Here is a 41139-nt window from a genome sequence, read left to right as displayed (position 1 = left end):
CTACCATTATCAGCAGTAATTGATTGAAACATCTTGCTAAAGCTAGCTTGTCCGAGCTCAGATTTTAATCGATTAACAGCATAACAAACAGACTCTTCTGTATGATCATCTAACACAACAGTAATCATGTAACGCGTTTTTCTTTCAACAAGAGTAAGTAGAGCATTATCATCTTTAGATTTTGCACCAATAACGCTATCTATTTCCCAATGGCCAAACCTTTCTCCATTGTTAATTATACTTGGTCGTTCATCAATTGATTTTCCTAGTTCTTTTTTATGCTTACGACTTCTTTTCTTTTTAGATGAGAGCCTAAGCTTCATCTTGAGGTGATGGTTTCTAACAGGTAAAAATCCTTTATCAATATAGTTATAAAGTGTTTTAGTAGAAACAAGAGGTTTATCCCACGTCCTTAAGGGCTTGACAAAACCAACAATGGCATCAGGTGACCAATTAAAGTCAATAATCTGTTTACAGGCATAATTAATGAAGTCAACAGCACTGACTAGCTTAGAATTAGCGCCACAACGTTTTCTGTTTTCTATATATTTAGCTTGTCCTGTTTTAGCAAAATAGAGTTGTCTAGTTTTGTTATTTTCTTTGATTTGTGTTGTTGTACCACGTTTCAGCTCATTATTTATTAAAGAACATGTCATACAATCATGAGGGTTACTTTTATATTCTCGATAACAATCTCGATTAGTTGTCGTATAAGTTAATGTTTTCATATTGGGACAAATATATTGATCATAGTATTCGTCATAAACATAATCATATTTTTTGAAAAAACCTTTCTTGGCCATGGGTCTCTTATATGGAAAGATAGGTGTTAAGTTATCTTGAAATAACAAATGAGCAATGCCTGGTGTCTTGTAGCCTGCATCCATCACTAATTTATTCAAAGTGAAATGACTTTTTAATTTATTGTAAATAGAGATAAAAGTACGACTATCATGTTAATTACCTGGATGCATTGTATATCCTAAAACCCATCCGTTTTTATCACATGCCACTTGTGTGGCATAGGCAAAGACTTGTTTATGTTCTTCTTTATAAAACTAGCTACTGTCAGCATCGTTTTTACTAATTTTTTTAACCTTTGTATTTGTCTCACTTTTTTCTTTTTAAGGGCTTTTTTAATTGTTTTTCTCTATCGATTTCAACTTCTTTTTGAAGTGATTTTACATAAAATAATGTGTCTTCAGTTATTTTTTTACTTTTATATTTTTTATTATTTGTATGTGCTTTGATATGAGTCCCATCAATAAATATCTCAGACGTATCAACTAAATGAGCTTCTATTCACTGTGCTAAAATACCATAAAAAATTTGTTCAAAGATATCTGTTCCTTTAAATCTTCTTGAGTAATTTTTACCAAAAGTTGAAAAGTGAGGGACTGAGTCTTGGATATCTAAACCTAAAAAAACCATCTGTAAGCCATATTTACTTCGACTTCTTTAATCGTTTGTCTCATGCTCTCAATTCCGTATAAGTATTGTATCAAGGGAAGTTTGATTAACATAACTGGATCTAAGCTAGGTCGTCCATTAGACTGATCATATTTATCCTCAATAAGTTGATAAATAAAACTAAAATCGACGTATTTATCAATATCTCTTAGAAGATATTCCTGTGGAACTAAGTCTTCTAATGAATAAAAACCTATTTGATTACGTTTACTCATATCTTACTTTTTCAACATTAATAGTCACTCCTTTCCTCTATTTTATCAAAAAAGACAAAGTATCGAAATTCATCAATACTTTGTCTACAGTCTGAAATGGAGGCTGACCCAAAAGTCTCTTTACAGAAAACAAGCATTCAAAAATGAAACCTCTCATTTCAGAATGCTTGTTTTTTCGTGATTTCTCACTAATATCCTTCCTATTTTTTCTCAGTTTTCTTAAATTTAGTGCCATTAACACAAAGCCCAGCTCCTGTGAAATCTTATCTTTTCCTCTTACAGAGAATCGATTGAATGCCAAATTAGCCTTCAGATTTCCAAAGGCTGGTTCAACATCTATTTTTCTTTGACGGTATATTTCTCCTGTGACATCCTCTTTCAAAAGATCTCTTACGTGAGCCTTAAAATATTCCAATTCCCATTTTTTTGAATCACTCGATTTTTACTACTCTTTGCACGAGTACATAATGCTCTAACTGAGCAATTTAAACAAGACTCACATTCATCCATTTTAAGTTGTCTTTTGAATCCAGATTTATCCGTTCGAGTAGAGTAATTTCTAAATTTGACTTCTCGATTATTCGGCAAATATAAGTATCTGCCAAGTAATTATAAATCCAGTTATCTGGAATAAATGGATTTTGTTGGTATTTTTTAGTGTGTTCTTTCTGATACATTGTATAAGTAATTAATGGAGTTCTTTCAAAATCATCTAAAATTGCTTGATAGTTTTCTTCACTACCATAACCTACGTCAGCCACAATGTATTTAGGTAAGTCAAAATAAGATTTCTTGATAGTATCTAAGAAAGGAATCATTGTTTTAAAATCCGTTGGATTTGAAAATATTTCATATGCTAAAATGTATTGATGATTGGTTGCAATTTGAACGTTATATCCAGGTTTTAACTGACCATTCATCATGTGGTCATCTTTCATTCTCATAAAAGTGGCATCATGATCTGTTTTAGAGTAGCTATTTCTACCGTTATAAATATCATGTTGTTCTTTATATTTTTGCTTTCTATAGATAAAGTCAGAAAAAGCTTTCAATGCTTTTTTAGGCTCTTTACGCTCTTTACGCTCAGAACGAAGTTCTTTTCTCTCTTGAACATCTGAAGTATTTTCCATTTTAGTACTTAAATCACTTTCTTTTATTTCCAATTCATCAATGATTTGTTTTAAATTTCCTGTGTTTAACTCATCATCTTCTGAACAAATAGATGGGATAATTTGCTCTTCTACAAATTGTTGATAATAGGACTTTGACTTCTCTCTCAAAGATTCTTCATAACGTTGTGTGCTCTTTTTCCAAACGAAGGTATATTTATTTGCGTTGGCTTCTATCTTTGTTCCATCATTAAAAATAGCTTCTTCATCAATTAATTGTTGAGAAACAAGCTGATTTCTAAATTGAATAAAACATTCTTGAAGTATCGGTTGAACCAGTGGATTCACTCTGAATCGATTAATTGTTCTGAAGTTAGGTATCTGTGATTGCGTTAACCACATAGCACGAATGCTATCTTTAGACATAGCTTCTATCTTTCTTCCTGAAAAAATAGATTGAGTGTAGCCACACAGAATAAGCTTTAACATCATTTTTGGATGATAAGACGAAGTTCCCATTCGATGCTCAAAAACTGATAACACCTCCACAGGGATACTTTCTACTAATTCATCAATCGCAAAAGCGATATCATTTTCTTCTAAATAAATATCTAAATTCAGTGATAAAGTAACCTGTTTCGTGTTATAATTCTTATACATAAATAGCACTCCTTTTTAGTTGGTTTAGTCACCATAATTATAAAGGATAGTGCTATTTTTTTCGTCAAAAAAAGGAACAAAATCAAAAATAATTTTGTTCCTTTTAATTTTCGTTAAGAGACTTTTGGGTCAGCCTCTATTTTTTATTTTTTGGCAGAACGCATAAGTGAATCAAACGTTATTTTAACCAAATATAATATACCAGTTGCGACTGAGCCGGTAAAAAGAATACTAGATACATCTGCAAAAAAGTTTTCTAAACTAGGATTAGCAAATAAGCCAATAAGGTAGAAAACAACGCATAAGCTCAATAAAACAACTGCAAATAATAAAATAATAGCATTTAGTTTGAGTGTTTGATCCTCTTTGTTTTTGTTATTAGTAAAGTTTGTCATGAGTAACTCCTTTTTGTTATTAATCTATTTTTTATAATCATAATATAAAATCTAGTCAATAGTAAAGGTACCATTTTAGTCAATAAAAAACCAGTATCGTCACTTGAATCAGTGTGATACTGGTTTTGTCTATTTTGAAATACTTTTCAGAATATCAGACATCATTTTTTCTTGATATTCTTTAGCATAAGTTTCAGATAATTCTGTTTGTTTATCTTTATTTGTTGCGATAGATGGGTCTTTAGTAATCTCTTCTTTTAGTTTATCAGCAACATATTTTTTTATATCTGCTTCTAAGGTATCTTTTTTAGCAGACATTTCTTCTCCCAGTTTTTTAGCTTGATCCGTACTTAATTCTAACCAATCACTTGGAAGATAGAACATATTTTTTCTAGAATCAAATTCTTTATTGTTTCCAGAAATACCAAATAATAAGTCATAAAAAGAATCTTTATATACCCAACGAGTCGTTTTCATTTCTAGAGTTGCTTTATCTGTATCGGTTGTTTTGACAGTGTTTGTTACATGATCTGTTCCTGTTTGAGAGACTTTTTTCTGAGTAGGTGTTGTTTTATACAGATAGATTTTATCGCCTTTTGTCCCTACAGGTTGGTATAATAGAATATTTAAATTCTCTGCATCAGCTGAACTCACAAGAGAAATTTCTTTCGTTGTTGTTTCTTTCTCCATTCCAAAGTGATGAGCATAATTCATTTCCATTAATACAATACTTCCGATAAAAACAATACCGAAAATCACGGTTAAAATGTATTGCCATGTTGATTTTGAGAAAATAAATGTGAAAGCAAATAGTAACACACTAAGAATAACTAAGATGACAATCATGAGATGACCTCCTTACTTTGAGATGCTTTTTTAGAATTTTCGTGAATAAAGAATGTGGTGACTAAACCGATAATCCCGAATAAAACAGCAACTAAAAAGGCAGCATGGTAACCTGTTAAAGTGGCATGAGTGGCTAATTCTTTGTATTCAAGAGGAGATGATTTTAATAGAGATTCTTTTGGTAACGCATTTTTAGTTTGGTTTGTTAAGACACTAATTAAAATAGCTGTACCCACTGAGCTAGCTACTTGTCGTAAGGTACTGTTTACGGCAGTCCCATGTGTCATTAAATGTTTTGGTAATGAGTTCATACCAAGAGTTGTTAAAGGCATCATAACCATGGAAATACCAAACATACGAACAGCATATAACGTAATAATATAAATAACAGGAGTTGTTTCAGTTAGGAACATAAAAGGAATTGTCGCACTTGTCAGTAAAAACATCCCCATGATACCTAAACGTTTTGCTCCATGTTTATCAAAAATTCTCCCAGTAATTGGCATCATGAATCCCATGACTAATGCACCAGGCAATAACATTAAACCAGAGTGAAACGCAGATTCGCCTCGAATATTTTGAATGTATAAAGGAAGAACCATTTCAGCTCCAATCATTGCCATGTTTGCTAAACTGGAAAGAATTGTTGCAATCGTATAAGTTTTTGATTTAAACACTCTAAGCTCTAAAAATGGTGTTTCAATGGTTAATTGTCGCCAAGTGAAAATAATTAATGTTATAATCCCAACAGCTAAAAAGCTGATAACTTTTGTGCTGCCCCATCCATCATTGCCGACACTAGAAAATCCATAAAGTAATGAACCGAATCCTAGAGTAGAAAGACAGATAGATAAAACATCGATAGCAGGATTAGAAAGTTCTAATACGCTCTTCATAGCAAAAAACGACAAAATGATAACCAATACAACAATAGGAATGACCATATAAAATAAGTCACGCCATACATAATGATCGATAATGTAACCAGATAGTGTTGGTCCTAAAGCTGGAGCAAGTCCAATAACAATTCCGGCTCCGCCCATCGCGGCACCACGCTTTTCTGGTGGAAAGATGTTTAACATAATATTTTGCATTAAAGGCATTGACACACCAACTCCAGCAGCTTGAACTAGTCTGCCAGTTAGTAGCATAGAAAATGTTGGAGCAATCGCACAAAGAATCGTTCCAACTAAGAAAATACTCATCGCACCAATGTATAAATTTTTTGAGTTGAATTTATTCATAAGCCACGCAGAAATAGGAATCATAATTCCGTTAACTAATAAAAATCCTGTTGTTAACCATTGAATAGTCGCAGCAGAAACATTAAAATCTTCCATTAATGTTGGAAAAGCAGTAGTAAGTAGCGTTTGATTTAATACTGTACAAAAAGTTCCAATTAAAAGTACAGCAACGAGTAGACTACGTTTATAGGTGTTACCATGAATATCTAAGGAATGTGTATCACTCATGAGATTTCCTCCTAGTAAGTTTATTTTTACAACAAAAAACAATATACACCTAGCGAACAATCTTGTCAACTACATTGACACGAATGTTCGCCAGGTGTATATTAAGAAGAGATAAAAGTCGCTAGAAGGTAGGGATTAGGTTATATGGTGTCAAAGATTAAAGAGTGGATAGAACATGAAGATATACGTATGGGGATCAGCGAATTGACTAAAAAAACAGGAGCAACAACAAGACAACTAAGGTATTGGGAAAAGAAAGGATATATAAAGTCAATTCAACCAGATCCAAATAGTCCAAGAGCTTATAAGTTAAGTGATATTATAAAAGTAGAGCTAATAAAAGAATACTTAGATAGTGGGTATACTCTTTCTATGGCTTACGAGAAAGCAATTAAAAAGTTAAGTAAGATGCAACGATTTCGTGAGGTTTTTTCTAATTATATTAAAGATGTTGAAATATTAGATGATCAGTATGAAGTATTTACCATAGGACCATTTGATGAAACAAATGAAAAAATAACGATTACTCATGATTCGAAGAATAATTTATTACGTTATAGTATTAAACAAATAGAGGGTAATTAGTTTTAAAAACCATATTTTGGGCAAATAAAAGAAACGAATTTTTCATATAAAATTCAAAAAATATTAAACCTACATTATAAATAAAGGTGTTATAATAAAACGCGAAGAGAGATAACGCTTTCAAAAAATAAGGAGGCTTTATGGAAGAAGAGATTTTAGAACTACTTATTGAGAGAGCGAAAAAAGGTTGTTCATATTCTTTCGCTTATATTTTTGAAACGTATCAGCCGATCGTTTATCGTGTGAAACGGGTTTATCATTTGATGTATTTTGATACAGATGATTGGTTACAAGAAGGTCGGATTTGTTGTTATAAATCAATTCAAACATTTGATCGAAAAAAAGGTGCAACATTTGGTAGTTTTTTTCGTATGAATTTTAAAAATCATGTTTTTTCATTGATTAGACACCAAGAAGCGTATAAAAGAAGAGCAGATAAAGAAACTGGGGCGATAAGTGTCGAAGAAATTGATGGAACGAAAGCTTTAGTAGAAAAAAGGTCATCAGAAAATTTTAAGTATATTTTTTATAAGGAAAATGCGTTATTATTTTCTGAGTCGTTATCTGGATACGAAAGACAAGTGTTTGTTAAAAATACTATAGAAGAGTGTAGCCAATTAAAGGATAAACGAGCGCTATCCCGTGTGAAGAAAAAGTTTATGCACTATTGTATTAATCCATAAAAAATAAAGTAGTTATCTCTCTTAATAAAAAATACTAATTATTCTATGAAAAAATAAAAATAGTGTTGAAAAATAAAAACAATTATGGTAAAATTTGTATTTTTTGTTCGTCTATGGTATACTTAGACAAAGAGGTGAATAAAATGTCTATAAATATCTCCACTATAAAAGAAGAATTAGAAAATAAAGTTGGCAGTAGAATAAAATTGGTAGCTCAAACTGGTCGTAAAAAACAAACTGAGCGTCATGGCGTTTTAGCCGAATTATATCCATCCGTTTTTATTGTACAATTAGATCAAGAAGAAAATGCTTTTGAACGTGTATCATATAGCTATACTGATATTTTAACTCATTCAGTTGAAGTTTTATTTCACGACAGTGAAGAGGAATTAATAGGATAATAAAAGATATAGAGCCTAGAAGTCCTAAGGCTTTTTATTTTTTTAAGGGGGATAATGGATGAAGAAGGTATTATTTGTTTGTTTAGGTAACATTTGCCGCTCGCCTATGGCAGAAATAGTTTTTAGAGAAAAAGTTAAGGATAGTGGATTAGCGGATAAGATACAAGTGTCGTCAAGAGCAACTGGCAGCTGGAATGATGGAGATGCACCTCATAAAGGTACACAAGATAAACTAAAAGAAGTTGGCTTATCATGTGATGGGTTATTTGCTGAAAAAATATCTTCAGATGATTTTCATGAATATGATTACATTATTGGCATGGATGAAAATAATATCCGTGATTTAGAAGGACTATCACCAGACATTGATTCACTACATAAAATTCACTTATTATTATCAGAAGAAGTTGGACTAGAAAAGGAAAATATTCCTGATCCCTACTATACAGGAGATTTTGATTTAACCTATGAGTTGGTTGATAAAGGGACAACTAAGTGGTTAGAAAAAATTAAAGAAGAATTATAAAAATATCCCCGTATCGATTAACTCAATACGGGGATATTTGTGTTTATTTTAATTCGCTAGATGATGTGATAATGTTTGATACAATACCATAGTCTTTTGCCTCATCAACTGACATCCAAAAGTTTCTGTCTGTGTCTTCAGAAATTTTTTCATACGTTTGACCAGTTGCTTCAGCAATTAAACGGTTAATGCGTTCACGCATTTTAACAATTTCACGTGCTTCTATTTGAATTTCCGTACTTTGCCCTTGCACACCACCAGCTGGTTGATGAATCATGAAACGTGTATTAGGTAAAGCATAGCGATTTTCTTTCTTAGCAGCTAAGAAAATAGTAATCCCGGCACTTGCGACCCAACCAGTTCCAACGATTTTTACTTCGGGTTTTACAAATTTAATCATGTCATGAATGGTGTCTCCAGCTTCAACATGGCCCCCTTGACTATTGATATAAATTGTAATTGGTTCATCACTCAAAGCAGAAAGTAGTAGTAATTGACTACTTACTTCTTTTGCTAAGTCTTGATTGATTCCTCCATAAATTAAAATCGTACGAGTTTCAATCATTTTTTGAGTTAACATGGCATTGGTATCCATGGGTGCTTTATCTGACATATAAAAACTCTCCTTTCAATTATTTCTTTAGTATTAGTTTAGCATAAATACGTAATTTATAAAGAAATTAGCGTTTTGCTTTTCGTCCTAAGCCGACAGCATTTTTCATTTTACGTAATGTTTTATTTGCTACTTTAGATGCTTCAATAGCACCTTCATCAAGGATTATTTGTAATTCTTCAGAAGTCAATAATTCATTATAACGTGTTTGAATAGGTTCAAGTATATTTACTACCACTTCAGCTAAATCATTTTTGAATTCAGCGTATCCAGCAGTGGCATATTTTTCTACTAATTCACCAATCGTGAAATCAGATAGAGATGAGTAGATAACTAGTAAGTTAGATATCCCTGGTTTGTTTTCAACATCATATTCAATGTTTCCACTTGAATCAGTGACAGCTGAACGGATTTTTTTTCGTATTACATCTGGTTCGTCCAACATTGAGATAAATCCTTTACTATTACTGTCAGATTTACTCATTTTTTTAGTAGGATCTTGTAAACTCATCACACGTCCACCAGCATTTTTATCTGGAATTTTCACCTCAGGAAGAACAAGAAGTGGTTGATTTTGATTTTCTGCGTAACGAGAATTGAAGCGTTCAACAAAGTCTCTAGTTAATTCTAAATGTTGTTTTTGGTCCTCTCCAACAGGAACTAAATCAGCATTGTAGAGGATAATGTCAGCAACCATTAAGGGTGGATATGTTAAAAGACCTGCACTGACTGATGTTGAGCCTGCTTTTTGTGATTTGTCTTTAAATTGTGTCATACGTTCCAATTCACCAAGAGATGTGTTACACTGTACAATCCATGCTGCTTCTGCATGTGCTGGAACTTCAGATTGGATAAAAACAGTTGCCTTTTCTGGATCAATGCCCACAGCAAGATATAAAGAGGCTAATTGTAAAATTTGTTTTCTTAGTTTTAAACGATCTTGTGGCACAGTAATCGCATGTTCATCTACGATACAAAAGAAACAATGGTAGTCGTTTTGTAGTTGGACGAATTGTTTCATCGCACCAATATAGTTTCCAATGGTCGGAATACCACTTGGTTGAATACCTGAAAAAATAGTTTTCATAAAATAATCATGCCTCCGTAAAAAATTTAGTTATAATAGTATTATACTAGAAAGTTATAATGAATAGGTGATAAAATAGTATTTTTTATCATGACAGAATATGTGTTATGAAAAGAGACACCAATATGTGAAAAATTCAATAAAAAGATAAAAAACATGTTTTTTTATGTATCGGATATTATAAAAAAATATTAAGAATAATGAGTTAATCCTAAAAAAACCTAGTAATCATAGGTTTTTTATAGTACAATTTGTATATGGAAGATTTTAGTTAATAGATTTATTCTACTTATTACTTGTGAAAGGAAGTGACATATATGCTAAAATTATACACTTCACCCAGCTGTACATCTTGTCGAAAAGCACGTGCTTGGTTACAAGAAAATCAAATAGAATTTGTTGAGCGCAACATATTCTCGGAGCCGTTAACACAAGATGAACTAAAGGAAATTCTAAGAATGACTGAAGATGGTACAGAGGAAATCATCTCTACTCGTTCAAAAGTATTTCAAAAGTTAGATGTTGATTTAGACGAGTTATCACTTCCAGAGTTATTAGAGTTAGTACAACAAAATCCTGGATTACTACGTCGTCCTATTATGATCGATGAAAAAAGACTCCAAGTAGGATTTAATGAAGACGAGATTCGTCGATTCTTGCCTAGAGAAGTTAGAGCCATTGAATTAAAACAAGCTCAATTAATGGCAGGAATTTAATAAATAAGTTTACAAAAATTAATAAAAATACTTGTTATAAGAAGATGGATTTGACTAGTTGTTCAAATGTATCTTTTTTTTCTTAAAATTCACTAATTTTCGTAGGTAAAACGGACTAAGTAAAGGTGATTTTCTTTACTTTTTATCAATATGCTTTACAATAGAACTATGTAAATACTTTTGAAAAGAGGTGTAGCCATATGGAAATGGAACGAATTAATGAGAATACAATTCGAGTATCAATTGGGAATGATGATCTTGCAGAACGCGGAATCACTTTTTTAGATTTGCTTGGGAATCAAAGGCAAATAGAGACATTCTTTTATAGTATTTTAGAAGAGGTCGATGTAGATGAACAATTCCAAGGAACAGATGCTGTAACGTTCCAAGTGCTACCCAACCATGATGGACTTGAATTGTTTATTAGTAAAAATACGGCGATTGAAGATGATTCAGATTTCAGTGATTTTGATAATACTCAAGCAGAAGGATTTGTTGATTATTTAAGAAATCAAATGACACCTCCAGAGTCGACCCAAAAAGAAAAGGAAGCATCATCTGATATTGGTGAGTTTAATTATTTAGAAGATAGTATTTTTGGTGCAACTTATGAGACAGTGTTTAGAACATCTGACTTTGAAAGTATTGTTGAGTTGGCTAATAATATCCAGTTACTAAACGCCTTATCCTCATTGTATTTTTATAATAATAATTACTACTTACAGTTATCATTCTTATTGGAAGATAGCACAGAAGGACAAGCAAGAAACGATGTATCTAAAATTTATGAGTATATGGAATTAACGAGCATTACACGAGATGTTTTGGATGAATATGGTGAATTGATTATTGACAGAAATGCATTAAGCATTATGAAGTACTACTTTAAGTAAGAGAATGTTTTCGGACATTCTTTTTTTATTAAAACGAAAAAAGTTAAGGGGTGATAGAATGATTAGACGTCGAGAATTACTGTGGTATAGTGTATTTGGTACGACAGCAACCTTTATCTATTTTTTTATACGATTTATGTCAAAAGGATGGACAGATAATGTTCTTGTAACAGTTACGCTAGCACAAACCGTCGCAATCACTTTTTCATTCTTTGCTAATAAGTTTTTCGTATTTAAAAATACTGGTTTGGGATTTTATTGTTCGTTCAAACAATTTGTTGAGTTTATAGCAGGACGTTTTTTCGTGATTATACTTGATTTAGGGATAGCTTATTTTTTTGTAGAAAAATATAGTAGAACAATGATCTCATTGTTTCATCTACAAAAAGTTAACTACCAGCAATTCGTATTTAGCCATCCTATAATTGGTCCATATATGGGAAATGCCTATTTGTTGAATGAATTTATCTTTACCGTATTGTCTCAAGTTATTGCGACGATTATAAACTATGTTGTATCAAAACGTATTGTATTTAATGCAAAAAAGAGTTATGAAGGAGAGCTGGTATCTTCTTCGTAACTCTTTTCTTTTTATTAATAGGTTGAGTTTTTATTTACAACAAGAGTATCTTCAGGAACAGATTTAGTAATCCATGTACCACTTCCAATGATACAGTTTTTTCCAATAAAAGTATCTCCACCCAAAATAGTAGCACCTGCATAGACAACCACACCATCTCCTATATTAGGGTGTCTTTTTCCATGTTTTGCAAGTGTGCCATCCTCAGCGATTTCAAAACTCCTTACACCAAGCGTGACATTTTGATAAATTTTTACGCGTTCACCAATCACGGTTGTTTCACCAATGACAACTCCTGTTCCATGATCAATGAAAAAGTATGAACCAATTTGGGCTCCTGGGTGAATATCAATCCCAGTTAGACTATGCATCTTTTCGGTTAACATACGAGGGATGATAGGGACTTTGAGTCGATAGAGTTCATAGGCAAGACGATAGATACTAATGGCTTTAAATCCAGGATAAGTTAAAATGATTTCATCCGTACTTTTTGCAGCGGGATCACTTTCATAAGCCGCCTGAACATCGGTTTTTATTATAGTGAGAATATTAGGCAGTTTATTGGTTAGTTCTTCAGCAATAGTCTTGATAGCTATTTCTTCCTCTATAACATAAGTTAATCCTGTGATAATGGATTCTTGAAACATGTCGTTTGTTGTCGTTTGTTCGTGTGAACCAAAAAAATTTGGAAATAGCAAAGAAAAGAAGTCAGAGATAACTTTTTCAATTGCTTGCTCCATTCCAACATAATTCCTAGACATAATAATCTTCCTATTCTGTAAACATTGGTGTAGATAAATAGCGTTCTCCAGAATCTGGTAACAATACTACAATACGTTTATTTTTATTTTCAGGTTGTTTTGCTAATTGAATAGCAGCATACGTTGCAGCACCTGAAGAAATACCAACTAACATACCTTCTTCTTCAGCGAGTAAACGACCTGTTTCAAAAGCATCGTCATTTGATACAGTGATAATATCGTCATAAACAGATGTATCTAAAATAGAAGGGACAAATCCAGCACCAATTCCTTGGATTTTATGACTACCAGGTACACCAGTAGATAAAACAGCAGAGTCAGTGGGTTCAACAGCAATGACTTTGACGTTAGGATTTTTTTCTTTAAGGTATGTGCCTACACCAGTTACCGTTCCACCAGTTCCCACGCCAGCGACAAAAATATCAACATTACCTTCAGTATCATTCCAAATTTCTGGACCAGTTGTTTGATAGTGGATTTCAGGGTTAGCAGGGTTTGAGAATTGAGATGGAATAAAACTATTATCAATTTCAGATGCTAGTTCTTCCGCTTTGGCAATCGCACCTTTCATTCCTTTAGACCCTTCAGTTAAGACAAGTTCTGCACCGTATGCTTTCATTAATTGACGGCGTTCAACCGACATTGTTTCAGGCATAACGATAATTAACTTATAGCCACGTGTAGCAGCCATCATAGATAAACCAATTCCAGTATTTCCAGAAGTGGGTTCGATAATGGTTGTATCTTTTGTTAATACACCACTTTTTTCAGCGGTATCTAGCATCGCTTTAGCAATTCTATCTTTTACCGAACCAGCTGGATTAAAGTACTCTACTTTAGCTAAAATAGTAGCATCTAGGCCAAGTTTATTTTCAATCCCTTTTAATTCAAGTAAAGGCGTTTTTCCAATAAGTTCATCAATTGAAGTGTAAATTTTTGTCATATAATCTCTCCCTTTTCTTATTTAATTTGTCACTTTTTTCTAATATATAAATTATAACGTGTTTAAGCTACTATTCAAAATATAAAGTCTAAATCTTAGAAAAATAGTTACTCGACAATAATTGTATAGGAATTATTTTGTCTCTTCATGTTATGCTAAGAGTTAGATGATTTAAATTGAGAAATTTTATTAGTAATCAAATGATTAAAAATGATCTTTAAAGCAGTATTACAGGGAGGATATTAATTTTTTAGTGTCATAGTTGTTCATAAAATTTTAGAATGATAAATAGGAGATTAATTCATAGTTTATTTGAGTGGGATATTGGTATGTAACAATGATTAGGAGTAAGAAAAGAGATGATGAGTATGAAACGAAAAAATTAGAAATATGGTTAGTTGCTTCGATTAGTATGATGTTAGTGGGTTGTACTCACCATTCCAATAAAGAGACGACAAAATCCACTAAATAAGATTTAGAGAAAAAACAAGTTGTGGTAAAAAATACTGAGACCAAAAATATCTTATTTTTTTTGATAAAAATGACAGTATTGATTATTTTTATAATACTTATTTTATCAGTGAAACAACGCTAAAAAGACAGCTGTCACTAATAGTATTGATGTTTTGGCAAAAGATGTAACTTGGCTTACCTATTATAACTATTTATTAATTAGTCGAGTCTTTCGCTATTGGGACTATCGTTCATTTGAAAAATTATCCAAAATAAAGCCAGTTTCTCTTGCTAGTTCGACAACTTTAGATAAAAATCATGTAGGTATTTTGGCTTATATGTTAAAATAAACGTTTCAATCTAAACTAGATATTGTGTTCAAAGAATATGGAAAGACATTATTCAACAGTGAAGAGAATAAAAATAGTTTAGAAAAAGTGGATCTTGTAATCAGTAATCATTCGTTTTACCACCAGTTAAGTCATAATATTATGGTAGATGATGTAATTGAAACATATCGTCTAGAAGAAATTAAGAGGGCAATCGATTTAATCTTAATGAAACATACTAGACAAGAGTCAATGGATAGCGCATAACTGTGATTGAAAAAGATTGTGAAAAATGATAAACTAAATGTGAAAATCATCACAACTTTAGGAGGGGTCGATTGTGGAGGAACAAAAGGATATTAGAATGGTCCCAAAAGCAACAACTAAACGTATACCACTTTATTTTCGATATTTGAAAACATTACATGAAGCAGGTGTTAAACGCATCAAATCAAATGAGTTTAGTAAAATGATTCAAATTCCGTCAGCGACTATTAGACGAGATTTTTCTCATTTTGGTGAATTAGGACGTAGTGGATATGGGTATGATGTTCCTTATTTGATAGAAGTATTTAGTGATATTCTAAAAACAGATATTGAAAAACGTATTGCACTTGTTGGGGCTGGTAATCTTGGAAAAGCGCTTATTAAAAATAATTTCAGACGAGATACTAACTTAAATATCGTTGCAGCGTTTGATACAAATCCGGAACTTATTGGAGAAAAAATCAATGGTATCACAGTAAAAAATATGAGTGAGTTAAAAAGTATTGTGAAAAAAGAAGGAATCACGACAGTTATTATGACTGTACCGAGTAGTAAAGCCCAACAGGTCATTGATCAAGTTGTAGACGCAGGTGTAACGGCTATTCTTAATTTTGCTCCTAAACGGTTGAAAGTCCCATCTCACGTACAAGTCCAATACATTGATTTAACAACAGAATTACAAACGTTAATTTATTACGATGAAAATTATAATCATGCAAATGTTAACTTGATTTAGTTTTTTCGAGGCATGAACTTTGTATATTTGACTTTATTTAACTATAATGAGGTAAAGTCATGAAAAGGATGTGTCGACATGGAAGTATTGTTAAAAGGAAACCCAGTAGAATTAGTAGGGACACCACCAAAAGTTGGAGAAAAAGCCCCATTATTTAGTTTAAAAGATTTGTCAGATAATGTGATTTCATTAGAGGAATTAAAAGGAAAACCAGTTATTATTAGTGTGGTACCTGATATTGATACTAGTGTTTGTGCACTACAGACAAAACACTTTAATAAAGAAGCAGCGACAATTAAAGACGTATATTTTTTAACGATTTCAAATAACACAAAAGAACAATTAGCTAATTGGTGTGCAGCTGAATCAGTTGACATGACCATGTTAAGAGATGAAGAAGGTGTTGTTGGAAAAGAATATGGTATTTTAATTCCATCAATTAATCGTTTAGCACGTTCAATTTTTGTGTTAGACAAAGATGGCGTCATTACATATGAAGAAATCGTACCAGAAGTATCAAGTGAACCAAATTATGTTAAAGCATTAGATGCTGCAAAAGCGCTAATCTAAGTTTGACGAAATGATGCTATCAAGGTAAAATGAATGGCATAAACAACCACAAAGAATAGGAAGAGTAATACTTGGATATGTTGTAGAAAGAAAATCCATCGGCTGAAAGATTTTCCATTTAAAAGTATGAAGGTAGCCTAGGAGTGGGAACCGTATTGTCAACGTTATATGACCTAGAGAGATAAGCATATTTGTATGCTTATAAGATAGGTGGTACCGCGAGATGATCGTCCTAAAGTTAGAAATAACTTTAGGGCTTTTTTGTTTTGAAAAATAAAAAATAAGGAGAAATTTACATGACAGATGAACAACAAAACTTAGCGCCAAAGTTTGAACCAAAAGCTGTTGAAAAAGGGCGTTATAAAGAGTGGCTAGAAAAAGATTTATTTAAACCAAGTGGGGATGAGAGTGCACTAGCGTATTCTATTGTCATTCCACCACCAAACGTGACAGGAAAGCTTCACTTAGGTCATGCATGGGACACAACGCTTCAAGATATGATTATTCGTCAAAAGAGAATGCAAGGCTTTGATACATTATGGTTACCTGGTATGGACCATGCAGGAATTGCGACACAAGCGAAAGTTGAAGAAAAATTACGTGGTGAAGGTGTGTCACGATATGATTTAGGTCGTGAAAAATTCATCGAAACAACGAAAGAATGGAAAGAAGAATATGCCGGACACATTCGTGAGCAGTGGGCGAAATTAGGTTTATCTTTAGACTATTCAAGAGAAAGATTCACCTTAGATGATGGACTATCTGATGCGGTGAAAAAAGTCTTTGTGACACTTTATAATAAAGGCCTTATTTATCGTGGTGAGTACATTATTAATTGGGACCCACAAGCAAAAACCGCTCTATCTGATATCGAAGTCATTCATAAAGACATCGAAGGCGCGTTTTATCATATGTATTATCCATTAGCTGATGGCAGTGGAAAATTAGAAATTGCGACAACACGTCCAGAAACCATGCTTGGTGACACAGCAGTTGCCGTTCACCCTAAAGATGAACGTTACCAATATTTAATTGGCAAAACAGTGATTTTACCATTAGTGGATAAAGAAATTCCGATTGTCGCTGATGATTATGTTGATATGGAATTTGGAACAGGTGTCGTAAAAATTACACCAGCCCATGACCCTAACGACTTTGAGGTGGGTAATCGTCATGATTTACCTCGTGTTAACGTGATGAATGATGACGCGACAATGAATGATTTAGCTGGTAAATATGCCGGTATGGATCGTTTTACTGCACGTAAAGCAGTCATTAAGGATTTAGATGAGTTAGGACTACTTAAAGGTATTGAAAAAATGACTCACAGTGTTGGTCACTCTGAGCGAACTGGAGTCGTGGTTGAGCCAAGATTATCAACGCAATGGTTTGTTAAAATGGCGCCACTTGCAAAAAAAGCTGTTGAAAACCAAGCAACAGATGACGCCGTTGATTTTTATCCACCACGTTTTAATCAGACATTCTTAACATGGATGGAAAATGTACATGACTGGGTAATTTCTCGTCAACTTTGGTGGGGACATCGTATTCCAGCTTGGTACCATAATGAAACAGGCGAAGTCTATGTTGGAGAAGAAGCACCTAAAGACATTGAAAACTGGCATCAAGATGAAGATGTATTAGATACATGGTTCAGTTCAGCTCTTTGGCCGTTTTCAACAATGGGTTGGCCTGATACGGAGTCACATGACTTCAAACGTTATTTCCCAACGAATACATTAGTGACTGGTTATGACATTATTTTCTTCTGGGTAAGTCGCATGATTTTCCAAAGTTTAGAATTTACTGGAGAAAGACCATTTGAAAATGTGTTGATTCACGGATTAATTCGTGCTGAAGATGGACGTAAAATGAGTAAATCTCTTGGTAATGGTATCGATCCAATGGATGTCATTGATCAATACGGAGCAGACGCTTTGCGTTGGTTCTTATCAAATGGTTCAACACCAGGTCAAGACATGCGTTTTAGTTATGAAAAAATGGATGCTGCTTGGAACTTTATTAATAAAATTTGGAATGCCTCTCGTTTTGTATTAATGAATATTGAAGGCATGACGTATGATGATATTTCTCTTGATGGTGATAAGACTGTTGCAGATAAATGGATTTTAACTCGTTTGAATGAAACGATTGAAAAAGTAACGAACTTCTTTGACCGCTTTGAGTTTGGTGAAGCTGGTCGTCATTTATACAACTTTATTTGGGATGACTTCTGTGATTGGTATATTGAGATGAGTAAGGAAGTTCTTTATGGTGAAAATGAAGAACAAAAACAAATGACGCGTAGTATTTTAGTATATGTGCTAGATAACATTTTACGTTTACTACACCCAATCATGCCATTTGTGACAGAAGAAATTTGGGAAAAAATCCCACATCAAGGTGAATCAATTGTAGTGGCAACTTACCCAATAGTAAAGGATGATTGGACAGATGTACAAGCGGCAGAAGGTATGGAAGTATTAAAAGAATTAATCCGCTCAGTTCGTAATATTCGCTCAGAAGTGAATGCACCAATGTCTAAGCCAATTACATTGTTAATCAAAACATCAAAAAATTCAGTTAAAGACTTCTTTGAAGCAAATACTAATTATATCGAACGTTTCTGTCATCCAGAAGTGTTAGAAATTAAAGAAGAATTTGATGTACCAGATTTAGCCATGAGTGCAGTGATTACTGGAGCTGAAATCTATTTACCGTTAGAAGATTTAATCAATATTGACGAAGAAATTGCTCGTTTGGAGAAAGAGTTGGATAAGTGGACGTCAGAAGTAGCACTTGTTGAGAAGAAATTAAGTAATGACCGTTTTGTTTCAAATGCACCAGAGGCAGTTGTTGCAGCAGAACGTGAGAAACAAAAAGATTACTTAGAAAAACAAGCCTCTGTAAAAGAAAGACTGGCTTCTTTGAAAAAATAAATAAAGGTGGCTGTACAAGATGGAGTATGGAGAAATCATTTCATGGATACATGAACGCACAAAGTTTGGTATTCGTCCGGGGTTAACACGAATCAATTATTTATTAGAACAATTAGACAATCCGCAAGATAAGTTAAAAATTGTTCATATCGGTGGAACAAATGGAAAAGGATCAACGACAACATTTTTACGTTGTCTGTTAGAGCAACAAGGCTTAAGGGTCGGAACCTTTACCTCACCGTATATCGAATCATTTAACGAACGCATTGCGATTAACGGCCAACCAATTCCTAATGAAGATCTGGTTGAATTATGTGAAAAAGTGATACCTATCGTAAATAAGATGGATGAGGTACCTGATTTAGCTCATACTGTTGAATTTGAAGTATTAACAGCTATGATGTTTGATTATTTTGTTGATAAGAAAGTTGATATTGTTCTAGTTGAAGTTGGTTTGGGCGGACGTTTTGACTGTACGAACGTGATGACTCCACTTGTGTCAGTAATTACGACAATTGGTTTGGACCATGTCGATATTTTAGGAGATACGATTGAACAAGTTGCTAGTCAAAAAGCTGGGATTATTAAAGAAGGAAGGCCAGTTATTGTCGGAAATGTTTCAGATGAAGCATTTGATGTGATTAGTAAAGAAGCAAACTCATTACATGCTCCAATCAAACGTTATGGGGTTGACTTTGATAGTCAATATTTACAACCAACTGATAATTGGGGAGAAACATTCCATTTTAAATCTGATAAAGTTAATTTAAAACAATTATCCATTAATATGGTTGGAAAACACCAAGTAGATAATGCAAGTGTTGCCATTGAAGCATTTAACGAAGTGGCTGATATGCTTCATTTACCAGTGTCTAATCGTGATTATCAAAAAGGATTACAACAAGCATTTTGGCCTGGTCGTATGGAAAAAATTTCTGATGAACCATTTATTGTATTAGATGGGGCGCATAACGATCACGCGATGGAAGTATTAGTAGACAATCTAAGACGAGAATTTTCAGATAAAAAAATTCATACGATCTTTGGGGCGTTGACCACTAAAGATATTCAAGGTATGATTGGGTTATTACAGTCAGTAAACAATCTAGACTTGAAAGTGACCACGTTTGATTACCCAAAAGCTTGCACGAAAGAATTATATGAAGAGATGGGATTAACAGCATATAATCACTGGCAAGAAGCACTATCAGATACATTAAAAGAAGTATCAGGGGACGATTTGATTTTAATTACCGGCTCACTATACTTTATTTCCCAAGTAAGACAAATTTTATTAGGAGAGTGACGTGTGAAAAAAATAAGCGGCGTTATTTTTGATATGGACGGATTAATCTTTGACACAGAAGCAGTCTATTCAAAAAATAATATTGAAATTGCACAAAAATTCAAGATGCCTGGCTACGATGAGGAATATTATAAATCTGAAGTTGGTTTAGGTGAGAAGGCAGTTTACCAAAAATATGTCAACGATTTTCCAATGTTGAGACAAGATGAGATTGACCAATTTTTTAAAGAAAGTCGAGCTAGTACATGGGAAGAATTTTCGACAGTGGGAGCACCGATTAAACCAGGTGTGGAAGAATTGTTAACGTATTTAAACAATCACAGCGTAAAGTGTGTCGTTGCTTCAAGTAATAACCGTGAAGCGATTGATATGTTATTAGACAAAGCTGGATTTATGGATAAGTTTAGTGGGATTGTCAGTGGCAATGATGTGACACATGCTAAACCACATCCAGAAATTGTTGAAAAAGCTGTCGAAATATTAGGTACACCAAAAGAAGAAACGATAATGCTAGAAGATTCATTGAATGGCATTCGAGCGTCTTTCACTGCCAATGTACCAGTCATCATGGTACCGGATTTGATTTTACCAAATGACGAAGCGAAAGAAAAAACACTGACTATTAAAGATAGTTTGTATGATGTGTTAGACTACATAAAATCAGTTTAAATCAAAAACTCCTTTTTTCACGTATATTTTGAGTGAAGAAGGGAGTTTTTTTATATGACTAACATACTACACACATTCGACTACCAAGATCAGTTGTTACCAAGAGAACGTTTGATAGAACATGGTGCAGAAGTATTGTCTAACGAGGAGTTACTAGCAGTGATTCTTCAATCAGGTAATAAATCAAATTCTGTCATGGAGTTGGCAAGAAATATTTTGACTTATTGCGATGGTTTATATGGCATGAAGACGATAAAAATTGAAGAGTTGATGAGCTTAAAGGGGATAGGGCAAGTAAAAGCCGCACAAATAAAAGCGGTCGTTGAGTTAAGTAAAAGATTGAATCAATCAACAAAAGAAAAATATGGTAGAATCTGTTCGAGTCAACAAATTGGTGAGAGTTTAGTTGAAGAAATGAAAGATTTAGTGCAAGAACACTTTGTGGTATGTTACTTAAATGCTAAAAATGAAATTATCAAAAAAGAGACTATTTTTATCGGAACGCTCAATCAATCTATTGCCCATCCTCGTGAAATATTCCATTTAGCAGTGAGGTATTCAGCCTCTCGTATCATTTTAGTTCATAATCATCCATCGGGAAACCCAGAACCGTCAGATCAGGATGAAGTATTCACAAAACGTTTGGTTTCTTGTGGTGAAATGATGGGAATTGAAGTGTTAGATCATATTGTTGTAGGAGAATCCGATTATATCAGTTTTCGAGAAACGCAGAGATTATCATTGTAAAAACGGGACTTTACTTGCAATTAAAACAGACATGAGTTATCATGAATATGTAATATGGTTTTGGATTTCAATAGATGTTGTATGAAACACCCTCTATCGACCGAAAGCAAGTATTACAAAAATTAACATGTGCTACGGCACGAGGAGGAAGTAACATGGCTCAAGGAACAGTAAAATGGTTTAACGCAGAAAAAGGATTTGGATTTATCCAACAAGAAGAAGGAAATGACGTATTTGTACATTTCTCAGCTATCGAAGGCGACGGATTTAAAACATTAGAAGAAGGTCAAGCTGTAACATTCGAAATCGAAGAAACAGACCGTGGACCTCAAGCAGCAAACGTTGTTAAAGCGTAATTAAATTATAATGAAAATGTTTAGTGTAAGTAGGAGAATCTACTTACACTTTTTTATTTATAGAGATAAGTTGCATCAGCTATAAATATTAGATAATATGGATAAATAATTTAGTATAGATAGAAGGAGGAGTAAAGTAATTGGAAATTAAAACGTTATTAATGATCTTCTTGATTAATTTTTGTTACGTTACATTGAATACGATTCGTTTTATGTTAACGATGAAGGGGTCTAGAGTGGTTGCCCCATTACTTAGTATGGTGGAAATTTCAATTTATGTTGTAGGTTTATCGCTTGTATTAAATCAAATCGATAAGCCACTCAATTTATTTGTATATGCTTTAGGATATGCATGTGGTATTGTCGTAGGTATAAAAATAGAGGATTATTTAGCTCTTGGATATATTATGGTGACGGCAATTGTTCCTTTAAATGAGGAGAATCATAAACTTCCAGAAATATTAAGAGAGGAAGGATATGGTGTCACACAAACTATAGCTCATGGTCGTGAAGGTGAAAGGTTAGTTTTAGAAATTTTATCAGCCAGAAAATCTGAACGTTCATTATACAAATTAATCAAGGAATTTAATGACAAAGCTTTTATTATTTCATATGAACCCAAATATATATCTGGTGGATTTTGGACGAAAAAAGTACGAGAGAGGAATCGTTAGAAATGATTCAATTTGAACGAAAAAAATTTGCTGAACTCACCCATCAAGAGTTATTCTATATGTATAAACTACGTGTGTCAGTATTTGTTGTGGAACAAGAATGCCCTTATCAAGAAGTAGATGATACGGATCTATCAGCTACACATATTTTAGGAAAAAATGAGACCGGCGAGTTGATTGCTTATATGAGAATCTACGAAACGAGTGATACTTGTTGGCATATTGGTCGTGTCATAGTCAAAAAAGAGGAACGCCAAGCAAATTATGGCCGGCTTCTAGTTGAATTTGGACTATCCCAAATTAGTAGTGGGTGTCTAATAAAAGCACAAGCTCAAGAGAGGTTACAACGCTTTTATGCATCATTTGGTTTTCAACCAGTATCAGAAGTATATTTAGAAGATAATATTCCACACATTGATATGGAATTTAAAAAAGTGTAAAAAAGCCAATGATTATCTAGTATTAGATAGTCATTGGCTTTTTGATTATTTATCAGATGTTTCTAAAACCATTGGTAAAATCATTGGATGACGTTCGGTTTTTTCAATTAAGAAAGGTTGAACAGTGTTTACAATAACTTCATTTAACATGATTTCGTCACAATCAGGATGTTTTAAGGCTTTTCGAATCGCATTAAATAAAAGACGTTGTGTTTCTTGAATTAGTTCGCCAGATTCTCTCATATAGATAAATCCACGAGATAAAATATCAGGTCCAGCAACAATCATTTGTGATTTATAATCAACTGTGGCAACAGCCAATACTAAACCATCTTCAGAAAGAATACGACGATCTTTAAGAACAATATTTCCAATATCCCCAATTCCGCTACCATCTACATACACATCTTCAGCGTTAAAGTGCCCAGCACGTCTTGCGCTATCACTCGTTAAAGCTAGGACATCCCCATTCTCTAAAATGAAACAATTTTCTTTTGGGACACCTGTTGCTTGAGCTAATTTGGCATGGATGTTTAACATACGATATTCCCCATGAACTGGCACAAAATATTTTGGTTTAAGTAATCTCAAGAATAACATTTGCTCTTGTTGACCACCATGACCAGATGTATGAATATTGTTTACTTTTCCATGAATCACGTTTGCTCCAGCTTCTGATAACAAGTTGATTAAACGATTCACACTTGTGGTGTTTCCAGGAATTGGTGAGCTTGAAAAGATGACAGTATCGTCAGGTTGAATTGAAATTTGACGATGAGTTCCGTTAGCAATACGACTTAAGGCAGCCATTGGTTCACCTTGAGAACCAGTACATAAAATCATAATCTCGTCAGCAGGGTATTTGTTAATATCACGTGCATCAATAAATGTGTCTTCAGGTACAGTAATATGTCCTAACTCACGACCATTGACAATGGCATTTTCCATACTACGACCAAAAACAGCAATTTTCCTTCCTGTTTTCACTGCAGCTTGAGCTGTTTGTTGTAACCGGAAAATATTTGAAGCAAACGTTGCGAATATGACACGACCTTCAACTTTTTCAACGATTTTAGTAATGGATTCTCCAATTACTTTTTCAGATTTTGTAAATTCAGGTACTTCAGCATTGGTACTATCAGATAGTAAACAAAGGACACCTTCTTCTCCTAAGCGAGCCATTTTATGTAAATTAGCAGGTTCGCCAACTGGTGTGAAGTCAAACTTAAAGTCACCAGAATACACAATATTACCTGAGGGTGTTTTAACAACCACACCATTAGCTTCTGGAATACTATGAGTAGTCCTAAAGAAGCTAATTTGAGTTTTTCTAAATTTAATGACCGTATCTTCATTAACTTCATGTAAGACAGCATCACGTAACAATCCATGTTCTTCTAATTTGTTACGAATAAGTGCCAAAGCAAGAGGTCCAGCATAGATTGGAATATTTGCTTGACGTAAAAGAAACGGAATACCACCAATATGATCCTCGTGACCATGAGTGATGACTAATGCTTTTACTTTTTTAATATTTTTAACAATGTATTGGTAATTTGGTATGACATAATCGATTCCTAAAAGGTCGTCTTCTGGAAATTTAATCCCAGCATCAATAATGATAATCTCATCTTGAAATTGGACACCATAAGTGTTTTTACCGATTTCCCCTAGTCCACCTATTCCGAAAACACCAGTTTCATTGTTTTTTATTTGGGGTTTCATGACTAGTTAAACTCCACAAGTTCGAAATTAGTGTGCTCTTTTTCATATTCTAAGTGGTTTCCTTCTAGGGGTTGGATGAATTCGATATTGTAATTAGTGTGCTCAGTAATTAAGCGGCGAGCAGTAATAGGTGAATCTGACTCGATGTAAAGAGATTGTGTTTTTTCTCTTTGTGGACTAAATTTTTTATCCTCTTGGTAATATACTTTATAAATCATTTGACATTTCTCCTTTATAATAAATGACATTTTATCTTTAATTAATTTGTAAAAACACGACAAAATTAGGTGCAAGTAGACACCTTTTTGAAGTAATAGTTATCCTAAATACTTGATTTAAAATAACATGGAATCTTGTCTCATTCCACGGATGTTCACTATCTTTTTCACCGTCGTATTTTGGAGCATATTACTCCAACAATTAGGTTTATTTTATCATAATTGCAAATAATTGTATAGAAACATTCATCATGACAAAAAAAGGATAACGATTACATCGAAAAAATAAGATAATTCGCAATAAATCACTGACATTTTATCCGAAAATCAGTTATGATAAATGAAATGCATTAAATACCTATTAAATGAAAAAGAGGGTGTATAAATGAAAACAATGTGGAATTACGCTATGAAACAAAAAAAGTTATTATTACTAAATTTTTTGTGCGTATTTGGCTTTATTTTAATAGAGCTAGGGTTGCCAACTTTACTAGCTAAGATGTTAGATCAGGGTGTCGCAAATAATGATATGTCAGTAGTGAAACAAGTTGGTTGGCAAATGGTATTAGTAACAGTAGTTGGTATTATTCTAAATATTAGTTTAGCCGTGGTAGGTGCAAAACTTAATACGGGAATTATTAAACATATGCGTGAGGATATGATGGAAAATATTCAACGATTTTCTCATAAAGAATATGAAGATTTTGGTATGTCGTCACTGATTACTAGAACAACTAACGACGCGTTTCAAGTGATGAATTTTATGGGTATGATTTTAAGAATGGGATTTATTACCCCAATTATGTTTATTGCAAGCTTGTATATGATTGTTAGGACGAGTCCTTCGTTAACTATATTTGTGTTTATCGGGTTACCATTTTTAATATTAGGCATGTTAGTGATTGCTAAGTTTTCAGAACCACTGTCAAGTCGTCAACAAAAAAATCTTGATAACATGAACCTGATATTGCGTGAGAACTTATCTGGATTAAGAGTGATTCGTGCGTTTGTTAATGAAAAATTTGAAGAAAAACGCTTTGAACAAGTGAATAAGGCATATGCAACAAGTTCAATGAAATTATTTAAATTAATGGCTTCAGCTCAACCAGCATTTTTCTTTCTATTTAATATTATTATGGTGTTGGTTATCTGGTTTGGGAGTATCCAAATTAATGATGGTAGCTTAGAAGTGGGAAATTTAATCGCATTTATAGAATATATATTCCATGCCTTATTCTCATTTATGTTGTTTGCTTCTGTTTTCATGATGTACCCACGTGCAGCAATTTCAGCTGCTCGTGTACAAGAAGTCTTAGATGTTGAACCTGCTATTCAAGATAATCAATCTGGCATCACAGAAACAAAAACACAAGGTGTCATTGAATTTGATAAGGTATCTTTTGCTTATCCAGGACATAGTGAAAGTCCTGTCATACGAGACGTTAGTTTTACAGCTAATCCAGGAGAAACAGTAGCATTTATCGGAAGTACAGGTAGCGGTAAATCCACTTTAATCCAATTAATTCCTAGATTTTATGATGTGAGTCGAGGTTCTATAAAAATTGATGGGGTAGACGTGAGGGATTATAAATTAAAAAGTTTACGAGAAAAAATTGGTTATATCCCTCAAAAAGCAGTGCTTTTTTCTGGGACAATTGCTGATAATTTACGATTTGGTAAGCAAGAGGCAACAGAAGAAGAAATGAAAGAGGCACTAGACATCGCACAAGCAACGGAATTTGTTTCTCAAAAACCACAAGGGTTGTTAGAACCTATAACAGAAGGTGGTTCTAACTTCTCAGGGGGACAAAAACAACGTCTAGCTATTGCACGAGCAATCATTAGAAAGCCTGCTATTTATGTGTTTGATGATAGTTTTTCAGCACTGGACTATCGAACAGATGCCATGCTTCGTCAACGCTTGAAAAAAGAAACAACCGACTCAACTGTACTTATTGTTGCACAACGAGTTAGTACAATCATGCACGCAGATAAGATTATTGTTCTAAATGAAGGTGACGTTGTTGGCATGGGAACACATAAAGAGTTATTGAAAAATTGTCAAGTTTATTATGATATTGCTTCATCACAATTGACAGAGGAGGAATTAAAATGACACACTCATTGAAACAATTAAAAAGACTGTATCAATATATTTCTCCTTATAAGTTTGGTTTTATTGGAGCACTATTTTTAGCAGTTATTGCAGTAATTATGAATGCTTTAATGCCTTTTGTAACGGGTTTACCAACAACTAAAATAGCTGAAAATATAAAAAAGGGCGAGTCGCTTGATTTCAAATATATTTTAAACGTACTCATTGTCTTATTTTTAATAGGACTCATTTATAGTTTAGCAAGTTTTTTTGCTCAATGGTTTATGACAAAAGTCGTTCAGCACGCAATGAGAGATTTACGAACAGATATCTCACAAAAGATTAATCGATTACCAGTTTCTTATTTCGATACACATCAATTTGGAGATGTTTTATCTCGTGTGACTAATGATGTTGATGCGGTAAGTAACGCATTGCAACAAGGATTAATCGCCATTGTTAATGCACTTCTTGGAATTACTATGGCTATTGTGGCGATGCTAACCATTAATGTAAAGTTAGCGTTGCTGGTTATGTTGATTATACCAATGTCAATCGTGATTTCTAAACTAGTGGTTAGTTGGTCTCAACCCTACTTTAAACGTCAGCAAGATTCATTAGGTGAGTTGAATGGGTTTGTTCAAGAAAATTTAACAGGATTTAACGTACTGAAACTTTATGGTCAGGAAGAAGAAACTATTCATAGCTTTAAAGATGTCAATAATCGCTTGACGACTAATGGTTTTAAAGCAGCAGCGATTTCTGGTATTATGATGCCATTAGTTAATTTAACAGCTTACAGTGCATATATAGGAGTAGCAGTTTTAGGATCATTTTATGTCATTTCCGGAACTTTACTTTTAGGAAATTTACAAGCCTTTATCCAATATGTATGGCAAGTCAGTCAGCCGATGGGGCAAATCACTCAGTTATCTTCCATGCTACAAAGTGCATCAGCTGCGACCAAAAGAGTATTTATGATACTAGATGAACCAGAGTCTATTGAAAATGAGTCAGATATCCCGTTACCTGATATATTTCACGGTAATGTTGAATTTGATAATGTATCATTTAGTTATCAACCGGATCGTCCTTTAATCCAAAATTTTAGTGTATCAGTTAAAAGCGGTCAAACGGTGGCGATTGTTGGGCCAACTGGAGCAGGGAAAACAACTTTAATTAATTTGTTGATGCGTTTTTACGATGTGACAGATGGAGCGATTAAAATTGATGGCATTGATACGAAAAAAATGAATCGTAGTGATGTTCGGTCACTCTTTGGAATGGTATTACAAGATGCGTGGCTTTATAACGATACAATTGCTGAAAACATTCGGTTTGGTAAATTAGATGCAACTGATTTTGAAGTAGTTGATGCAGCTAAGACAGCTAACGTAGACCACTTCATTCGAACCATGCCTAGTGGTTACGAAATGGCCATTAACGAAGAAGGTGACAATATTTCGCTAGGTCAGAAACAACTACTTACTATCGCTCGAGCAGTAATTTCAGATCCGAAAATTTTAATTTTAGATGAAGCAACCAGTTCAGTTGATACGAGATTAGAGGGCCTTATTCAAAAGGCAATGGAAAAAGTAATGGAAGGGCGCACAAGTTTTGTGATTGCTCACAGATTATCCACGATTCGTGAGGCTGATTTAATTTTAGTTATGGACCAAGGACAAATCATTGAACAAGGAACACATGAGAGTTTATTAGCGAAAAAAGGGTTTTATGAAAAATTATATAACAGTCAATTTGCAGAAGATTTAGACGAATAAAAAGCAAACCACTTTGTCAGATAATCAATCGTTACTAGTAGACGTCGTTGCTATTAGCCAGTATGATTATAGTACAGGTGGTTTCTTATTTTTAATTTAGTCAGACATAAATGAAGGAAAAATGATATACTTTTGACTACGAAGTATAAGGATTTAAAACGATTCGCACGACAAAATAAAATAAAGGGGAATACGTCATGTTGAAACTAGGTGTTATTGGAACGAATTGGATTACCCATGCATTTGTTAATGCAGCCATAAAAAGTGAAGAGTATGAACTTAGTGCAGTATACTCACGCACTAAGGGAAAAGCAGAAAAATTTGCTAGTAAATACGAACATCCAGAGACTATTCATATTATGACTGAGTTATCAGGGTTAAGTGAGTCAGAAGACATTGATGTAGTATATATAGCATCTCCTAATAGTTTACACTACGAGCAAGCAAGATTACTGATGACACATGGTAAACATGTCATTGTTGAAAAGCCAGCAGTCTCGACGCTAGAAGAATTAGAAGAATTAATTGATTTGGCTGAAGAAAAAGAAGTGTTCTTTTTTGAAGCGGCCAGACACATACATGAAGATAATTTTCAACGAGTTGCTTCGTTTTTGAAAAATAGAGAAGATATACTGGGGGCTAATTTAACGTTTATGAAGTATTCATCACGTTATGATGCTCTTTTACGAGGAGAAGAACCCAATATTTTTTCTGCTAAATACTCGGGTGGAGCCTTAATGGATTTAGGCGTATACTTAGTTTATACAGCAGTAGCTTGGTTTGGTAAGCCAAACTCTGTCTACTATTTTAACCAAAAATTACCTACAGGTGTTGATGGGCTGGGAACAATGATTTTCCGTTATGATACGTTTGATGTGACGATGACTGTTGGAAAAAATGCGGATAGCTTTTTACCATCAGAAGTGTATCTAAGCGATAGTACATTATGCTTGGATGCAGTCAATAGTATTGGTAGTATCATTCAAAAGAAACGAGAAAATAATGACTTGTTAGAAATTAATTTTGGAACAGAGCCATCTGAAGATGTGATGTTAGAAGAAGCAAGAGCATTTGCAAATATTATGGTTAATCCAATGGGCATTAAACAACAAAAAATATACCAAGATTGGGTACAACTTGCCAAAGATGTTCATGGATTGATGGAAACGATGAGAAAAGAATCAGATATTATATTTGCGGCAGACGCAAAAGAAATTAGAGGGTAAACGTATGAGTATGTTAGAATTATTGCCAGAAGTTTGGCAAAAAGAATGGGATAAACAGAGCTACGGGGAACCAACATTAATTCAAAGTACCTTATATCCATTGTTATTAGAAAGTGAAAGTGTATTAGGTATTTCTCCGACAGGATCAGGAAAAACGGTGGCTTATTTGTTGCCGTTACTACAAAAAGTGATTCAAGGAAATGGAAATCAACTCTTAATTATTTTGCCATCGCAAGAATTAGCAAGTCAAGTAGCTGACGTCACAAAAGTATGGGCTAAAGGACTAGAATTAAATGTTCAAGCCATTATCGGCGGGGCAAATGTTAAGCGACAAATCGAACGATTAAAAAAACGTCCTGAAGTGTTAGTTGGGACGCCAGGTCGAGTACTTGAATTAATTAAACTAAAAAAAATTAAAGCACATTTAATCCAAACATTAGTCTTGGATGAGGTAGATGATTTATTAAGTGATGCTGATTTTAACTCAACAAAAGGTATTATAAAAAGTGTTCAAGCTGATACTCAAGTTGTTGCAACATCAGCAACAGGGGAACAAATATTACCAAGAATGGATACGCTATTTAGAACAGCGTTACGTATGATTGATGTGACAGAAGAAGATAATACTAAAGGAAGCATTCAACATGGCTTTATTATGACTCCAGTTAGAAAACGTTCTGAAGTATTGCGTCGATTGGCTCATGTAGAGGGATTTAAAGGGTTAGTCTTTTTTAATCAAGTGAGTGAGTTAGGGGCAGTATCTGAGCGATTAAATTATTTAGGTATTAAGCACCAGACTCTTGCTTCAGATCAGCACCAAGTAGAAAGAAAACGTGCTATTCATGATTTTGAAACAGGACAAGTGTCGCTACTCTTAACAACAGATTTAGGTGCAAGAGGATTAGATTTTTCTGACTTAGAATACGTTATTCAGTATGATTTAGCTCAAACAGTTCCTGATTATATACATCGTGCTGGACGAGTGGGACGTATGGGAAAAATAGGAACAGTGATTAGTTTAGTCAATGATGGGGAGAAACGAGAGTTAAACAAGTTATATAAAGAAGTGGGAAAAACAGGAATAGAGTATTTTGCTACTCATGGAAAATTATTAACAGAAAAACCTGATTCACGTTCTGATGAGGAAGAAATAGAAACGCTTAAGCCGGTTAAAGAAGAAAAAGTTAAAGCGACAGTTGTTAAAGAAGAAACTATTCGTGATAAACAAGAAACGCCTAAAAAGAAAAAGAAAAAAAATCGCACCAAAAAGCAAAAGAACAAAGGAGCGAAGTGGAAATAATTTTTTTATGAGGGGGAAGGCATGAAAAAACGAATCGTATTAGTTTGTTTAGCAGGAATGAGCACTAACTTATTAGTGAATCGTATGAGACGCGCAGCGGATATGAAAGATAGAGATGTAGAAATTGTTGCCATCTCAGCGTCAGAAGTTGAAAAAGATATTCAAAATGAACAAACAGATGTCTATCTTTTGGGCCCACAAGTTAGGTATTTAAAAAATGATATCAAGCAAGCGTTAAATAATTCAGATATTCCGGTTAAAAATATAGATATGACAGATTATGGATTGATGGATGGCTCTAAAGTATTTGCATATGCAGAGAAATTGATGGATGGTGGAAATTAATACGCAAGATATTGTGACTAGACTTTTACTGATAAAAGTGAGAAAATCATAATATCTTTGATGTCCCTGTAGCTCAGCTGGATAGAGCACCGTCCTCCTAAGACGGGTGTCGTACGTTCAAATCGTATCAGGGACGTTTAATTTACTGAAGCTAATAAAATTAATTATGTTTTTGTTGCTAGTTATGTTTGAATATTGTATGAAAGTATTAAAAATGTGTTGAAGCAAATAAAAACACATGGTATGATGAAGTCAAATAAGGATTGTAACTGGTCAAGCAGGCAAAACCTCAGACGAAGGCGTGTTCTCTAAATAGAGATGACGGCTTGTTTGAGGTTTTGCTTTTTTGTTTTTCAGAAAGGAAGTGATAGTCATTAAAATTATCAAGATACTAAATAATAATGCCTTCATTTCTCAAGATGATACAGGGAATGAAGTGGTTGTCATGGGTGTTGGCATAGCATTTGGTAAAAAGAATGGTCAAATAGTCGAGCCAAGTAATCGATACAAAATCTTTTCAAATATTAATTCTAAGATTATTGATCGCTTTAAAAATGTGTTTTCAGATATACCAGAAGATTATTTAGAAATAACTGAGCGACTTATTTTTGTTATGGAAAAAGAATATGGCAAAAAAATAGACGATATCATTTATGTTTCTTTAACAGAACATCTTCATGGTGCAGTCGAACGTATTAATAAAGGGATTGAGGTTGCTAATCCATTGCTGATGGATATCAAACGCTTATTTAAAGATGAATTTGAAGTGGGCATGCTAGGTGTTAAGGAAGTTAATCAACGGTTCGATGTGGCATTTTCAGAAGATGAAGCTGCCTATATCGCACAACATTTAATAAACGGACAATTAGATAATTTAGTCGATATTAATGATATGTCAAAACTCATGCAAGAAATTATTAATATTATCAAGTTTACATTTCGGATTGAGTTTAATGAAGAATCGATTTATTACTATCGATTTGTGACACATTTAAAATTCTTTGCACAACGGGTTATTGATAAGCAAATTTACGCGAGTGAAAATGACGATATGTTTGATTTATTTAAAGAAAAGTATGTGGAAAGTTATGAGTGTGTGGTTAAAATCGATAATTATTTATCTAAAAACTATCACTATCATTTAAATTCGGATGAACAATTGTATTTACTGTTACATATAGAAAAAATTACAAAAAATGCGAAAATAACAAGTGAGGAAGGTTGATAAAATGGATTATCAGAAAGTAGCTTCAGAGATTTTAAAAGAAGTAGGTGGCGAGAAAAACGTTGTTAGTGTGGTTCATTGTATGACACGTCTGAGATTTGTTTTAAAAGACGAATCGATTGTCGATGACGCGAAAGTAGAACGTATAAAAGGCGTTCTTGGTATTATGAAAAAAGGTGGACAGTATCAAATTATTATAGGAAATGAAGTAGGTGCTGTTTATAAAGAAGTTGTTAAATTAGGAAACTTTAAAACTGATAGCAATGATGATGCACCTAAGCCAAATAATGATGAAGGTATTTTTTCTAAAATATTAGATGTCATTTCTGGATGTATGGCACCAGTTATTCCGGCATTGATTGGTGCGGCGATGATCAAAGTTCTTCTGACTGTTTTACCAATGCTTGGTTGGTTAAGTGAGGGTAGTCAGACTTACCAATTATTATCTGTTATTGGAGATGGCGCGTTTTTCTTCATGCCAATTTTAATTGGTATGTCAGCGGCATCTAAATTTAAAACGAATCCTTATTATGCTGCAACACTAGCTGCTATTATGTTGCATCCAAATTTTATTACTTTGATGAATACAGCAAAAGATGCTGGTGAAACTGTTAAATTCTTTAATATTATTCCTGTCACTTATGCAAACTATGCGTATTCCGTTATTCCAATTATTTTAACAGTGTGGTTATTATCTTATATTGAACCATTCGTGGATAAAATTACACCAGCTATTACGAAAAACTTTTTAAAACCGATGTTAGTATTACTGATTGCAGCACCAATTGCTTTAGTTATTGTTGGACCAATTGGGGCTATTATAGGTAATGTTTTATCAGACGTGATATACTTTATCCATGATAAACTAGGGTTTATTGCAATAGGATTAGTTGCAGGAGTCTACCCATTTATCGTTATGGTAGGAATGCACCATGTCTTTACGCCAATTAAGTTAAGCATGATTGCCACAACAGGTTATGAAGCCTTTATGTGTATTGCTGAATTATGTTCGAACTTAGCGCAAGGTGGGGCATCATTAGCCGTTGCGATTAAATCTAAAAATAAAGATTTGAAACAAGTTGCCGGTTCTTCAGCTTTTTCTGCGCTACTTGCAGGGATTACTGAGCCAGCTTTGTATGGGATAACCGTTCGATTAAAACGTCCAATGCTAGGAGCTTGTATTGGAGCAGCAACTGGTGGGATTATTGGTGGATTGTTCCAATTAAAAGCTTATGGTATTGCTACACCAGCTATTATTACGTTCCCACAATATATTGAAAAAGGAAACAGTGTATCAATCCTTTACGCACTAATTACTATGAGTGTGACTATCGCTGTTTCATTTATTGCTACTTATTTATTAGGTTTTGAAGACATTAAAGACGATTTTTATGAAGAAGAAGTAGAAGAAGAAACGGTTGAACCATTAAATCAAATTAAAGATGTTTATAGCCCTTTACAAGGTGAAGCAATTGAATTAGCGAAAGTAAATGATAAAACATTTGCAGATAATCTATTAGGACAAGGGATAGCCATCATTCCTGAAAAGGGAGAAGTCGTAGCACCGTGCGATGGGACGATTGATGTCTTTTTTGAAACAGGGCATGCGATTGGGCTTAAATCAACAACAGGATTTGATATATTAATTCATGTTGGACTTGAAACAGTTAACTTAAATGGCGAACATTTTTCACCACAAGTTCATGTTGGTGATAAAGTGAAAACAGGTGACGTGTTACTTAAATTTGATTTAGAAAAAATCAAAGAAAAAGGCTATGATACAACAACCCCTGTAGTAATTACTAATTCAAATGATTTTAAAGAAGTTAACGTAGATAAAACTGGTTCAGTTAATGAATCAGATAAAATATTGACAATAATTTAATGAGGTGAAAATATGACAAAGTATCAAGTACCAAAAGATTTTTTATGGGGTAGCGCATCGGCAGCTTATCAAATCGAAGGGGCACATTTAGAAGATGGAAAAGGTGTGTCAAACTGGGACGAATTTGTTAAAATTCCAGGAAAAACTTTTGAGGGATCTACTGGTGAAACTGCAGTGGATCATTACCACCGCTACAAAGAAGACATTAAATTAATGGCTGACATGGGATTAAAAACCTATCGTTTCTCTATTGCTTGGACAAGAATATTTCCAACAGGACGTGGCGAAGTAAATAAAAAAGGACTTGAATTTTATCAAAATATCGTAGACGAGTGCTTAAAATATGGCATTGAGCCAATGATTACTTTGTATCATTGGGATATTCCACAAGCCCTAGTTGATGAATACGGTGGATGGGAAGGTTCACAAGTTATCGATGATTTTGTTAACTACTCAACATTTTTATTTGAACAGTTTAAAGGAAAAGTTAATTATTGGATTACGATGAACGAGCAAAATATTTTTACATCTTTAGGGTGGTTAACAGCGATGCATCCACCAGGAAAATTTGATGATCAAAAAACATTTTACCAAGTCAATCACCATGCTTTTTTAGCACATGCTAAAACTGTTATTGCGTTCAAAGACATTATTCCCGATGGGCAAATTGGGGCAAGTTTTGCTTATAGTCCCAGTTATGCTCTAGATTGTAATCCTGATAACGCTATGTCAAAAGTTGACTTTGATAATTTGAAAAACTTTTGGTGGATGGATGTTTATGCGTATGGTCGTTATCCTAAAAATGCTATGACTTATCTAGAAAAACAAGGTGTTGCCCCAGCTGTCACAAAAGAAGATGAAAGCTTATTTAAAAAAGCTGCTTCTTTAATTGATTTTATGGGTGTTAACTATTACCAGACAACAGTTTGTGAATACAATGATTTAGATGGTGTAACACCATATGCGAAAATGAATACAACAGGTGTCAAAGGAACCAATGAACAAACGGGTATTCCTGGGGTATATAAAACAGCTAATAATCCTTATTTAGCTACAACAGATTGGGATTGGACGATTGATCCTGAAGGGTTACGTTATGCATGTAAAGAAATTACAAGTCGCTATAATTTGCCAATTGTTATTTCGGAAAATGGATTAGGTGCTTTTGATACATTGGAAAGTGATGGTAGCATTCATGATCCGTATCGTATTTCATTCTTAGAAGAACACGTAAAAGAAGTGATTAAAGCGATTGATGAAGGCTGTGATGTGATTGCGTACTGTACATGGTCATTTACAGATTTATTAAGTTGGTTAAATGGGTATCAAAAACGTTATGGTTTTGTATATGTTGACCGTGATGAAAAGGGTGGTAGCTTAAAACGATATAAAAAAGATAGTTATTATTGGTATGAAAAAGTGATTGAAACAAATGGTGCTAGTTTGTTTGAGTAACTCATTATTATCCTATGACATGATTGCTTTAAGTAGTCATGTTGTAGGATTTTTTGTATGCTTATTATTTTAAAAAAACATAAATGATTTTTTTCACAATATAGATTGACGCTCATTCCTGACGAGTGTATGATTAGTTTATTAAATGAGAATGGTTTTCATTTCTGGTTAGTGGAGAAAAATAGACGTAGGTGAAAAAATGAAAAAATTGAAGAATTGTCAAATGAATAAAGTCTATCAATTTGTTGCATTTAATGGTCAAGAATCTCATGCAAAACATTTAAAAAATTTGGGATTGTTACCAGGAACAGAGATAGTTTTATTATCGAATAAAAAAAATCAACCATTTATTGTTCTATTTAAAGGGACAAAAATAGGAATAGATGATACTATTGCAGAATTTATCCAAGTTAGTGAAGATATAGAAAAAAATTCTACCAATCTTAAAACATTGGATGAAATTGGTATTGGAAAACATGCACAAGTGGTTGATTTTACTGTAAAAGGAGCGCTAAAACGTCGGTTGATGGATATGGGATTAACAAAGGGTGTACTTATTCAGGTGAAACAATATGCTCCTTTAGGTGATCCGATTGAAATTACCGTTAGAGGATATGAACTCAGCTTGAGAAAACAAGAAGCATCACTAATTTTAGTTAAAGAGGTGTAGCTATGACAAAAAAACAAATGGCCTTGGTCGGAAATCCTAATAGTGGAAAAACGAGTTTATTCAATGAATTAACAGGATCTAATCAATCAGTCGGAAACTGGCCAGGTGTGACAGTAGAAAAAAAAGAAGGTAAACTAAAAAAGAATACAGATATCGTGTTACAAGATTTACCAGGCATTTATTCCTTATCACCTTATACACCAGAAGAAGTGGTGGCACGCGATTATCTGTTGGAAGGTAACCCTTCAGGTATGTTAAATATCGTTGATGCAAGTAACTTAGAAAGAAATCTTTATTTAACGACACAATTGTTAGAATTAGGCATTCCCATGATTCTATCATTAAATATGATGGATGTCGTTGAGAAAAAAGGGATTCGTTTAAATGAAGAAAAATTGTCATACTCTTTAGGGGTTCCTGTAGTAAAAATGAGTGTTGCCAGAAAAGAAGGGTTAACCGATGCCCTTGTAGAAATAGATAAATTATTTGTTTATGGACGAATTCCCGATTTTCCTCTATATGATAATCGCTTAGAAGTGGCTTTGTCTGAAATTAGCGAATTGTTACCAGAGAGTATACCAATTCATCAAAAAAGATGGTACAGTATCAAGTTATTTGAAAGAGATCAAACAGTTTGTTCACGAAACATCATGCCTGATAACGTGAAAAAAGAAATTGAAGACATTATCAGTATGACAGAAGAAATTATTGGGGACGATAGTGAAAGTATTATTATCAATGAACGATATAATTATATTAGTCAAGTTGTCAGTTTGTGTTGTGTGAAAGAGATGGATTACAAACTAAGTATGAGTGATCGAATCGACAAAATAGTAACGAATAGATGGCTAGCTTTACCTATCTTTGCGTTTGTGATGTGGTTAGTTTATTATCTATCCATTCAAACCATTGGGACTATCGGGACCGACTGGGTAAATGATGTATTATTTGGAGAAATAGTTCCAGATAATGTCACCAAGTTAATGGAGATGATAGCTATTGCCCCTTGGCTACAATCCCTTGTTCTTGATGGAATTATTGCAGGAGTAGGTGCGGTATTAGGATTTTTGCCACAGTTGATGGTCTTATTTTTATGTTTATCTTTACTAGAAGATTGTGGATACATGTCACGTATTGCGTTTGTCATGGACCGATTTTTTAGACGCTTTGGTTTATCTGGCAAATCATTCATTCCAATGTTGATTTCAACAGGTTGTGGTGTTCCAGGAGTGATGGCTTGTCGAACAATAGAAAATGAGAAAGATCGCCGTATGACGATTATGACCACAACTTTTATGCCGTGTTCAGCTAAATTACCCATTATTGGTCTTATTGCAGGTGCTTTTTTTCCACATAGCTCTTGGGTTGCACCATCAGCTTATTTTGTGGGAATTGGTTCTATTGTTTTGTCAGGTATTATATTAAAGAAAACAGCATTGTTTAGTGGAGATACAGCACCATTTATTATGGAATTGCCTGATTATCACATGCCAAGATTTAAAAATAGTTTTAGACAAATGATCGAGCGATCAAAATCTTTTGTAAAAAAAGCAGGGACGATTATTTTTGCGAGTTCTGTTATGATTTGGCTTTTATCTTCATTTAACTTTAGAGGACAAATGGTAGAAACGGATCAAAGTATTTTAGCATCTTTAGGTCAAATGATTTCATTTATTTTCGTACCACTTGGATGGGGAAATTGGAGAACAACCGTTGCAACGATAACAGGATTGATTGCTAAAGAAAATGTAGTAGGAACGTTTGGTATTTTGTATAGTCACTTGCAAGAAGTCTCAGAAACTGGAAAAGAATATTGGCCATTATTAAGTGCTAGTTTAACACCAGTTGCAGGGTATTCGTTTTTATTATTTAATCTATTATGTGCGCCATGTTTTGCTGCGATTGGGGCCATACGTCGAGAAATGAATGATTGGAGATGGACCACTCTTGCAATAAGTTATCAATGTATACTAGCTTATGTTGTCAGTTTAGTAGTTTATCAATTTGGTCACTTTCTATTTGAAGGAGGTACATTTGGTGTTGGACAGATAGTAGCATGTATTTTGGTTATAGGTATGATGGTATTACTAACTAAGAAACCTAAAAAAGAAAAATTGGTTGGCGTAGAAGGTATCAGTATATTATAGGAGTGGTAGTATGGGTACAATTATTTTAGCTGGAATTATATTTTTAGGAGTAGCTAGGGTCGTATATAAGTATGGTATAAAAAAAGAAAAAACATGTGATTGTTCTTCAGCGGAGTGTCCGATAAAAAATACAATATCAGATAAGTAGATGCTACTTTTAAAAAGCACGACTAATAAAAAAACTCTCTGAAATTAAGACAATAAAATGTCGATTTCAGAGGGGGTTTTTGTTTAACTAAGAATATTTGAATCAATCTTGTCATCTTCTTTAGATTAAGTATTAATTACAAGAAATTCAATCACAATAATAAGTAGTATAAGAGTAATTCCTATTGGTCTTTGGTAATTCTTGATAATACACTTTAAAAGTAGGAGAAGATGTATAGAATGTTTCAGCAGGTTTATTTTCTGACTGAGAATTAGTTGTGTCACAAATAGTACCTCTGACATCGATTTGATTTGTCATAGAGCTTCCTCCATTTCTAAAACCAGTTAATTCCATTTTTTAGGAACAGAGAAAGTTAGACCAAGTGAATAGTTATTGTTGTATACAGCATCTAAATTACTACCAATATTGCCATTATAATCAAATTTTAGAGTATTAGTATCATGACTTTCAGCATCCTCTAGAGAATTTTTACCTTTATTATTAGCTAATGTTCCTAGAAGGCTTTCTAAAGATGAAACAGGTGATCCGTTATTAATAATGTTTGTAGAATCAGTTACTATTTTACTATCTTCTTTAAAGTTCGTTGATTGTAAAATTAATCTAGACAACTAAGAAATCATTTGTAATACACTCAAATTGTATTTCCAACACTAGTAAAATGGTATCTGAGGATGTTTTAGCTTTCAAAAAAAGTATTTAGAAGATAAATACTAAATACTCAGTCATTTTAATAAATACTACTCACATTCATTTAAAGGTATAAATAGTATCAAAAGAAGCTATTTAAATTGTGATTGGTATTTGACTAGATGGAATCAAAGAGGTTCTGGGATTTACTATTGATCTAACTGAATCTGCTTATGTTTGGAAAGAATTATTTCAAGAACTAAAAGATCGCAGTTTAGAAGAGGTTTTATTAGACATCACTTTCCTTTCTCAATCAGAAAGAACATCTACGCAACAAATTTAATTGAGGGATTTAATAAGCAATTAAAAAAGAGACAAAAAGAAAAGAACAATTCCCTAATGAAAACTATTCTATTGTAAAAAAGTGGATTTATTTCTTCTCTAATAAAGTGGATAAGTGTTGCCCATTATCCAACCTATCTTTTATTAAACAAACAACGGATCCTTTGTCGTGAATGTCACACATCTTTTCTAGCTGAATCTTTAGAAAATGATAAGCACTTACCTAGAATAAAAATACTTTCAGGTACACTTTTTCTAACGGACTGCTAGAAGAATCAATTAATAAAATCAAGTTCATTACACGAATAGTATATGGATACAGAGATTTCCAAAACTATAAATATAGAATACTACTCATTTTCAAAAACAAAATCAAAGAGACTTTTGGGTCAGCCTCTTTTTTTGGCTCTATAATTTCTACTGTTGGTAACTTTCGTTACCAGCAGTTTTTAGTACACAAAAACATGTGTTATCCGTTAGAATGAAAT

39 protein-coding genes, 1 tRNA gene, 4 pseudogenes and 1 other annotated feature are annotated in these 41139 nt (G+C 33.5%); of the genes and pseudogenes, 31 read left to right on the top strand and 13 right to left on the bottom strand.

From position 1 onward, the window contains the following. The 5 genes and pseudogenes from DW196_RS11780 to DW196_RS09255 form a co-directional block, all read right to left on the bottom strand. Positions 1–1685: pseudogene (locus tag DW196_RS11780) on the bottom strand (IS1182 family transposase); the annotation flags it as partial. Positions 1686–1899: 214 nt separating this feature from the next. Beyond that, positions 1900–3454: pseudogene (locus DW196_RS09270) on the bottom strand (IS1182 family transposase); the annotation flags it as partial. Between the two features lie 143 nt (positions 3455–3597). Beyond that, the gene (locus DW196_RS09265; RefSeq protein ID WP_118251050.1) at positions 3598–3849 is read right to left on the bottom strand and encodes a hypothetical protein; all 252 of its coding nucleotides are present in this window, start codon (positions 3847–3849) and stop codon (positions 3598–3600) included. A gap of 129 nt (positions 3850–3978) precedes the next feature. Continuing rightward, positions 3979–4695 (bottom strand): DUF4811 domain-containing protein, encoded by a 717-nt coding sequence (locus tag DW196_RS09260; protein ID WP_118251049.1) that lies wholly within the window; start codon positions 4693–4695, stop codon positions 3979–3981. Continuing rightward, positions 4692–6167, bottom strand: a complete 1476-nt coding sequence (locus DW196_RS09255; protein WP_118251048.1) for an MDR family MFS transporter — start codon at positions 6165–6167, stop codon at positions 4692–4694. The genes DW196_RS09260 and DW196_RS09255 overlap by 4 nt, the downstream gene beginning before the upstream one ends. 144 nt (positions 6168–6311) lie before the next feature. Between DW196_RS09255 and DW196_RS09250 the strand changes: the two genes are divergently transcribed. From DW196_RS09250 to DW196_RS09235, 4 genes are all read left to right on the top strand, one after another. Beyond that, positions 6312–6752 carry a MerR family transcriptional regulator gene (locus DW196_RS09250; RefSeq protein ID WP_118251047.1) on the top strand — a complete coding sequence of 147 codons (441 nt, stop codon included), beginning with the start codon at positions 6312–6314 and terminating at the stop codon, positions 6750–6752. Positions 6753–6892: 140 nt separating this feature from the next. Beyond that, complete coding sequence (locus tag DW196_RS09245; RefSeq protein ID WP_118251046.1) at positions 6893–7435, top strand: sigma factor; 543 nt, start codon at positions 6893–6895, stop codon at positions 7433–7435. 143 nt (positions 7436–7578) lie between these two features. Then, entirely contained in the window at positions 7579–7836 is a 258-nt protein-coding gene (locus DW196_RS09240; RefSeq protein WP_071457605.1) for a Veg family protein, read from the top strand. A gap of 58 nt (positions 7837–7894) precedes the next feature. After that, a complete protein-coding gene (locus DW196_RS09235) occupies positions 7895–8362 on the top strand; it encodes a low molecular weight protein-tyrosine-phosphatase (protein WP_118251045.1) in 468 nt (155 codons plus the stop codon). A gap of 43 nt (positions 8363–8405) precedes the next feature. Here the strand turns inward: DW196_RS09235 and DW196_RS09230 are convergent, their stop codons facing one another. Continuing rightward, entirely contained in the window at positions 8406–8975 is a 570-nt protein-coding gene (locus tag DW196_RS09230) for an ATP-dependent Clp protease proteolytic subunit (RefSeq protein ID WP_118251044.1), read from the bottom strand. A gap of 67 nt (positions 8976–9042) precedes the next feature. After that, positions 9043–10062, bottom strand: a complete 1020-nt coding sequence (trpS, locus tag DW196_RS09225; RefSeq protein WP_118251043.1) for a tryptophan--tRNA ligase — start codon at positions 10060–10062, stop codon at positions 9043–9045. 317 nt (positions 10063–10379) lie between these two features. On the opposite strand from trpS, the gene spxA reads away from it, so the two are divergent. The 3 genes from spxA to DW196_RS09210 all read left to right on the top strand — a co-directional run bounded on the left by spxA (position 10380) and on the right by DW196_RS09210 (position 12251). Next, on the top strand, positions 10380–10778 hold the full coding sequence (gene spxA / locus DW196_RS09220) for a transcriptional regulator SpxA (RefSeq protein WP_071457601.1): 399 nt from the start codon (positions 10380–10382) through the stop codon (positions 10776–10778). A 200-nt stretch (positions 10779–10978) separates the two neighbouring features. Then, the gene (locus DW196_RS09215; RefSeq protein ID WP_071457600.1) at positions 10979–11671 is read left to right on the top strand and encodes an adaptor protein MecA; all 693 of its coding nucleotides are present in this window, start codon (positions 10979–10981) and stop codon (positions 11669–11671) included. Positions 11672–11729: 58 nt separating this feature from the next. Next, positions 11730–12251, top strand: a complete 522-nt coding sequence (locus tag DW196_RS09210; RefSeq protein WP_071457599.1) for a GtrA family protein — start codon at positions 11730–11732, stop codon at positions 12249–12251. Between the two features lie 14 nt (positions 12252–12265). Here the strand turns inward: DW196_RS09210 and epsC are convergent, their stop codons facing one another. Both epsC and cysK read right to left on the bottom strand, forming a co-directional pair. Further along, positions 12266–13012, bottom strand: a complete 747-nt coding sequence (epsC, locus tag DW196_RS09205) for a serine O-acetyltransferase EpsC (protein WP_118251042.1) — start codon at positions 13010–13012, stop codon at positions 12266–12268. Positions 13013–13022: 10 nt separating this feature from the next. Beyond that, positions 13023–13955 carry a cysteine synthase A gene (cysK, locus tag DW196_RS09200; protein ID WP_071457597.1) on the bottom strand — a complete coding sequence of 311 codons (933 nt, stop codon included), beginning with the start codon at positions 13953–13955 and terminating at the stop codon, positions 13023–13025. 626 nt (positions 13956–14581) lie between these two features. Here cysK and DW196_RS11505 point away from each other — a divergent pair. From DW196_RS11505 to DW196_RS09155, 10 genes are all read left to right on the top strand, one after another. Beyond that, positions 14582–14758 (top strand): hypothetical protein, encoded by a 177-nt coding sequence (locus tag DW196_RS11505; RefSeq protein ID WP_187363594.1) that lies wholly within the window; start codon positions 14582–14584, stop codon positions 14756–14758. Positions 14759–15077: 319 nt separating this feature from the next. Then, the gene (locus DW196_RS09195; RefSeq protein WP_370447150.1) at positions 15078–15740 is read left to right on the top strand and encodes a redox-sensing transcriptional repressor Rex; all 663 of its coding nucleotides are present in this window, start codon (positions 15078–15080) and stop codon (positions 15738–15740) included. A gap of 78 nt (positions 15741–15818) precedes the next feature. Then, positions 15819–16310 carry a thiol peroxidase gene (gene tpx, locus DW196_RS09190; protein ID WP_071457593.1) on the top strand — a complete coding sequence of 164 codons (492 nt, stop codon included), beginning with the start codon at positions 15819–15821 and terminating at the stop codon, positions 16308–16310. A gap of 42 nt (positions 16311–16352) precedes the next feature. After that, positions 16353–16548, top strand: a binding site (T-box leader). Positions 16549–16606: 58 nt separating this feature from the next. After that, the gene (locus DW196_RS09185; protein ID WP_118251041.1) at positions 16607–19249 is read left to right on the top strand and encodes a valine--tRNA ligase; all 2643 of its coding nucleotides are present in this window, start codon (positions 16607–16609) and stop codon (positions 19247–19249) included. A 19-nt stretch (positions 19250–19268) separates the two neighbouring features. Next, positions 19269–20555 carry a folylpolyglutamate synthase/dihydrofolate synthase family protein gene (locus DW196_RS09180; RefSeq protein WP_118251040.1) on the top strand — a complete coding sequence of 429 codons (1287 nt, stop codon included), beginning with the start codon at positions 19269–19271 and terminating at the stop codon, positions 20553–20555. Positions 20556–20558: 3 nt separating this feature from the next. Then, positions 20559–21224 carry an HAD family phosphatase gene (locus DW196_RS09175; protein ID WP_118251039.1) on the top strand — a complete coding sequence of 222 codons (666 nt, stop codon included), beginning with the start codon at positions 20559–20561 and terminating at the stop codon, positions 21222–21224. Positions 21225–21278: 54 nt separating this feature from the next. Beyond that, on the top strand, positions 21279–21971 hold the full coding sequence (radC, locus tag DW196_RS09170; RefSeq protein WP_118251038.1) for a DNA repair protein RadC: 693 nt from the start codon (positions 21279–21281) through the stop codon (positions 21969–21971). A gap of 155 nt (positions 21972–22126) precedes the next feature. Continuing rightward, positions 22127–22327: a cold-shock protein gene (locus DW196_RS09165; RefSeq protein ID WP_071457588.1), complete on the top strand. Its 201-nt coding sequence runs from the start codon at positions 22127–22129 to the stop codon at positions 22325–22327. Positions 22328–22467: 140 nt separating this feature from the next. Beyond that, positions 22468–23001 (top strand): DUF2179 domain-containing protein, encoded by a 534-nt coding sequence (locus tag DW196_RS09160; protein WP_255415120.1) that lies wholly within the window; start codon positions 22468–22470, stop codon positions 22999–23001. A gap of 2 nt (positions 23002–23003) precedes the next feature. Beyond that, a complete protein-coding gene (locus DW196_RS09155; protein WP_118251037.1) occupies positions 23004–23441 on the top strand; it encodes a GNAT family N-acetyltransferase in 438 nt (145 codons plus the stop codon). Positions 23442–23486: 45 nt separating this feature from the next. Here DW196_RS09155 and rnjA read toward each other — a convergent pair whose 3' ends face one another. Together rnjA and DW196_RS09145 are read right to left on the bottom strand one after the other, a co-directional pair. Continuing rightward, positions 23487–25166 (bottom strand): ribonuclease J1, encoded by a 1680-nt coding sequence (gene rnjA, locus DW196_RS09150; protein WP_071457586.1) that lies wholly within the window; start codon positions 25164–25166, stop codon positions 23487–23489. Between the two features lie 2 nt (positions 25167–25168). Next, positions 25169–25384, bottom strand: a complete 216-nt coding sequence (locus DW196_RS09145; protein ID WP_071457585.1) for a DNA-directed RNA polymerase subunit epsilon — start codon at positions 25382–25384, stop codon at positions 25169–25171. 385 nt (positions 25385–25769) lie between these two features. Here DW196_RS09145 and DW196_RS09140 point away from each other — a divergent pair, with 385 nt between their 5' ends. From DW196_RS09140 to DW196_RS09085, 12 genes are all read left to right on the top strand, one after another. After that, positions 25770–27500, top strand: a complete 1731-nt coding sequence (locus DW196_RS09140) for an ABC transporter ATP-binding protein (RefSeq protein WP_118251036.1) — start codon at positions 25770–25772, stop codon at positions 27498–27500. Next, a complete protein-coding gene (locus DW196_RS09135; RefSeq protein WP_118251035.1) occupies positions 27497–29260 on the top strand; it encodes an ABC transporter ATP-binding protein in 1764 nt (587 codons plus the stop codon). Before DW196_RS09140 ends, DW196_RS09135 begins: the two co-directional genes overlap by 4 nt. A gap of 197 nt (positions 29261–29457) precedes the next feature. Continuing rightward, on the top strand, positions 29458–30486 hold the full coding sequence (locus DW196_RS09130) for a Gfo/Idh/MocA family protein (protein ID WP_118251034.1): 1029 nt from the start codon (positions 29458–29460) through the stop codon (positions 30484–30486). Positions 30487–30490: 4 nt separating this feature from the next. After that, entirely contained in the window at positions 30491–31786 is a 1296-nt protein-coding gene (locus DW196_RS09125) for a DEAD/DEAH box helicase (RefSeq protein ID WP_118251033.1), read from the top strand. A gap of 21 nt (positions 31787–31807) precedes the next feature. Further along, positions 31808–32131 (top strand): PTS sugar transporter subunit IIB, encoded by a 324-nt coding sequence (locus DW196_RS09120; RefSeq protein ID WP_118251032.1) that lies wholly within the window; start codon positions 31808–31810, stop codon positions 32129–32131. Positions 32132–32193: 62 nt separating this feature from the next. After that, a tRNA-Arg gene (locus tag DW196_RS09115) sits at positions 32194–32267 on the top strand. Between the two features lie 210 nt (positions 32268–32477). Continuing rightward, a complete protein-coding gene (gene licT / locus DW196_RS09110; protein ID WP_199566569.1) occupies positions 32478–33356 on the top strand; it encodes a BglG family transcription antiterminator LicT in 879 nt (292 codons plus the stop codon). A gap of 4 nt (positions 33357–33360) precedes the next feature. Further along, on the top strand, positions 33361–35241 hold the full coding sequence (locus DW196_RS09105; protein WP_118251031.1) for a beta-glucoside-specific PTS transporter subunit IIABC: 1881 nt from the start codon (positions 33361–33363) through the stop codon (positions 35239–35241). A gap of 12 nt (positions 35242–35253) precedes the next feature. Next, positions 35254–36696, top strand: coding sequence for a glycoside hydrolase family 1 protein (locus DW196_RS09100; protein ID WP_118251030.1), 1443 nt, complete (start codon positions 35254–35256; stop codon positions 36694–36696). Positions 36697–36895: 199 nt separating this feature from the next. Next, positions 36896–37366, top strand: coding sequence for a FeoA family protein (locus DW196_RS09095; RefSeq protein ID WP_118251029.1), 471 nt, complete (start codon positions 36896–36898; stop codon positions 37364–37366). A gap of 2 nt (positions 37367–37368) precedes the next feature. Beyond that, positions 37369–39513 carry a ferrous iron transport protein B gene (gene feoB / locus DW196_RS09090; protein ID WP_118251028.1) on the top strand — a complete coding sequence of 715 codons (2145 nt, stop codon included), beginning with the start codon at positions 37369–37371 and terminating at the stop codon, positions 39511–39513. Between the two features lie 10 nt (positions 39514–39523). Further along, the gene (locus DW196_RS09085) at positions 39524–39661 is read left to right on the top strand and encodes a FeoB-associated Cys-rich membrane protein (RefSeq protein ID WP_118251027.1); all 138 of its coding nucleotides are present in this window, start codon (positions 39524–39526) and stop codon (positions 39659–39661) included. A 147-nt stretch (positions 39662–39808) separates the two neighbouring features. On the opposite strand, the gene DW196_RS11390 is transcribed toward DW196_RS09085, so the two are convergent. Together DW196_RS11390 and DW196_RS09080 are read right to left on the bottom strand one after the other, a co-directional pair. Next, on the bottom strand, positions 39809–39979 hold the full coding sequence (locus tag DW196_RS11390; RefSeq protein ID WP_158563562.1) for a hypothetical protein: 171 nt from the start codon (positions 39977–39979) through the stop codon (positions 39809–39811). A 26-nt stretch (positions 39980–40005) separates the two neighbouring features. After that, on the bottom strand, positions 40006–40290 hold the full coding sequence (locus DW196_RS09080) for a hypothetical protein (RefSeq protein ID WP_118251026.1): 285 nt from the start codon (positions 40288–40290) through the stop codon (positions 40006–40008). 32 nt (positions 40291–40322) lie between these two features. On the opposite strand from DW196_RS09080, the pseudogene DW196_RS11610 reads away from it, so the two are divergent. Beyond that, a pseudogene (locus tag DW196_RS11610) lies at positions 40323–40713 on the top strand (transposase); the annotation flags it as partial. Positions 40714–40896: 183 nt separating this feature from the next. After that, a pseudogene (locus tag DW196_RS11775) lies at positions 40897–41136 on the top strand (transposase); the annotation flags it as partial. Between the last annotated feature and the right edge of the window lie 3 nt (positions 41137–41139).

The sequence above is a fragment of the Vagococcus sp. AM17-17 genome, from assembly GCF_003471765.1.
Taxonomy (GTDB): Bacteria; Bacillota; Bacilli; order Lactobacillales; family Vagococcaceae; genus Vagococcus; species Vagococcus teuberi.
Note: the sequence above shows the minus strand (reverse complement) of the source record. Positions and strands in the feature narration are given on the sequence as shown.

Bases quoted from the DNA above. Each gene is read 5' to 3' on its own strand.
- rnjA (WP_071457586.1), bottom strand. From the start codon at position 25,166: ATGAAACCCCAAATAAAAAACAATGAAACTGGTGTTTTCGGAATAGGT.
- DW196_RS11390 (WP_158563562.1), bottom strand. From the start codon at position 39,979: ATGACAAATCAAATCGATGTCAGAGGTACTATTTGTGACACAACTAAT.
- DW196_RS09155 (WP_118251037.1), top strand. From the start codon at position 23,004: ATGATTCAATTTGAACGAAAAAAATTTGCTGAACTCACCCATCAAGAG.
- DW196_RS09210 (WP_071457599.1), top strand. From the start codon at position 11,730: ATGATTAGACGTCGAGAATTACTGTGGTATAGTGTATTTGGTACGACA.
- DW196_RS09095 (WP_118251029.1), top strand. From the start codon at position 36,896: ATGAAAAAATTGAAGAATTGTCAAATGAATAAAGTCTATCAATTTGTT.
- spxA (WP_071457601.1), top strand. From the start codon at position 10,380: ATGCTAAAATTATACACTTCACCCAGCTGTACATCTTGTCGAAAAGCA.
- DW196_RS09235 (WP_118251045.1), top strand. From the start codon at position 7,895: ATGAAGAAGGTATTATTTGTTTGTTTAGGTAACATTTGCCGCTCGCCT.
- DW196_RS09125 (WP_118251033.1), top strand. From the start codon at position 30,491: ATGAGTATGTTAGAATTATTGCCAGAAGTTTGGCAAAAAGAATGGGAT.
- DW196_RS09265 (WP_118251050.1), bottom strand. From the start codon at position 3,849: ATGACAAACTTTACTAATAACAAAAACAAAGAGGATCAAACACTCAAA.
- radC (WP_118251038.1), top strand. From the start codon at position 21,279: ATGACTAACATACTACACACATTCGACTACCAAGATCAGTTGTTACCA.
- DW196_RS09260 (WP_118251049.1), bottom strand. From the start codon at position 4,695: ATGATTGTCATCTTAGTTATTCTTAGTGTGTTACTATTTGCTTTCACA.
- DW196_RS09145 (WP_071457585.1), bottom strand. From the start codon at position 25,384: ATGATTTATAAAGTATATTACCAAGAGGATAAAAAATTTAGTCCACAA.
- tpx (WP_071457593.1), top strand. From the start codon at position 15,819: ATGGAAGTATTGTTAAAAGGAAACCCAGTAGAATTAGTAGGGACACCA.
- DW196_RS09215 (WP_071457600.1), top strand. From the start codon at position 10,979: ATGGAAATGGAACGAATTAATGAGAATACAATTCGAGTATCAATTGGG.
- DW196_RS09185 (WP_118251041.1), top strand. From the start codon at position 16,607: ATGACAGATGAACAACAAAACTTAGCGCCAAAGTTTGAACCAAAAGCT.
- DW196_RS09130 (WP_118251034.1), top strand. From the start codon at position 29,458: ATGTTGAAACTAGGTGTTATTGGAACGAATTGGATTACCCATGCATTT.
- DW196_RS09120 (WP_118251032.1), top strand. From the start codon at position 31,808: ATGAAAAAACGAATCGTATTAGTTTGTTTAGCAGGAATGAGCACTAAC.
- trpS (WP_118251043.1), bottom strand. From the start codon at position 10,062: ATGAAAACTATTTTTTCAGGTATTCAACCAAGTGGTATTCCGACCATT.
- DW196_RS09230 (WP_118251044.1), bottom strand. From the start codon at position 8,975: ATGTCAGATAAAGCACCCATGGATACCAATGCCATGTTAACTCAAAAA.
- DW196_RS09085 (WP_118251027.1), top strand. From the start codon at position 39,524: ATGGGTACAATTATTTTAGCTGGAATTATATTTTTAGGAGTAGCTAGG.
- DW196_RS09240 (WP_071457605.1), top strand. From the start codon at position 7,579: ATGTCTATAAATATCTCCACTATAAAAGAAGAATTAGAAAATAAAGTT.
- epsC (WP_118251042.1), bottom strand. From the start codon at position 13,012: ATGTCTAGGAATTATGTTGGAATGGAGCAAGCAATTGAAAAAGTTATC.
- feoB (WP_118251028.1), top strand. From the start codon at position 37,369: ATGACAAAAAAACAAATGGCCTTGGTCGGAAATCCTAATAGTGGAAAA.
- DW196_RS09105 (WP_118251031.1), top strand. From the start codon at position 33,361: ATGGATTATCAGAAAGTAGCTTCAGAGATTTTAAAAGAAGTAGGTGGC.
- DW196_RS09135 (WP_118251035.1), top strand. From the start codon at position 27,497: ATGACACACTCATTGAAACAATTAAAAAGACTGTATCAATATATTTCT.
- DW196_RS09245 (WP_118251046.1), top strand. From the start codon at position 6,893: ATGGAAGAAGAGATTTTAGAACTACTTATTGAGAGAGCGAAAAAAGGT.
- DW196_RS09250 (WP_118251047.1), top strand. From the start codon at position 6,312: ATGGTGTCAAAGATTAAAGAGTGGATAGAACATGAAGATATACGTATG.
- cysK (WP_071457597.1), bottom strand. From the start codon at position 13,955: ATGACAAAAATTTACACTTCAATTGATGAACTTATTGGAAAAACGCCT.
- DW196_RS09180 (WP_118251040.1), top strand. From the start codon at position 19,269: ATGGAGTATGGAGAAATCATTTCATGGATACATGAACGCACAAAGTTT.
- DW196_RS09165 (WP_071457588.1), top strand. From the start codon at position 22,127: ATGGCTCAAGGAACAGTAAAATGGTTTAACGCAGAAAAAGGATTTGGA.
- DW196_RS09100 (WP_118251030.1), top strand. From the start codon at position 35,254: ATGACAAAGTATCAAGTACCAAAAGATTTTTTATGGGGTAGCGCATCG.
- DW196_RS09255 (WP_118251048.1), bottom strand. From the start codon at position 6,167: ATGAGTGATACACATTCCTTAGATATTCATGGTAACACCTATAAACGT.
- DW196_RS09140 (WP_118251036.1), top strand. From the start codon at position 25,770: ATGAAAACAATGTGGAATTACGCTATGAAACAAAAAAAGTTATTATTA.